The 56,428-nt window shown below is 69.0% G+C and carries 57 protein-coding genes (2 of these 57 only partly in view); 38 read left to right on the forward strand and 19 right to left on the reverse strand.

Annotated features, from left to right (window positions below):
* The 3 genes from DMC64_RS01610 to DMC64_RS01620 all read right to left on the reverse strand — a co-directional run.
* Positions 1-1,007 carry the 5' portion of an MFS transporter gene (locus tag DMC64_RS01610; protein ID WP_125731575.1) on the reverse strand. The gene continues 253 nt to the left of window position 1, outside the view, so the window shows 1,007 of its 1,260 coding nt (coding positions 1-1,007); the start codon lies at positions 1,005-1,007; the stop codon falls past the left edge of the window.
* 215 nt (positions 1,008-1,222) lie between these two features.
* Positions 1,223-1,573 (reverse strand): metallopeptidase family protein, encoded by a 351-nt coding sequence (locus DMC64_RS01615; protein ID WP_125731577.1) that lies wholly within the window; start codon positions 1,571-1,573, stop codon positions 1,223-1,225.
* Positions 1,574-1,577: 4 nt separating this feature from the next.
* Complete coding sequence (locus DMC64_RS01620; protein WP_037333555.1) at positions 1,578-2,558, reverse strand: septum formation family protein; 981 nt, start codon at positions 2,556-2,558, stop codon at positions 1,578-1,580.
* A 94-nt stretch (positions 2,559-2,652) separates the two neighbouring features.
* Between DMC64_RS01620 and DMC64_RS01625 the strand changes: the two genes are divergently transcribed.
* The 4 genes from DMC64_RS01625 to DMC64_RS01640 are packed head-to-tail and all read left to right on the forward strand — an operon-like array spanning position 2,653 to position 5,891.
* Complete coding sequence (locus DMC64_RS01625; RefSeq protein ID WP_233629531.1) at positions 2,653-3,261, forward strand: hypothetical protein; 609 nt, start codon at positions 2,653-2,655, stop codon at positions 3,259-3,261.
* Entirely contained in the window at positions 3,262-4,428 is a 1,167-nt protein-coding gene (locus DMC64_RS01630) for a glutathionylspermidine synthase family protein (protein ID WP_037333548.1), read from the forward strand. It abuts the gene before it with no gap.
* 49 nt (positions 4,429-4,477) lie between these two features.
* Positions 4,478-4,930 (forward strand): DUF350 domain-containing protein, encoded by a 453-nt coding sequence (locus DMC64_RS01635; RefSeq protein WP_016330638.1) that lies wholly within the window; start codon positions 4,478-4,480, stop codon positions 4,928-4,930.
* 55 nt (positions 4,931-4,985) lie between these two features.
* Positions 4,986-5,891: a haloalkane dehalogenase gene (locus DMC64_RS01640; protein WP_125731579.1), complete on the forward strand. Its 906-nt coding sequence runs from the start codon at positions 4,986-4,988 to the stop codon at positions 5,889-5,891.
* Positions 5,892-5,961: 70 nt separating this feature from the next.
* On the opposite strand, the gene DMC64_RS01645 is transcribed toward DMC64_RS01640, so the two are convergent.
* Positions 5,962-7,245: an aspartate aminotransferase family protein gene (locus DMC64_RS01645; RefSeq protein ID WP_125731581.1), complete on the reverse strand. Its 1,284-nt coding sequence runs from the start codon at positions 7,243-7,245 to the stop codon at positions 5,962-5,964.
* Between the two features lie 133 nt (positions 7,246-7,378).
* On the opposite strand from DMC64_RS01645, the gene serS reads away from it, so the two are divergent.
* From serS to DMC64_RS01660, 3 genes are read left to right on the forward strand one after another with little or no spacing between them, the layout of a single operon-like run.
* Positions 7,379-8,647, forward strand: coding sequence for a serine--tRNA ligase (serS, locus tag DMC64_RS01650; protein WP_073846028.1), 1,269 nt, complete (start codon positions 7,379-7,381; stop codon positions 8,645-8,647).
* A gap of 24 nt (positions 8,648-8,671) precedes the next feature.
* A complete protein-coding gene (locus DMC64_RS01655) occupies positions 8,672-9,682 on the forward strand; it encodes a DUF3558 family protein (RefSeq protein ID WP_125731583.1) in 1,011 nt (336 codons plus the stop codon).
* A 47-nt stretch (positions 9,683-9,729) separates the two neighbouring features.
* On the forward strand, positions 9,730-10,734 hold the full coding sequence (locus DMC64_RS01660; protein WP_125731585.1) for a DUF3558 family protein: 1,005 nt from the start codon (positions 9,730-9,732) through the stop codon (positions 10,732-10,734).
* On the opposite strand, the gene lhgO is transcribed toward DMC64_RS01660, so the two are convergent.
* Positions 10,731-11,927, reverse strand: a complete 1,197-nt coding sequence (lhgO, locus tag DMC64_RS01665; RefSeq protein WP_125731587.1) for an L-2-hydroxyglutarate oxidase — start codon at positions 11,925-11,927, stop codon at positions 10,731-10,733. The genes DMC64_RS01660 and lhgO overlap by 4 nt on opposite strands.
* Before the next feature lie 80 nt (positions 11,928-12,007).
* On the opposite strand from lhgO, the gene DMC64_RS01670 reads away from it, so the two are divergent.
* Positions 12,008-12,604 carry a TetR/AcrR family transcriptional regulator gene (locus DMC64_RS01670; RefSeq protein WP_125731588.1) on the forward strand — a complete coding sequence of 199 codons (597 nt, stop codon included), beginning with the start codon at positions 12,008-12,010 and terminating at the stop codon, positions 12,602-12,604.
* Complete coding sequence (locus DMC64_RS01675) at positions 12,601-13,089, forward strand: nuclear transport factor 2 family protein (protein WP_125731591.1); 489 nt, start codon at positions 12,601-12,603, stop codon at positions 13,087-13,089. The genes DMC64_RS01670 and DMC64_RS01675 overlap by 4 nt, the downstream gene beginning before the upstream one ends.
* A 240-nt stretch (positions 13,090-13,329) precedes the next feature.
* Here the strand turns inward: DMC64_RS01675 and DMC64_RS01680 are convergent, their stop codons facing one another.
* Both DMC64_RS01680 and DMC64_RS01685 read right to left on the reverse strand, forming a co-directional pair.
* Complete coding sequence (locus DMC64_RS01680) at positions 13,330-14,862, reverse strand: MFS transporter (protein ID WP_125731593.1); 1,533 nt, start codon at positions 14,860-14,862, stop codon at positions 13,330-13,332.
* A complete protein-coding gene (locus DMC64_RS01685; RefSeq protein WP_125731595.1) occupies positions 14,859-15,950 on the reverse strand; it encodes a C45 family autoproteolytic acyltransferase/hydolase in 1,092 nt (363 codons plus the stop codon). The genes DMC64_RS01680 and DMC64_RS01685 overlap by 4 nt, the downstream gene beginning before the upstream one ends.
* Before the next feature lie 121 nt (positions 15,951-16,071).
* On the opposite strand from DMC64_RS01685, the gene DMC64_RS01690 reads away from it, so the two are divergent.
* Together DMC64_RS01690 and DMC64_RS01695 are read left to right on the forward strand one after the other, a co-directional pair.
* Positions 16,072-16,290 carry a hypothetical protein gene (locus DMC64_RS01690; protein WP_125731597.1) on the forward strand — a complete coding sequence of 73 codons (219 nt, stop codon included), beginning with the start codon at positions 16,072-16,074 and terminating at the stop codon, positions 16,288-16,290.
* On the forward strand, positions 16,287-16,973 hold the full coding sequence (locus DMC64_RS01695) for a hypothetical protein (protein WP_125731599.1): 687 nt from the start codon (positions 16,287-16,289) through the stop codon (positions 16,971-16,973). Before DMC64_RS01690 ends, DMC64_RS01695 begins: the two co-directional genes overlap by 4 nt.
* Here the strand turns inward: DMC64_RS01695 and DMC64_RS01700 are convergent.
* Positions 16,952-20,074: a BTAD domain-containing putative transcriptional regulator gene (locus DMC64_RS01700; protein WP_125731602.1), complete on the reverse strand. Its 3,123-nt coding sequence runs from the start codon at positions 20,072-20,074 to the stop codon at positions 16,952-16,954. The genes DMC64_RS01695 and DMC64_RS01700 overlap by 22 nt on opposite strands.
* A 103-nt stretch (positions 20,075-20,177) precedes the next feature.
* Between DMC64_RS01700 and DMC64_RS01705 the strand changes: the two genes are divergently transcribed.
* The 4 genes from DMC64_RS01705 to DMC64_RS01720 are packed head-to-tail and all read left to right on the forward strand — an operon-like array spanning position 20,178 to position 24,084.
* Positions 20,178-21,308 carry a DegT/DnrJ/EryC1/StrS aminotransferase family protein gene (locus tag DMC64_RS01705; protein ID WP_016330652.1) on the forward strand — a complete coding sequence of 377 codons (1,131 nt, stop codon included), beginning with the start codon at positions 20,178-20,180 and terminating at the stop codon, positions 21,306-21,308.
* Between the two features lie 7 nt (positions 21,309-21,315).
* Positions 21,316-22,248 (forward strand): NAD-dependent epimerase/dehydratase family protein, encoded by a 933-nt coding sequence (locus DMC64_RS01710; RefSeq protein ID WP_125731604.1) that lies wholly within the window; start codon positions 21,316-21,318, stop codon positions 22,246-22,248.
* A gap of 26 nt (positions 22,249-22,274) precedes the next feature.
* A complete protein-coding gene (locus tag DMC64_RS01715) occupies positions 22,275-23,471 on the forward strand; it encodes a glycosyltransferase family 4 protein (protein WP_125731606.1) in 1,197 nt (398 codons plus the stop codon).
* Positions 23,458-24,084, forward strand: coding sequence for a DapH/DapD/GlmU-related protein (locus tag DMC64_RS01720; protein ID WP_037333498.1), 627 nt, complete (start codon positions 23,458-23,460; stop codon positions 24,082-24,084). The genes DMC64_RS01715 and DMC64_RS01720 overlap by 14 nt, the downstream gene beginning before the upstream one ends.
* On the opposite strand, the gene DMC64_RS01725 is transcribed toward DMC64_RS01720, so the two are convergent.
* Entirely contained in the window at positions 24,085-24,534 is a 450-nt protein-coding gene (locus tag DMC64_RS01725) for a hypothetical protein (RefSeq protein ID WP_125731608.1), read from the reverse strand.
* Here DMC64_RS01725 and DMC64_RS01730 point away from each other — a divergent pair.
* Complete coding sequence (locus DMC64_RS01730; protein WP_125731609.1) at positions 24,515-24,703, forward strand: hypothetical protein; 189 nt, start codon at positions 24,515-24,517, stop codon at positions 24,701-24,703. The two genes, DMC64_RS01725 and DMC64_RS01730, sit on opposite strands and share 20 nt — an antisense overlap.
* A gap of 42 nt (positions 24,704-24,745) precedes the next feature.
* On the opposite strand, the gene DMC64_RS01735 is transcribed toward DMC64_RS01730, so the two are convergent.
* Positions 24,746-25,360: a hypothetical protein gene (locus tag DMC64_RS01735; protein ID WP_125731611.1), complete on the reverse strand. Its 615-nt coding sequence runs from the start codon at positions 25,358-25,360 to the stop codon at positions 24,746-24,748.
* 172 nt (positions 25,361-25,532) lie between these two features.
* Between DMC64_RS01735 and DMC64_RS01740 the strand changes: the two genes are divergently transcribed.
* From DMC64_RS01740 to DMC64_RS01755, 4 genes are all read left to right on the forward strand, one after another.
* Positions 25,533-26,111, forward strand: coding sequence for a Uma2 family endonuclease (locus DMC64_RS01740; RefSeq protein ID WP_125731613.1), 579 nt, complete (start codon positions 25,533-25,535; stop codon positions 26,109-26,111).
* Between the two features lie 156 nt (positions 26,112-26,267).
* The gene (locus DMC64_RS01745) at positions 26,268-26,828 is read left to right on the forward strand and encodes a copper resistance CopC family protein (protein WP_125731615.1); all 561 of its coding nucleotides are present in this window, start codon (positions 26,268-26,270) and stop codon (positions 26,826-26,828) included.
* A gap of 46 nt (positions 26,829-26,874) precedes the next feature.
* On the forward strand, positions 26,875-27,384 hold the full coding sequence (locus tag DMC64_RS01750; RefSeq protein ID WP_037333490.1) for a SigE family RNA polymerase sigma factor: 510 nt from the start codon (positions 26,875-26,877) through the stop codon (positions 27,382-27,384).
* Complete coding sequence (locus tag DMC64_RS01755) at positions 27,381-28,124, forward strand: hypothetical protein (protein WP_125731617.1); 744 nt, start codon at positions 27,381-27,383, stop codon at positions 28,122-28,124. Before DMC64_RS01750 ends, DMC64_RS01755 begins: the two co-directional genes overlap by 4 nt.
* A 72-nt stretch (positions 28,125-28,196) precedes the next feature.
* On the opposite strand, the gene DMC64_RS01760 is transcribed toward DMC64_RS01755, so the two are convergent.
* Both DMC64_RS01760 and DMC64_RS01765 read right to left on the reverse strand, forming a co-directional pair.
* Entirely contained in the window at positions 28,197-29,156 is a 960-nt protein-coding gene (locus tag DMC64_RS01760) for a Gfo/Idh/MocA family protein (RefSeq protein WP_037333486.1), read from the reverse strand.
* A complete protein-coding gene (locus DMC64_RS01765) occupies positions 29,153-30,259 on the reverse strand; it encodes a DegT/DnrJ/EryC1/StrS aminotransferase family protein (protein WP_125731619.1) in 1,107 nt (368 codons plus the stop codon). Before DMC64_RS01765 ends, DMC64_RS01760 begins: the two co-directional genes overlap by 4 nt.
* A gap of 158 nt (positions 30,260-30,417) precedes the next feature.
* Between DMC64_RS01765 and DMC64_RS01770 the strand changes: the two genes are divergently transcribed.
* The 7 genes from DMC64_RS01770 to DMC64_RS01800 are packed head-to-tail and all read left to right on the forward strand — an operon-like array spanning position 30,418 to position 36,829.
* A complete protein-coding gene (locus tag DMC64_RS01770) occupies positions 30,418-31,149 on the forward strand; it encodes a UDP-N-acetylglucosamine acyltransferase (protein WP_125731621.1) in 732 nt (243 codons plus the stop codon).
* Between the two features lie 10 nt (positions 31,150-31,159).
* Complete coding sequence (locus DMC64_RS01775; protein WP_016330665.1) at positions 31,160-31,399, forward strand: acyl carrier protein; 240 nt, start codon at positions 31,160-31,162, stop codon at positions 31,397-31,399.
* Positions 31,399-32,124, forward strand: a complete 726-nt coding sequence (locus DMC64_RS01780; RefSeq protein ID WP_199754847.1) for an SDR family NAD(P)-dependent oxidoreductase — start codon at positions 31,399-31,401, stop codon at positions 32,122-32,124. The genes DMC64_RS01775 and DMC64_RS01780 overlap by 1 nt, the downstream gene beginning before the upstream one ends.
* Positions 32,124-33,533, forward strand: coding sequence for an AMP-binding protein (locus tag DMC64_RS01785; protein WP_125731625.1), 1,410 nt, complete (start codon positions 32,124-32,126; stop codon positions 33,531-33,533). Before DMC64_RS01780 ends, DMC64_RS01785 begins: the two co-directional genes overlap by 1 nt.
* On the forward strand, positions 33,530-34,582 hold the full coding sequence (locus tag DMC64_RS01790) for an acyl-protein synthetase (protein WP_125731627.1): 1,053 nt from the start codon (positions 33,530-33,532) through the stop codon (positions 34,580-34,582). Before DMC64_RS01785 ends, DMC64_RS01790 begins: the two co-directional genes overlap by 4 nt.
* Entirely contained in the window at positions 34,579-35,820 is a 1,242-nt protein-coding gene (locus tag DMC64_RS01795) for an acyl-CoA reductase (protein WP_125731630.1), read from the forward strand. Before DMC64_RS01790 ends, DMC64_RS01795 begins: the two co-directional genes overlap by 4 nt.
* Positions 35,821-35,854: 34 nt before the next feature.
* Positions 35,855-36,829 carry a lysylphosphatidylglycerol synthase transmembrane domain-containing protein gene (locus DMC64_RS01800; RefSeq protein WP_125731632.1) on the forward strand — a complete coding sequence of 325 codons (975 nt, stop codon included), beginning with the start codon at positions 35,855-35,857 and terminating at the stop codon, positions 36,827-36,829.
* 55 nt (positions 36,830-36,884) lie between these two features.
* Here DMC64_RS01800 and DMC64_RS01805 read toward each other — a convergent pair whose 3' ends face one another.
* Positions 36,885-38,822, reverse strand: coding sequence for a DUF6541 family protein (locus DMC64_RS01805; RefSeq protein ID WP_125731633.1), 1,938 nt, complete (start codon positions 38,820-38,822; stop codon positions 36,885-36,887).
* 260 nt (positions 38,823-39,082) lie between these two features.
* Between DMC64_RS01805 and DMC64_RS01810 the strand changes: the two genes are divergently transcribed.
* Genes DMC64_RS01810 through DMC64_RS01820 form a run of 3 tightly spaced genes read left to right on the forward strand, consistent with a single transcriptional unit; the run spans position 39,083 to position 42,914 of the window.
* A complete protein-coding gene (locus tag DMC64_RS01810) occupies positions 39,083-40,693 on the forward strand; it encodes a hypothetical protein (RefSeq protein WP_125731635.1) in 1,611 nt (536 codons plus the stop codon).
* Positions 40,690-42,126 (forward strand): hypothetical protein, encoded by a 1,437-nt coding sequence (locus DMC64_RS01815; RefSeq protein WP_125731637.1) that lies wholly within the window; start codon positions 40,690-40,692, stop codon positions 42,124-42,126. The genes DMC64_RS01810 and DMC64_RS01815 overlap by 4 nt, the downstream gene beginning before the upstream one ends.
* A 53-nt stretch (positions 42,127-42,179) precedes the next feature.
* Complete coding sequence (locus DMC64_RS01820) at positions 42,180-42,914, forward strand: 1-acyl-sn-glycerol-3-phosphate acyltransferase (protein WP_037333460.1); 735 nt, start codon at positions 42,180-42,182, stop codon at positions 42,912-42,914.
* Positions 42,915-42,924: 10 nt separating this feature from the next.
* Here the strand turns inward: DMC64_RS01820 and DMC64_RS01825 are convergent, their stop codons facing one another.
* Positions 42,925-43,740 (reverse strand): HAD family hydrolase, encoded by an 816-nt coding sequence (locus DMC64_RS01825; RefSeq protein ID WP_233629533.1) that lies wholly within the window; start codon positions 43,738-43,740, stop codon positions 42,925-42,927.
* A gap of 66 nt (positions 43,741-43,806) precedes the next feature.
* Between DMC64_RS01825 and DMC64_RS01830 the strand changes: the two genes are divergently transcribed.
* Complete coding sequence (locus DMC64_RS01830; protein WP_037333453.1) at positions 43,807-44,700, forward strand: LLM class flavin-dependent oxidoreductase; 894 nt, start codon at positions 43,807-43,809, stop codon at positions 44,698-44,700.
* 283 nt (positions 44,701-44,983) lie between these two features.
* On the opposite strand, the gene DMC64_RS01835 is transcribed toward DMC64_RS01830, so the two are convergent.
* Positions 44,984-46,993 (reverse strand): DUF6541 family protein, encoded by a 2,010-nt coding sequence (locus DMC64_RS01835; protein ID WP_125731639.1) that lies wholly within the window; start codon positions 46,991-46,993, stop codon positions 44,984-44,986.
* 81 nt (positions 46,994-47,074) lie between these two features.
* On the opposite strand from DMC64_RS01835, the gene glf reads away from it, so the two are divergent.
* From glf to DMC64_RS01860, 5 genes are all read left to right on the forward strand, one after another.
* Positions 47,075-48,301 carry a UDP-galactopyranose mutase gene (gene glf, locus DMC64_RS01840; RefSeq protein WP_037333447.1) on the forward strand — a complete coding sequence of 409 codons (1,227 nt, stop codon included), beginning with the start codon at positions 47,075-47,077 and terminating at the stop codon, positions 48,299-48,301.
* Positions 48,294-48,809: a phosphatase PAP2 family protein gene (locus DMC64_RS01845; protein WP_037333445.1), complete on the forward strand. Its 516-nt coding sequence runs from the start codon at positions 48,294-48,296 to the stop codon at positions 48,807-48,809. The genes glf and DMC64_RS01845 overlap by 8 nt, the downstream gene beginning before the upstream one ends.
* Positions 48,806-49,765, forward strand: a complete 960-nt coding sequence (locus tag DMC64_RS01850; RefSeq protein ID WP_125731641.1) for a decaprenyl-phosphate phosphoribosyltransferase — start codon at positions 48,806-48,808, stop codon at positions 49,763-49,765. Before DMC64_RS01845 ends, DMC64_RS01850 begins: the two co-directional genes overlap by 4 nt.
* 98 nt (positions 49,766-49,863) lie before the next feature.
* Complete coding sequence (locus tag DMC64_RS01855) at positions 49,864-50,232, forward strand: hypothetical protein (RefSeq protein ID WP_073846051.1); 369 nt, start codon at positions 49,864-49,866, stop codon at positions 50,230-50,232.
* Positions 50,233-50,270: 38 nt separating this feature from the next.
* Positions 50,271-51,776 (forward strand): hypothetical protein, encoded by a 1,506-nt coding sequence (locus DMC64_RS01860; protein ID WP_199754849.1) that lies wholly within the window; start codon positions 50,271-50,273, stop codon positions 51,774-51,776.
* Between the two features lie 79 nt (positions 51,777-51,855).
* Here the strand turns inward: DMC64_RS01860 and DMC64_RS01865 are convergent, their stop codons facing one another.
* From DMC64_RS01865 to DMC64_RS01880, 4 genes are all read right to left on the reverse strand, one after another.
* Positions 51,856-52,449, reverse strand: a complete 594-nt coding sequence (locus tag DMC64_RS01865) for a hypothetical protein (protein ID WP_037333438.1) — start codon at positions 52,447-52,449, stop codon at positions 51,856-51,858.
* Entirely contained in the window at positions 52,449-53,135 is a 687-nt protein-coding gene (locus DMC64_RS01870; protein WP_037333435.1) for a hypothetical protein, read from the reverse strand. The genes DMC64_RS01865 and DMC64_RS01870 overlap by 1 nt, the downstream gene beginning before the upstream one ends.
* 170 nt (positions 53,136-53,305) lie before the next feature.
* Positions 53,306-54,061: a decaprenylphospho-beta-D-erythro-pentofuranosid-2-ulose 2-reductase gene (locus DMC64_RS01875; protein ID WP_125731645.1), complete on the reverse strand. Its 756-nt coding sequence runs from the start codon at positions 54,059-54,061 to the stop codon at positions 53,306-53,308.
* Positions 54,058-55,428, reverse strand: a complete 1,371-nt coding sequence (locus DMC64_RS01880; protein ID WP_125731647.1) for an FAD-binding oxidoreductase — start codon at positions 55,426-55,428, stop codon at positions 54,058-54,060. The genes DMC64_RS01875 and DMC64_RS01880 overlap by 4 nt, the downstream gene beginning before the upstream one ends.
* 101 nt (positions 55,429-55,529) lie before the next feature.
* Here DMC64_RS01880 and DMC64_RS01885 point away from each other — a divergent pair, with 101 nt between their 5' ends.
* Positions 55,530-56,012: a GtrA family protein gene (locus DMC64_RS01885; RefSeq protein ID WP_125731649.1), complete on the forward strand. Its 483-nt coding sequence runs from the start codon at positions 55,530-55,532 to the stop codon at positions 56,010-56,012.
* Positions 56,013-56,018: 6 nt separating this feature from the next.
* Positions 56,019-56,428, forward strand: the 5' portion of a protein-coding gene (locus DMC64_RS01890) for a glycosyltransferase (protein ID WP_016330687.1). It continues 1,516 nt past the right edge of the window; 410 of the gene's 1,926 nt are visible here — the first part of the coding sequence; it begins with the start codon at positions 56,019-56,021; its stop codon lies off the right edge, out of view.

A 56,428-nucleotide genomic window follows, 5' to 3' on the forward strand; every position in this document is an offset into this window, starting at 1 on the left:
CGTGCCGTCCCGAGCACGATGTTCACCGCGACGACGGCCGCCGCGAACAGGCCGAACAGCGCCGCCCCGGCCACCGGCGAACTCGTCAGGCCCATGCCGGTGAACGCCGCGCCGCAGCAGGCCGTGCCCCAGAGGAGCACCGCGCGACGGCTGGACACCTTCACCAGCCGCGGGGCGACGGCCGCGCCGAGCAGACCACCGATGCCGCCGACGAACGCGAAGAGCCCGAAGGCCGCTTCGCTGAGATGCAGGTACTCGATCGCGTACAGCACCAGCTGCGCCTGCGCGAGTTCGCTGACCAGGCTGATCGCGCCCGCGAGGACGACCAGGCGCAGCACCAGCCTGCTCCGCTTCAGCCAGCGGAAACCCTCCGCCAGTTCGGTGCGGAGGTCGGTGGTGGCGCGCTCGGCGGAGCGGGGCCGGTAGCTCCCGGCGAGGCCGAGCAACACGACCGCCGCGATCGCGAAGCCCACCGAGTTGAGCAAGAACGGGAAGGTCGCGAAGAGCGCGAAAGTGGCGCTGCCGACCGGTCCGCCGAGGAAGGTCTGGCCGACGATCTCGCAGGCTTGGAGCTTGCTGTTCGCGCCGTCGAGCGAACCCTCGCCGACGACCGCCGGGATGAGCACGTTCGCGGCGCTGTCGGCGACCACCTCGGCGAAGCCGATGAGCAGGGCGGCGGCGTAGACCATCCAGATCGTCACCCCGCCCGCGGCGACCAGCGCGGCCGTCCCGCCGACGACCACCGCACGGGCGCCGTTCGCGAGGATCATCGCCCGCCGCCGGTCGACGCGGTCCAGCAGCGCGCCCGCCGGGAGCGCGAACAGCAGCCACGGCAGGAACTGGGTCGCCGAAAGGCCGGCGATGAGCAGCGGGTCCCGGGTCAGTGTGACCGCGAGCAGCGGGAACGCGACCTTGCCGATCCCGTCGCCGAGGTTCGACGCCGCGCTGGACGCGAGCAGCCAGCGCAACCGCCGGTCGCTCCTCCTTCGCACCGTCGACTCGGCCATGCACCGCCTCCCCAGGCATTCGCCGGCGAAGACCGGCGACAACGTGTCGAAAAGTTTAGCGGGGCTGTCGCCCAAAGTGGCGGGGTTGTTACACGCAGTTAAGAATCCGGAGAACCCTTGGTGCTCCACGCACAAAAATCACCCACCATGCCACCGGTGGCGCGGAATCCGTCGCGAGGAGAGCAAGGGACCTTTGCTATCACGCGCGCGGCGGCTCAGCCCCAGCCGAGTTCGTGCAACCGCTCGTCGTCGATGCCGAAATGGTGCCCGACCTCGTGCACCACCGTGATCAGCACCTCCTCGACGACGTCTTCCTCGGTGTCGCACATCTGCAACAGCGGACGCCGGTAGATCGAGATCCGGTCGGGCAGCACCCCTCCGTACTCGTGGGTCCGCTCGGTCAGCGCGACCCCGTGATAGAGCCCGAGGATCGTGGGCGACTCCTCGTTGAACTCCTCCACGAGCACCACGACGTTGTCCATGGCGTCCGCGAATTCGGGCGGGAGCTCGTCCAGCGCCTCCGAAACCAGCTCCTCGAAACGCTGCCGGGTCATCTCGACGGGCACGCGATCACCCTCCGGTCTTCGGGGGCGAGGAGGACGACGGCGGCGGGGCCTCACCGTTGCCGACCTTGACGCTCCCGGTGACCGGCGCCAGCCCCTTGTTGTCCGGCAGGACCGCGGCGACCTTGCAGTTCACCAGCGTGGACCCGGCGTCCCAGCTCTCCTGCTCGCGGACGTCCCAGCTGAGGATGAGCTTCTTCGCCGCCAGATCCGCGTTGCCGGTGTACTCCTGCGAGGCCGTCGAGCATTCGGTGTCGAGCCAGGTGTTCTGCTGCTCCTGCGAGGGGTAGCCGTCCTTGAACTTCGTCTTGAGGTCGAGCGTCGCGATGATCTCGTACGAATGCGTCTGCGCGCAGTCGATCGGGTCGCCGAAGCTGTTGTTGAGCAGCGCGAGACAGGTGCCCGGCTCCCACACCGCCGACTGGTCCTGCTCCTTGGCGGGCCCCTTGGTCGGCTGCAGCTTGCCGCCCTGTCCCGCCCATTGCAGACCGCACCGCAGCTGCCGGTCGCCGTCGGCCCACTGCGCGGGCGTCGGCCGGAGCAGGTTCATGCTCAGCTTGCCGTAGGGATCGAGGTTGCGGCCGAGGTACGGCTTGACGTCGATCGTGCAACGCGAGCGGGAGATCTCCTGCCACTGCTCCAGGTTCGGGCTCGGCACCCCCGGCGGGTACTGCGCGCCGATGTCGACGATGCTGGTGACCTCGAACAGATGGGACTCCGCGCACGGCACGCGCCGCGCGTCGGTGGCGTCCGGGTTGTTCCAGGTCAGGCAGGTGCCAGGGGGAGATTGGAACGCCTCGGCCGCGGCGGGCGACAGTTTGGGGGCGCCGCCGCCCGCACCGCCCTCCGGGCCCACGTTCCACGAAAACGCCACACTCAGCGAAAGCGCGATGATCGCGCCCGCGAACACACCGGCCATGACGAGCCGGGTGCGCAGGGTGCTCAGCGCGTTTCGCGGATCACGGAACCGCTCGGCCTGTTGAGACATCCACTCCATGATGCCCGCGCCGCACGTAAGGTGCGCGTACCGGGTGGTTAGTGTTGGACACGAGTTCGGGCCGGCGGGCGATTACGGAGCTTCGATGACGCAGGATGACAACCAGGGGGCACAAGCGCCTCAGGAGCCGCCCAGGCGCGGCACCATGCGCTTTCAGGACAGCAGCACGCAGGCGCGGCAGCCGTCGCTGGCCGAGCAGCGGGCACGCCAGCAGGCGCTGGCGGAACAGCAGCGCCAGGAGGCACTCGCGGCGGAGGCCGCTCACGCCGCCGAGAAGAAGTCTTCGACCAAGAAGAAGCTCCTGATCGGCACGGGCGTGACCGTCGGCCTGGTCGGGCTGGTCGCGACGTTCTACTCGGTCGCGAAGCCGCGGGAGGTCACGGCCGTCTGCGCGGCCAAGGACACCGAGATCATCAGCGACGACAACAACTGCGACGAGCGGTACGTGACGTCGCACGGCGGCTACCACTCCGGTGGCTTCTTCTTCATCCCGATCGGCGGCGGGCGGTACGACAGCTACCGCTACAACTACGGCGGCACCGGGACCATCGGCCAGCGTGTGTCGGGTGGTTCGTACACCGCCCCGTCGAACGCGAACGTCCGGACGAAGTCGGGCTCGACCGTCCAGCGCGGCGGGTTCGGCATCAGCGGCAAGAGCGGCTCCGGCGGCAGCGGCAAGAGCGGGGGCTCGTAGGTGTACCGGGATTCCAAGCCGCCCCGGCGGGACTGGCAGAACATCGTCGAAGAGCAGGGACTGGTCTTCGGCACGCCCGCGCGCGACGGCTCCGGCAAGTCCCGGCCGTACTGGGACGAGTCGGTCCACTACGTCTTCGACATGGACGAGATCCTGTCGGTCGAGGCGGACGTCGAACTGCTGCACTCGATGTGCCTCGAAGCGGTCGACAACGTGATCACCACCGAGCAGTACCACCGCTTCGGCATCCCGGAGTGGGTCTGGCCGCATATCGCGGAGTCGTGGAAGCGGCAGGATCCGCACGTCTACGGCCGGTTCGACCTGCGCTACGACGGCAAGAGCCCGGCGAAGCTGCTCGAGTACAACGCCGACACCCCGACCTCGCTGCTCGAAGCCGCGGTGCTGCAGTGGCATTGGAAGACCGCGGTCTTCCCCGAGGACGACCAGTGGAACTCCATCCACGAGAAGCTCGTCGAGCGCTGGGGCGAACTCGCCGACAAGCTGCCCTCGAACGAACTGCACTTCACCTGGTCTTCGGCCGATCCGTCCGGTGAGGACCACGTCACGACGGCGTACCTGCAGGAGACCGCGGCCGAGGCCGGGCTCGACACCGTCGGCCTGTCGATCGAGGAGATCGGCTGGGACCCGGTGCTCAAGCGGTTCGTCGACCTCGAAGAGGCGCAGATGGCGACCGTGGTGAAGCTCTACCCGTGGGAATGGGTGGTCGACGAGGAGTTCGGCCGCTTCGCCGTGGAGACCATGCCGCGCACGCTGTGGGTCGAGCCGCTGTGGAAGATGATCCTCTCCAACAAGACGCTGCTCGCGATCCTGTGGGAGAACTACCCGGGGCATCCGAACCTGCTGCCCGCCTTCGCCGACGACCCCGGTCTGCTGACCGAGTACGTCCGCAAGCCGAAACTCGGCCGCGAGGGCGCGAACGTGCAGATCGTCGCCACCGGCTACGAGACGCAGACCGACGGGGTCTACGGCGCGGAAGGGTACGTCTACCAGGCGTTCGACCCGCTCCCGGAGTTCCAGGGTTACCGGCCCGCGCTCGGCGCGTGGATCGTCGGGGACCAGGCCGCCGGTCTCGGTATCCGCGAGACCGCGGGACTCGTCACGGACGACGGTGCGGCGTTCGTCCCGCACCGCATCGTCGAGTCGTGATAGAAGCAACCGCACAAACCTGACATTTCCTGACTTCTGGAGAACCCCTGTGACCACCACCCTTGCGCTGTCCGACACGTTCGGCTCCGACCTCGTGCGAGGGATCGGCGCGATCCTGCTGTACGGCGTCGTCGGCCTGCTGATGATGTTCGCCGGGTTCTGGGCGATCGACTGGACCACGCCCGGCAAGCTGTCCCAGCTGGTCACCCGCGGCCTGCCGAACGCGGTCATCGTCACCGCGTCGGGCCTGCTGTCGATGGCGTTCATCATCGTCGTGGCGATCGCGAACTCCGCCAGCGACCTGACCGAGGGCCTCATCACCTCGCTGGTCTACGGCCTGCTCGGGATCATCGTGCAGGTGGCCGCCGTCCGGCTGCTGGAGTGGGCGACCCGGATCGACATCCGCTCGACCATCGAAAGCGAGAAGTTCGCCCCGGCCAGCGTCGTCGTGGCCTCCGCGCACCTGGCCCTCGGCCTCATCGTGGCCGTTGCCATTTCGTGATTTCCTGACGTACTGAAAGCGGCATAGGCGCACGATTCCCACTAACGTGGGAGTCGTGCGCCTTTTAAGGACACCGGACGACCGGTTCTCGGACCTGCCCGATTTCGACTTCGAACCGCGCTACGCGGAGCTCGTCGACCTTCACGGCGGCGTGATCAGAGTGGGCTACGTGGAGGCCGGACCCGAGGACGGACCGCCCGTTCTCCTGCTTCACGGCGAGCCGACCTGGTCCTACCTCTATCGCAAGGTCATCCCGGTGCTCGCCGACGCCGGGCTGCGCGCCATCGCGCCCGACCTGGTCGGCTTCGGCCGCTCCGACAAACCCGGCGACATGGTCGACCACACCTACCAGCGGCACGTCGAGTGGATGCGCGCGTTCGCCTTCGACGTCCTCGACCTGACCGACGTCACCCTGGTCGGCCAGGACTGGGGCGGCCTGATCGGCCTGCGGCTGGTCGCCGAAAACCCCGACCGGTTCGCCAGGATCGTCGCGGCCAACACCGGCCTCCCCACCGGCGACACCGACATGCCCGAGCTCTGGCACAAGTTCCGCGACGCCATGGAGAACGCCCAGGTCATCGACATCGGGCGATTCGTCCAGTCGGGTTGCCAGACCAAGCTGTCCGACGAGGTCCGCGCCGCCTACGACGCGCCCTTCCCGAACGAGATGTACAAGGCCGCGCCGCGCGCGATGCCGTCCCTGGTGCCGATCACCCCGGACGATCCGGCGTCGGCCGCCAACCGGGCCGCGCTGAAGGTGCTGTCCGAACTGGACAAGCCGTTCCTGGTCTCGTTCTCCGACGGGGACCCGATCACCGCGCCGTGGGGCCTCGAACTGCGGGGTTCGATGCGCGGCGCCCGCGAACTGGAGCATCCGACGATCACCGGCGCCGGTCACTTCCTGCAGGAGGACGCCGGCGGGCGGCTGGGCGAGGTCATCGCCCGTTTCGCCCGCTCCTGATCCCACCCGGATGTCATGAACGACCCTTTCCTGACGAAAAACGTCAGGAAAGGGTCGTTCATGACACTCGTCAGGAGATGGCGGCCAGCGCGTCCACGATGATCCCGAGGCCCTCCGCGGCCTCTTCGGCGGTCAGCGTCATCGGCGGCGCGATCCGCAGCACGTTGCCGTGCAGCCCGCCCTTGCCGATCAGCAGCCCGCGCGCCTTGGTCTCCTCCATCATCCGCGCCGCGGCGCCCGGGTTCGGCGTCATGCCGCCCGGCTCGACCAGCTCGACACCGATCATCAGGCCCTTGCCGCGCACGTCCCCGATCAGCGGGTTCCCCGCCGCGCGCAGACCGTCGAGCAGTTCGTTGCCGCGGGCCAGCGCGTTGGCCTGCAGGTCGTGGTCGGCGATGTGGTCGAGTACCGCGGCCGCGCCCGCCATCGCGACCGGGTTGCCGCCGAAGGTCGAGATCGAGTTCGCGGTCAGGCAGTCGACGAGGTCGCCGCGCGCCACGAGACCACCGATGGCGAGGCCGTTGCCGAGCCCCTTCGCGAAGGTCATCGCGTCGGGGACGACGTCGTGCGCCTGGATCCCCCAGTAGTGTTCCCCGGTCCGTCCCCAGCCGGTCTGGACCTCGTCGGAGATGAACAGGATCCCGTACTGGTCGAGGACCTCCTTCATCGCCTTGAACAGGCCGTCCGGCGGTGAGCTGAAGCCGCCGACGCCCTGGATCGGCTCGGCGATCATGCAGGCGACGTCACCCGAAGTGCCCGTCTCCAGGACATCCACCAGGTCCGCGACGCACGCGTCGATGTACTCGGCGTCCGAAAGCTCGCGGAACGGGCTGCGGTACCGGTAGCCGCCGTGCACGTAGCTCACCTTCACCGGGCTGAGCGACGACGCCGACCAGCCGCGGTTGCCCGTGATGCCGACCGTCGCGAACGACCGCCCGTGGTACGAGTTCCGCATCGCCAGCACCTGGTTGCTGCGCCGGTACTGGGTGGCGAGCATGAGCGCGGTGTCGTTGGCTTCGGTCCCGGAGTTGGTGAAGAACACCTTCGCGTCGGGGATGCCGGAGAGCTTCGCGATGCGCTCGGCGAGCTCGACCTGCGAGCGGATCAGGTACAGCGTCGACGTGTGCAGGATGCCGGTGTCGAGCTGCTTGCGCACGGCGTCGCTGATCGCCGAGACGTCGTAGCCCATGGAGTTCGTCAGGATGCCCGCGAAGAAGTCCAGGTAGGTGCGCCCGGTCGAGTCGATGACCCGGCGGTCCTGCGCGTGCACGATCTCGATCGGCTCGTCGTAGTAGAGCGCCAGCCACGACGGCAGCACCGCCTTGTGCCGCGCCAGCAGGTCCGCATCGGTCATCGGGTTTCTCCGTCCGCAGCAGGGAGATCCCAGTATGGGGAGCGGCCGAAACGGGCGGCAACGATCAGACTGTCGGGTCATCCGCGCGGACCCGCACATTTTGTGCGGCCGCCACGGACTACCCTCTGCATTCGTGATTGACCCCAGGACTCTGCGCGATGAACCGGACGTCGTGCGCGCTTCGCAGCGCGCTCGTGGCGAGGACGAAGGAGTGGTCGACAAGCTGCTCTCCCTCGACTCCCGCCGCCGGTCCTCCATCGCCGCCGCCGACAAGCTGCGCGCCGAGCAGAAGTCGCTGGGCAAGCTCATCCCGAAGGCGCAGGGCGACGAGCGGGCCGAGCTCCTCGCCAAGGCGAAGGAGCTCGCCGCCCAGGTCAAGACGGCCGAGGTCGAGCAGACCGAGGCGTCGGAGGAGTTCGAGCAGCTGCACCGCCTGGTGCCGAACCTCGTCCACCCCGACGCGCCCGAAGGCGGCGAGGACGACTACGTCGTGCTCAAGCACGTCGGCGAGCCGAAGAAGTTCGACTTCGAGCCGAAGGACCACCTCGAACTCTGCGAGGGCCTCGGCGCGCTCGACATGGAGCGCGGCGCGAAGGTGTCGGGCTCGCGGTTCTACTTCCTCACCGGCGTCGGCGCCCAGCTCCAGCTCGGCCTGCTGAACATGGCGATCGCGCAGGCGACCGCGAACGGCTTCACCCCGATGATCACGCCGACCCTCGTGCGGCCGGAGATCATGGCGGGCACCGGGTTCCTCGGCGCGCACTCGTCGGAGGTCTACCGGCTGCGCGACGACGACCTGTACCTCGTCGGCACCTCCGAGGTCCCGCTCGCCGGCTACCACGCCGACGAGATCCTCGACCTCGGCAAGGGCGCGAAGCGGTACGCGGGCTGGTCTTCGTGCTACCGCCGCGAGGCCGGTTCGTACGGCAAGGACACCCGCGGCATCATCCGCGTGCACCAGTTCGACAAGGTCGAGATGTTCGTCTACACGCGTCCCGAGGACGCCGAGGCCGAGCACGCGCGCCTGCTGGACTGGGAAGAGCAGATGCTCGCCAAGATCGAGGTCCCGTACCGGGTGATCGACACCGCCACCGGCGACCTCGGCACGTCGGCGTACCGGAAGTTCGACTGCGAGGCGTGGGTGCCGTCGCAGGAGACCTACCGCGAGCTGACCTCGACGTCGAACTGCACGACGTTCCAGGCCCGCCGCCTCGGCATCCGCTACCGCGACGACGACGGCCGCCCGCAGACCGTCGCCACGCTGAACGGCACGCTCGCCACCACCAGGTGGATCGTCGCGATCCTGGAGAACCACCAGCTCGAAGACGGTTCGGTCCGGGTGCCGGAGGCGCTTCGTCCCTTCCTCGGCGGAACCGAGGTGCTCACGCCGACATCGAAGTAGGGTCCGCACCGAGGAGGGACCCCGATGAACCGCCGTCGCAAGCCGATCACCGCGTTGTTCGCGGCGGTCCTCCTGCTCGGCGGATGTTCCGAGACGATCTCGGGTACGGCGTCGCCGGTGCCCGGCCAGGGGCCGGTGCTCACCAAGGCGGCGCCGTGCTCGTTGCTCACTCCCCAACACGCCGACGCCCTGGCGCTCAAGCAGCCGGGCGTCGAGACGAAGGGCAACCAGGCACAGAAGCTCCCGCCGATGTGCCTGCTGTCCGAACGCGACGATTCGCCGCGCGGGGTGTCCCTTTCGATCACGCAGAGCGTCGACATCCCGCTGAACGACTTCTACGCCGGTGCCCAGCCGGGGGAGAAGTACGGCATCGGCGGCTTCACCTGGACGCGGTACGCGTCGCCGCTCGGCCCGACGGCCTGCTCCCTGAGCACCGAACTCGGGCCGTCCTCGTTCGTCGAGCTCGGCAGCGAGACCCAGACGGGCGCGCCCGAGTCGACGGCCTGCGATCTCGCGCTCGCCGCGGCCCCCGCGATCGCCTCGAGGCTGCCCGGCGGCGTGCCGAACCCGAAGATCGTCGCGCCGCCGGGACAGAAGAAACCCGAGCCTTCCGGCCCGTTGTTGCAGGCCGACCCGTGCACGCTGCTGAAGCCCGACGAAGCCGCGAAGCTGGCGATCGCCCCGGGTACTCCGGTCGATCCGGCCAATCTGGCGAATCCCGAGGACAAGGGCTGCGAGTGGAAGGACTCCGACGGCGACAAGGGGCAGCGTCCGCTGAACGTGACGTTCTTCCCGTCGACGGCCGTCGCCGACGTCGCCGGACTCCAAGGCACCCCTGAAGAGACCGACCTCGCGGGTCGCAAGTGGACGGTCCGGTCCGACGCCGCCACGAAGTACTGCACGGCCGCGCTGCCGATCACCGCGACGTCCACCGTGAAGGTGTCCAGCGGCCACTGGGACGACGAGACGAAAGCCTGTGACCTGCTGCGGGCCGCGCTGCCGACGGTGAGCGCCGCGCTGCCCGCCGGTTCGTGAACGGCGGCCGCGCACAAGTAGTGTGCGAGCCGATGAGGAGGGGACGCATGCGGTTTCGGAACTCGCTCGCGATCGGGCTGGCGGTGCTGACGCTCGGCGGCTGCACGTCGACGATCGCCGGTACGGCCTCGCCGGTGCCCGGACAGGGACCGGTGATCACGAAGGCCGAGCCGTGCAAACTGCTCTCGGAGGAACACGCGAACGCGCTGGGAGTCACCTATCCCGGAGCGGAGCGCCCCGCCAAACCCGAACAGAAGGTGCCCGCGGTCTGCCGGTTCAGCGAGCTGGAGGGCGTGCGCAAGGCGTCGAGCCTCGAGGTCGCGTTGAGCAAGGACCTGTCCGTGAACGAGTACATGAACGGCGCCCAGCCCGGCGAGAAGTTCGGCATCGGCGGCTTCACCTGGACGCGGTACGCCACCATCCTCGGGCCGACCTACTGCTCGCTGAGCACGGAGCTCACGCCGGACTCGTTCGTGGAGATCTCGAGCGAGAGCCCCGACCACACCGAGGGCAACGCGTGCGACCTCGCCAAGGCGGCGGCCCCGGCCGTGGCGTCGAAGCTGCCGGGCGGGGAGCAGAACCCGCAGATCACCGCCCCGCCGGGGCAGAAGCCCGCCGAGCCGGGCGGTCCGCTCGTGAGCACCGACCCGTGCGCCATGCTCAAGCCCGAGCAGACCGCCCAGCTGCGGCTCGCCCCCACCGGCGAACCGATGAAGTCCACCTCGGATCCGAACCAGGTCGGCTGCGAATGGGCCGATACCGACGGCGAAAAGGGCGAAAAGGCGCTCGACCTCTGGTTCTACCCGGCGACGGCGATGGACGAGACTCCGACGCTGATCTCGCAGGGCGAACCGCAGGACTTCGAGTCGGGCGGTCGCAAGTGGAAGATCTACACCGAGTCGGGCAGCAAACTGTGCGCGGCGGGTATCGCGATCACCGCGACGTCGACGGTGGCGATCATCGCGGGCAACCTCGACGACCCCGCGAAGGCGTGCGAAGTGATCAAGGCCGCGGTTCCGCTGCTGAACACGAACCTGCCGCCGTCGTCCTAGGACACGTCCTGGCCGGTCACCTCGTCGGCGATGTGCTTCGCGATCTCCAGCGCGCTGGTCGCCGCCGGTGAGGGCGCGTTGAGGACGTGCACCTGGTTCCGCGCGGTCTCGATCAGGAAGTCGTCGACGAGGGCGCCGTCCGGGCGCAGCGCCTGTGCCCGGACCCCGGAGCCGTGCCGCACGATGTCGTCCTCGGTGACGGCGGGCACGAGCCGCGCGAGGCTTTCGGCGAAGCGGCGGCGGGAGAACGACCGGCGGACCTCGTCGAGCCCGGTCGGGTACGCGTACTTGCGCGCGAGCCGCCAGACACCGGGGAAACGGGCGACCTCGGCGAGGTCCTTCGCGGAGACGTCGCGCCACGTGTAGCCCTCGCGCCGCAGCGCGAGCACGGCGTTCGGGCCGGCGTGCACGCTGCCGTCGAGCATGCGGGTCAGATGCACGCCGAGGAACGGCAACGACGCGTCGGGGACGGGGTAGATCAGGCCCCGCACCAGATGGCGGCGTTCGGGTTTCAGTTCGTAGTACTCGCCGCGGAACGGCACGATCCGCGCGCTCGGGGTGAGCCCGGCGAGCCGGGCGACCCGGTCCGCGTGCAGGCCCGCGCAGTTGACGAGGGCGTCCGCGTGGATCACGTCGTCGCCGGTCGCCACCTCGACGCCGCCGGTGCGGCCGGGCCGGATCCCCAGCGCGGGTGTGCCGAGCCGCAGGTCGGCGTCGGACTCGTCGAGCAGCCGCACCAGCGCGGCGCAGACGGCGGGGAAATCGATGATGCCGGTGGACTCCACGCGCAACGCGGCGACGCACGAGACCTCGGGCTCGTACTCGCGGGCCTCGCTCGGGGTGATCAGCTTGGCCGGGACCCCGTTGGCCTCCGCGCGTTCGGCGAGCACCTTGAGCGCCGGAAGCTCCGCTTCGGACGTGGCGACGACGAGTTTGCCGCACACCTCGACCGGCACCCCGTACTGCCGCGCGAAGTCCACAATGGACCGATTGCCCGCGGTGGACATCCTGGCCTTGAAGGAACCCGGCTTGTAGTAGAGCCCCGCGTGCACGACGTTCGAGTTGTGCCCGGTCTGGTGGGCCGCCCAGTGCTCCTCCTTCTCGAGCACCGTGACGTCCAGACCCCGTTTGGTCAGTTCCCAGGCTGTGGCGAGACCGACGATCCCGCCCCCGATGACTACGACTGTGCGCACGATCGACCAGGTTACCCGGAGCGCTACCTGACAGCTGTCAGGTTAGGTGGTAGCGTACCTGACCGATGTCAGGTAAGCGGTTGAGCAGGGAAGAACGCCGGGAGCGCATCCTGGCCGCGGCGGCGCGGGTGTTCGCCGCGTCCGGGTACGACGCGGCGGGGATGCGCGAGGTCGCGACGGTGGCGGGGATCAGCACGCCCGTGCTCTACGACCATTTCCCGTCCAAGGCGGCGCTGTACGCCGGCCTGCTGGAGTCCGAAGTGGACAGTCTGCTGGCCGGCTGGGCGGAGCTGCCGCCGTCGGACACCGCCGAGGGCCTGCTGCGCGCCAGGGTGGCGGCGATCTTCGCCTGGATGGAGACGAACGAACGCGGCTGGCGGATGATCTTCGCCGAGACGCCGTCCGACGAGAGTGTCGCCGAGGTGCACCGGCGCGGCCAGGCCAGGTCGACCGCACAGCTGACCGAGGTGTTCGCCCAGGTCCCCGGCCTGGCGCTGACCGCGGACCTGCCGCGCGACCGCGCGAACGAAGCGCTCGCTGAAGCGGCGAAGAGCGCGCTGAACGCCATCGCCACCTGGTGGTGGGACAACCGCGACATCCCGCGGGAGCAAGTCGTCGCGCTCACGACGGATCTGTTGTGGCGCGGACTGGGGAACCTGATCCAGGAGGACCGATGAGCATCGAAACCACCGAGCGATACCGCCGCGCCCTCGAGACCCGGGACGTGGACCTGGCGCTGAGCGCCTTCGCGCCGGACGTCGTGGTGCACTCACCGCTGACGAGCCGGGTCCGGTTCACCGGGCACGCGGAACTCAGGCCGCTGCTGGAAGTCGCGTACACGCATCTGCGCGACGTCCGATTCCACACGGACACCGGGGACGGGCCGACGCGGGTCGTCGTCTACACCGCGCGCATCGGCGACGAGGAGATCGAAGAGGCGGCGGTGTTGAAAATCGGCGAAGACGGGCTGATCACGGAGGTGACGCTGTTCGTGCGGCCGCTGCCCGGGCTCGTCGCGCTGATGGACGCCTTCGGCCCGGACATCGCCCGCCGCAACGGCCGCACCTTCGCGGCCCGGCTGCTCGCGGTGGCCGCGAAACCCCTGCTGGCGATGGTGCGGTCGGGCGACCGGCGCGCCGTCCCGCTCGCCGGCCCCCGCTGACGGACGCTTTTCGCGTGATCACACGGACGACACGTGTGATCAGATGGACGACACGCGTGATCAGGCGGACGACACACTCGTCGTCCGCCCAATCACGCGTGTCGTCCGTCCGGTCACGCGTGCCGTCCATCTGGTCCCGGGAAGAGTCCCTATGGACGATCAGTGCGTGAGGTCGCTGACGGATGTCATGAACGGCCCTTTCCTGACGAAAAACGTCAGGAAAGGGCCGTTCATGACATTTCACGCGGCCACAGCGACCGGAGCAGACTCCTCTTCGGGGTCTTCGAGGACCTTCGGCACCCCGCGCAACGTGAACAGGACGCTCACCGCCAGCACCGCCATCAACCCCGCCGAGCACAGCATCGTCACCTGCAACCCGTCGACGAACGCCAGTTTCGCGTTGGCCAGGACCAAAGCTCCCTGTTCCGGCGGTAGCTGAGCCGCGACCTGGACGGCACCGCCGAGGGTGTCCGAGATCGCCTCCGGCGGCACACCCGGCGGGATGACGAGTTCACTCCGGTACAGCGCGCCGAGCGCACTGCCGAGCACGGCGATCCCCAGCGCCCCACCGAGTTCGGTCGCCGTTTCGGAGATCGCCGACGCCGCGCCCGCCCTGGCCTTCGGCACGACGCCGAGCACCGTGTCCGTCGCGACGGTGAGGATCAGCGCCAGCCCCACGCCGAAGACGATCATCGCGGCCAGCAGATCCGTGTACACGATCGTCACGCCGATGCCCGAGTACAACGTGAACCCGACCGCCGACAGCGCGCAGCCCAGCCCGATGGTGATCGCGCGCCCGAAGAGTTTGATCCCCATGGGCGCGAGCACCCCGCCGACGATCGCGCCGCCCATCCCGGGCAGCCCGGCGAGCCCGGACTTCAGCGGTGACCAGCCCGCCACCAGCTGCAGGTACTGCGCGAACATCAGCGAGACCGCGAGCTGCGCGAACATCGCCAGGATCGTGGTGCCGACGGTCGCCGAGAACGCCCGCCGCGCGAACAGCTTCAGATCCATCAGCGGTTCGGCCAGCCGCGGCTGCCGCACGACGAACGCCAGCAGGCAGCCGAGTCCGAGCACCGCGGCGACAGCGACGTCCCAGTGCCCCCAGCCCTTGTACGCGACTTCCTTGATCGTGTAGACGATCCCGACCATGCCGGCGATCGACAGCAGCACGCTGACGACGTCGATCCGGCCCGGGGCGGGGTTCTTCGACTCGGGCAGGATCAGCGCGCCCGCGATCACCATGACCACCACCACGGGCACGTTGACCAGGAAGACCGAACCCCACCAGAAATGGTCGAGCAGGAACCCGCCGACGAGCGGCCCCATCCCGAAACCGAGGATCGTCAGCCCGCTCGAAACCCCGATCACGGCCGCGCGTTCCTTGCCGGTGAACACGTTCCGCACGATCGAGAGGGTCGATGGCATCAGCGTCGCGGCGGCGACCCCGAGCAGCGCGCGGGCGGCGATCAGGAGTTCCGCCGTCGGCGCGTACGCCGTGATCACCGAAGCGACCCCGAACAGCGACGCCCCGATCAGCAGCAGCTTCTTCCGGCCGACGCGGTCGCCGATGTTCCCCATCGTGATCAGCAGCCCGGCGAGCGCGAAGCCGTACGCGTCGGCGATCCACAGCAGTTCCGTCGTCGACGGGTGCATCTGCTCCGAAAGCGACGGCAGCACCAGATGCAGCACGGTCAGATCGATCGCGATCAGCAGCTGCGCCAGCACGCAGACCGCGACGGTGCCGATCTTGCGGCCCTTTCCGATGGTCACCGCGACACCCCGAAGGTGAGTTCCGGCGAGTGCCGCGCGGTGCCGTTCTCGCCGTCACCCAGGTAGAACCGCGTGCTGAGGGTGCGGGCCGCCGGGTCGAGGACGCTGCGCCACAACGTCCGCCACGGCGCGCCGGGCTCGACCGCGAACGACACCGCGTCGAGCGCGGCGCGCGGCCCGGAGCCGGCTTCCTTGGTGACGGTGCGGAGCCGCTCGTAGGTGCGCATGGTCTCCGGCGTGTCCTCCGGCAGCGAGTCGACGTCCGGGTGCAGGTGCAGCAGGTGGTTCGTGACGCACAGCGGACCGTCGGCCACCTCGACGAAGTACTCGACATCGTGCGCTCCGCGTTCGTACACGAAGCCGCGGCCCGAGGCGTCGGCGACGATGTAGTGACAGGGCGCGCCGTGCGCGTACTGCTTGGCGAGCATCAGCGCTTCTTTGGCCTCGTCGACGGTTTCGCAGGTGTCCAGCAGATACCGGCACACCTGCAGCACCGAGAGACCCGCCTGCGGACCGTGTTCCAGCGGCATGGCCGTTTCGACCTCGGCCATCAGCAGTGCGACGACCAAGCCGGCCTCGTTGACCCCTTCGGTCGCACCGTCCATTGTGGACATCGTGAGCGCGGTCGAGGCGATGCCGTCGTCGGGGATCGTCGTCAGGACATAGGGCCGGGACGCCATCGGCACGGTCCCGTCGTCCACCGGTTCCTCCCCGGCCAGCACCGCACCCAGCTGGGTCCAGCTCATGGTGAAGAAGTCGTAGTTCCGGCCGAGCGCGCTCCCCGTCCACAGCGCCGAGCACCCCGACCCGGCGGGCAACGCGCTCGCGTCGTCGAAGGAGACCGCCGCGTCGGCCGGGAGTCCGTAGGCCTCGGCGAACCCGGCAAGGCGTCCGGCGTACTCGGGCCAGTTCCGCGCGAACCAGGTGCGCCGCGCCCTGGCCGCGATCGGGTCGATCGCCGACGGCGACCAGTCCGAGCGCGCCTTCACCTCGGCGCCGAGCGCCCGGCCGATCTCGGACTGGGAGCCGCGCACCGTCAGATGCCGCACGGCGAGGAAGTCTTCGGGAGATCCAGCTGCGTAAGTCATGTCCGGAGGGTCTCCGCGACCGCTGACCGTCCACGCACCGAACGCTGTCAGTGTGTCATCGGAATGTCATGTGCCCCGCGCGAAAGTGACCTCACCAAGGCAACGACAAGCGAGGGAAACCATGCTCAGCAACAAGGTGTACATCATCGGCGGGGCCGTCATCAGCGTCCTCTTCGTCGCGCTCGCGATGGCCGAGTTCTCCACCGGCTACCCGGAGGACAGCCTTCAGGACCTGCTCTACGCCGTCCTGAGCGCCGGCGCCGGAGCCCTGCTGTACGTCCTCGACCGCCGTCAGCGTGAGCGTCGCGCGGCTGCCGAAACGCAGCGTGACGCCCGATGAGGAACATCGACGGCGGCTTCCTCGCCGCATCCGACCAGGCCGCGCTCCAACGCCGCGAACAGGACGTGCGCAAGGGAAAGCTCGCGCTGATGCTGACCGTCGTGGGCGGCTTCGTCGCATTGATCGCCGGTTACAACGTCTTCGCGGACTTCTCGCCGGTTTCGCTGGTGGTGACGATGCTCGGGCTGGCCGCCGCGGTCGGGGGCGGCGTGCTCACCAAACACCTGACGCGCAACGTGCGGTTCCGGGTGCACAAGCCGAACGCAGGCCTGGTCGGCGCAGCGAAACTGACCGGGCTCCTGGTGGCCTTCCTCGGGATCGCCGCCCTGCTCGGTTCGATCGAGGCACCCGGTGCGCTGCGCGTCGTCCTGATCGCCGGCGGCGTCGGCACCATCGCCTACGTGAAGTCGCTGCACGACCAGCAGTGGGTGCTCTTCGAACTGGACGCGGTGGGCGTCCGGATCGAGCGGACCGTCGTGCCATGGCGTGACGTCACCCGGCTCACCATCGATCCGGTCGGCCCCGGGATGACCCGGCTCGGCGCCGTCCCGAACAACGCGGCACCGCTGTACGTCGCGGTCCAGGACAGCGAACTCGACCACCGTCACCTCGCCGATGCAGTCGGCCGCTTCGCGCCGCAGGGGATCCAGCTGGCCGGCGGTCAGAGTTTCCCGGTCAATTGAGCGGCGCCGCGCACGCCGAGTCCCCGGCGGTAGGCCCGGTCGAAATCGTCGCCGAGCCGCTCCCGCACGGTCGTCCTGAGCAGGGCGGCGTCCAGATCGACGGCGAACGAGGTGCCCCGGATGGTCACCGCCGCCCCGATCAGGACCGCCGCCCGCTCCGCGTCGCCGCGCAGCAGCGCGACCCCGGCGAGGCCTTCGACGGCGCAGGCCATGGTGGTGCTGTCGTGCCAGCGGTCCGCCGACACCAGCGCCAGCCGGTGCAGCTCCTCGGCCCCGTCGACGTCACCCTCGGCGGCCAGCACCCAGCCGAGAGAGATCTTCGCGCCGGCACGCACCCCTTCGGCCGCGAACGAACCACCGGAACACTCCGCGAGCGCGCGCTCGCTCAACGCGCGAGCCGCCGTCAGATCGCCCTCGTGCCGGGCGAGGAACGACAGCCCGACATATCCCGCCGCCCGGCTTTCGGGCATCCCGGCCCGGCGCGCGATCTCGATGGCGAGTTCGAAATCCGCCCGCGCGCCCGCCGCGTCGCCGTGAAGCAGTTTGCTGCCGCCGCGACGGCACAGCAGGTCCGCGTTGTCGTCGGAGGCGCCGAGTTCCCGCATCAGCCGCAGGGCCTCGTTCATCGTTTCGAGGGCTTCGGCCTGCCGGTTCGTCCAGATCAGGACCTGTGACAGGTGATCGAGGGCCATGGAAAGGCCCCAGCGTTCCCCGATCGAGCGGAACGCCTGCGCCCCCTCGCGCAGGAACTCCTCCGCCGTCTCGAGATCGCCCTGCATCAGCGCGCGGAGGCCGTAGCCGGTCGGCGAGAGGGCGAGACTCCAGTCGTCGCTGTTCGCCAGCAGCACCCGGCTGCGTTCGAGCAGCGCGTCGTCGTCACCGGGCGGGCCGGTCACGACACCCATCAACAGCAGCAGCGCCGGGTTCCGGGGTGCCTTGACGAGGCTCAGCATGAGGCCTTCCACCAGCGGCAGGTGCCGGTCGAGCGCCTCATGGCCCCGCAGTCCCGCGGCGGCGGTGAGCACGCAGAGCTGGTGCTCCTCTTCGAGACCGTCCGGCGCCCGCTCGCCGAGGCGTTTGACCACCTCCAAGCAGAGCGTCGAGCCCTCGAACCGGCGGCCGCGCATCCACCAGTACGTCACCATCGAAGCCGAAAGCCGGAGCGCGACGCGCACGTCGGATTCGGCGGCCCAGCGCAACGCGGCGAGGAGATCGTCGTAGGCGGCGTCGAGGCGGTCGAGCCAGCGCAGCTGGTCACCGGTGCGCAGCATCGGATCCGCTTCCTCGGCGAGGGCGAGGAAATGCTCGGCGTGCGCGCGCCGCATCCGGTCGGCTTCGCCCGCTTCGGTGAGTTTGCCCGCGAAGAAGGCCCGGATCGTTTCGAGCATCCGGTACCGGTCGCCGCCGCGTTCGACGAGTGATCTGTCCACAAGGGACGGAAGCAGCTCCGCGGTGTCCGGCACGCCGCAGACCGCTTCGGCGTCGGCCAGCGTCGTCCCACCCGCGAAAACCGTCAGCCGTCTGCCCAGCAGACGCTCGTCCTCGTCGAGCAGATCCCAGCTCCACTCGACGACGCCGCGCAGGGTGCGATGCCTGGTCTCGGCGGTCCGGCTGCCTCGCGACAACAAGCCGAACCGGTCGTCCAGCCGGGCCGCGATCTCGCCGATCGGCAGCGTCCGCACACGCGCGGCGGCGAGTTCGATGGCCAGCGGCAACCCGTCGAGCGCGGCGCAGACCCGCTGGACGTCGCCCGCGGTGGTGTCGTCGACGGCGAATCCCGGATCACCGGCCCGCGCGCGGTCGGCGAACAGCCGGACGGCGGCGAACTCCAGCGACCGGGCGGGCGGCGTGCCCGGCGGCGGTACGGCGAGCCGCGGGACGGGGGAGACGATCTCGCCGGTGATGCCCAGCGGTTCGCGGCTGGTGGCGAGCACCCGCAGGGCCGCGGCGGCGCCGAGCAGCCGGGCGACCAGTTTCGCGGCGGCCTCGACCAGATGCTCGCAGTTGTCGAGCACCAGCAGGACCGCCCGATCGGCCAGCGCGTCGATCAGCCGGTCCAGCGGCGCGTTCTCCACCGGCGCGGTGACCGCCCCGAGCGGGACCGTCCGCAGGCCCAGGGCGGTCAGCACGGCCTGGGCGACGTCCGCGTCCTCGGTGTACGGCGCGAGCTCGACGAAGACCGCCGGAAGGTCCATCGCGGCCGCGGTCTCGATGGCCAGCCGGGTCTTGCCCGTCCCGCCGGGGCCGGTCAGCGTCACCAGGCGCGAGCGGTCCAGCTGGTCGAGCACGTGCCGGAGGTCGCCTTCGCGGCCGATGAAACTGGTGAGCTGCGCGGGAAGCGGTGCGGTCGTGGTTTTGACCGGCGGCGTCTCACCCCGCAGCACGGCCAGATGTGCGGCGGCGAGATCCGGTCCGGGGTCGGCGCCGAGCTCGTCGGCCAAGACCCGGCGGGCGTCCTCGAACGCGGTGAGCGCGTCGGCCTGACGGCCCGTGGCGTGCAGGGCGCGGATCAGCAGCGTACGCGGCCGTTCCCGAAGTGGCTGCTCGTCGATGACCTCGCGAAGCTCGGCGAGGACGTCTTCGTGTCTCCCGAGCTTCAGTTCGGCCTCGACGCGGTCTTCGATCGCCGACGTCTTCAGCTCGTTCAGCCTCGTGACCTGCGGATCGCGGAACGGCGCGTCGGTGATGTCCGCGAACGCCGGACCGCGCCAGAGACCGAGAGCGTCACGAAGCAGCTCAGCCGCCTTCGCGGCGTCTCCCGCCGCTAGAGCGCGCCGTCCTTCGGCGGCGAGCCGCTCGAACCGGTGGACGTCGACGTCGTCGCGGTCCACGACGAGGCGGTAACCCGCCGGGCTGAACTCGACGGGCGCGAGTTCCTTCAGCGCGCCACGCAGCCGCGAGACCTGCGATTGCAGCGCGTTCGCCACCCCATCGGGTGGCTGTTCGCCGTAGAGGCCGTCGATGAGCCGTTCCGCGGGGACGACGCGGCCCGCCTCCAGCGCGAGCAACGCGAACAGCGTCCGGACCCTCGGGCCGCCGACCGGGACGGTGGTGCCGTCCTCGCGGCGCACCTCCGTCGCCCCCAGAACGCCGAATCGCATGCCGTAACCCTAGGGCGTCGTTGACCTGGGCGGATCCAGCCCGCCCGAGATCGGCCGAATGGCGTCTATACACTTCGCCGGGTCCCCACGCAATGGGAGAGGTATGTCTGAGCACGAACCCGTCGTACTGGGTCAGCCGACCGTCGGCGACGAAGAGCTCGCCGCGGTGGCGGAGGTGTTCCGGTCCGGCTGGCTGGCCGGTGCCGGTCCCGCCTGCCGTCGTTTCGAGGAACGCTTCGCGAAGACCGTCGGCACCGCGCACGCCCTGACCACCAGCAACTGTGGCTCGGCACTCTTCCTCGGGCTGCGTGTGCTCGGCGTGAAGCCGGGCGACGAGGTCATCGTCGGCGACTACACGTTCCCCGCCACCGGCCACGCCGTGCTCCAGGCGGGCGCGACCCCGGTGTTCGCGGACATCCGCCCGGACGTGTGGAGCGCCGACCCGGCGTCGATCGAAGCGCTGATCACCCCGCGCACGGTCGGCATCCTCGCCGTCGACGTGGCCGGGCAGCCCGGTGACTTCGACGAGTACCGCGCGATCGCCGACAAGCACGGCCTGTGGCTCTTCGAGGACGCCGCCTGCGCCGCGGGCGCGACGTACAAGACCCGCCCGGCCGGCAGCCTCGCCGACCTCGCCGCGTTCTCCTTCCACGGCCGCAAGGGCATCACCGCGGGCGAAGGCGGCGCGCTGGTCTCGGACCGCGAAGACCTCATCGCGCACGCGCGCAAGCTGCACACCTACGGCATCGAGCCCGCCATCACCCGCGAGGGTTCCGGCGCGCTGCCGATCCCGGAGTTCCACGAGCTGGGCTACAACTTCCGGCTCTCGGACGTGCAGGCCGCGATCATGAACGTCCAGCTCGACCGCCTCCCGGACCTGCTCTCGGCCCGCCGTTCGGTGGCCAAGCGCTACCACGAGGCGTTCGAGAACCTGCCCGGTATCGACGTCCCGGTGGAACTGCCGGACCGCGAACACCCGTGGCAGGCCTACATCCTCACCGTGGCCCCGGAGATCGACCGCGACGCGCTCGCGCTGCGGATCCGCGAGCAGGGCGTGCAGTGCAACTTCGGCACCTACGCCTCGCACCTCCAGCCCATCTACGGCAAGAAGCAGACCTTGCCGGTATCGGCGGACCTCTTCGCCCGTCATCTCGCCATCCCGATGCACGCCAACCTCACCGATGCCCAGGTCGACCGGGTCATCGGGACCGTCAGCGCCGCACTGCCGAGCTAGGAGAGAAATGCCCGACAAGAAGGTCCTCTTCACCGGGGGCGGCGGTTTCATCGCCGCGCACGTCATCCCGATGCTGATCGAAGGCGGCTACACCGTTCGCGTCTTCGACAACATGACGCGCGGCGACCGCGCCCGGATCAACGAGTTCGTCGCCACCGGCAAGGTCGAACTGGTCGAGAAGGACGTGCGCTACGGCGGCGCCGTGCGTGAGGCCATGCGCGGCTGCACCCACGTCATCCACTTCGCCACCGTGTCGATCAACAAGTCGGTCGCGGACCCGCACGAGTCCATCGACATCAACATGGTCGGCAACCACAACGTCTTCGCCGCCGCGGCGGACGAGGGTGTCGAGCGGGTCGTGTTCGCCTCGACCGCGTCCGTCTACGGCGACCCGAAGCGGCTGCCGATGCACGAGGACGACGAGCTCAAGCCGCTCACGCCGTACTGCATCTCGAAGCGCGCGGGCGAGGACATGCTCGGCTTCTACGAGCGCACCAAGGGCCTGTCCTGGAACGCGCTGCGGTTCTTCAACGTGTACGGCCCCGGCCAGAAGATCGAGGCCTACTACACGTCGGTGATCAACCACTTCATCCAGCGCCTGCGCGCCGGCCAGCCGCCGATCATCGACGGCCGCGGCGACCAGTCGATGGACTTCGTGCACGTCACCGACCTGGCCCGGGCCGTCGTCGCCGCCCTCGAATCGGAGAAGGCCAACCTGCCGATCAACATCGGCACCGGTATCGACACCTCCATCGCGACGCTGGCGAAGATCCTCATCGACGCCGTCGGCGTGAACGTCGAGCCGCTGTTCAACGAGCGCGACGTGCTGGTCTCGCGGCGTGCCGCCGACATCACCCGTGCCCGCGAGATCCTCGGCTGGGAGCCGAAGATCTCGGTGGAAGAGGGCATGTACGAACTGGTGAAGGCTTCGGAGGGATGACCGCCGGGCCAGGGGAGAGCCGCCCCATGCGTATCGCCGTGGTGAACAACTTCTTCCCGCCGAGGGTGGGCGGAAGCGCGCACATGGCGGCTTCCCTGGCCGAGCAGTACGCGGCGCGCGGGCACGAGGTGCTCGCGATCACCGCCGCGTACGCCGACGCCCCGGCCGACGAGACGAAGGACGGCTACCGCGTCGTCCGCCTGCCCGCGGTGAAGATGCCGCAGCTGGGCCTGTCGATCGACTTCGACATGAGCTTCGCCTCGCTGCGGCCGGGGAACTGGCGACGGCTGCGGAAGCTGCTGGACGAGTTCAAACCGGACGCGATCCACCTGCACGGGCAGTTCTTCGACCTGTCGTGGCTGGCAGGGCGGTACGCGCGGCGGCACAAGCTGCCGATGCTGCTGACCATCCACACGCTGCTGATCAGCGACAACAAGCTGTACGGCGGCGTCTTCCGGTTCCTGGACACCGTGCTGGTGAACCCGATCCTGCGCTACCTCAAGCCGCGGTACGTCATCCTCGACAAGCTCGGCGTCGACTACTGCGTCGAGCGCTACGGCACGAGCGACGCGAACTCGGACTACTTCCCGATCGCCGTCGACACCGGGAACTTCGAGAAGCCTTTGACGAAGGATGTCCGGGCGGAGCACGGGCTCGGCGACGGTCCGGTGATCGTCTCGCTCGGGCACGTGATCCCGCTGCGCAACCGGCTCCCGCTGGTCGAGGCGCTTCCGTCCATTTTGGACAAACACCCCGGCGTGAAGGTGGTCGTCGTCGGCCGCGTGTACCACGACGTCTTCCTCAAGCGGGCGGAAGAACTCGGGGTCGCGGACGCCATCATCGTCACCGGCGCCGTGCCGAAGGCCGACGTGCCCTCGTATTTCGCGGCGGCCGACATCGTCACGCACGACCTCAACGGCGGCTGCGGCACCGCGTCGCTGGAGGCGATGCTCTCGGGCACCGCGACCATCGCTTCGGTCACCGAGGACAACTACCCGGGCATCGAACTGCGCAACGGCGAGAACATCCTGCTGGTGCGCCCGGACGACAGCGAGGCGGTGGCGAACACCGTCATCGAACTGCTCGACGACCCGGAGAAGCGGGCTTTGGTGGCACAGCGGGAAAGCGCGATGGTGCGGGCCAACTTCGGCCTCGACGTCGTCGCCGAAGAACACCTGCGTACCTTCGAGAAACTGGTGACCGAGGCCGATGTTCTTCGATGACGAGCGCAGCAACCGGCTGCGCCCGCAGATCCTGACCGAACTCGTTTCGCAGTACATGAACGACGCCGAGCGCGCTCGTTTCTACGGGCTGCCGGAATCGACGCGGGTCCGCGAACGCGTGAAGATCATCAGCCCGGAGAACCTGAAGATCGGCGAACACTGCTGGATCGGCGAAGGCGCGGCGCTCGACGCGAGCGGCGGGCTGGAGATCGGCGAGCACACCAGCATCGGCCTCAACACGCTGATCTTCACGCATTCCAGCTGGCTCGCGAACATGACGCTGCAGAACCACTCCGGCAGCGACCTCATCGAACGCAAACCCGTGAAAATCGGCAAAGGCTGCTTCATCGGCGGCCTCGTGGTGATCATGGCCGGGGTCACGATCGGCGATTTCGCCACCGTGCAGCCGAACTCCGTGGTCGCCAAGGACGTCCCGCCGCGCAGCCTGGTGGCGGGCAACCCGGCGCGCGTCTTCCAGAAGTACGACGACGAGTACATCCAGTCCGAAGTGGAGCGTGTGCGCGCCGAAAACGCTCGGCGGCGGGCGCTGGCCGAGGAACGCGGGGACACCCCTGGGTCTTGGGGTGCCCCCGCGGGAGATTTCACGGAGTAGTCAGAGCCGGTCGGCCATCAGCTTCGCCAGCGACGAGTAGACGTCGGTCCTGGTCTCGTTCATGTACAGCGTCGCGACCCGTGTTTCGCCATGGCTACGCTTTCCCACGGTCACCAGGATGTTGAGGTCCGGCCCGTCGGTGGGGATCCCGCACCACAAGGCCTGCTCGCCGATCCCGGGAAGCTGGGTGACCGGTTGCTTGCATTCCTTCGCGAGCTTGTCGATCGTGGTGCGAGGCGGCTGATTTCCGGGGATCGCCGCGACGAAGAGTTCGGCCGATCTCCCGTACTTTCCCTTGGGGTCGTCGAAGGAGCACCGGTAGGCCTTGCCGGCGCCGATCCGTTCGGCTTCGCCTTCGTTGCCGACAAGATCGTCTGATTTCCCGATCACTTGAAGGAACTCGATCGGGCTCAGCACGGGGCAGGCCGCGGTGATCTTGGCGAGGGGCACCGGTGGTGGCGTGGTGCTGGGCGTCGTGCTGACGGCCGGTTTGCTCGAGGACGACGGTGGTGCCGTCGAGGTCGGCGTCGGCTCGGTCGCGGCGCCGCTGGAGCAGGCCGCGACGGCGAACAACAGGCAGGTGGTGGTGAGGATTCCCCTCGATCTGTGCACGCGGTGAACGTATCCGAGGTGATGGGCGTTCAGCCATGCGTTTTCCGGGTCAGAGCCGTTCCGCGAGCAGCTTCGCGATCGCTTCGTAAACGTCCGCGCGGTTCTTCGGGAGATCGACGAGGGCGAGCCGGACCTGTCCGTTGCTGCGCTTGCCGACGACCACGATCGCCCTCGTGAAATCCTTGTCCTGCTCGCAATGGGCCGTCTTGTCCCCCACACCGCCGACGGTCGTGATCGGCTCGCGGCAGAACGCCTTCATCGTGTTGTCCACCGCCGTGACACTTTCCGCGCCGATCTCCGGCGCCACGGTGATGTGCAGCCGCGGCGCGCCGTCGGGCGACTGATGGATGTCCTCGTAGAGGCAGCTGTACCGCTTCTCGGTGCCTTCCACGTCCGCCGGCTGTTCCTGCGCTCGGATCTCGGCCGACGTGCCGATGATCTGCGCGAGTTCACCGACGGCGATGAACGGGCAAGCGTCGGTGACCGTGGCGGGTGACACGGGGATCGGCGTCGTGGGTGTGGCGGCCTTGAATGTCGTGGGTGTGGCGGCCTTGAACGAGGAAGACGGAGTCGTTTTCGAGCGGATCGGGATTTCGATCTCGATGGAACAGGCCGTGGCGAGGAAGAGCAGGCCGACGGTCAGGAACCCCCAGGTTCTTCTCATGCTTGAAATCTAGCTGAGCAGCGGAAACGGTGTGATCACGATCGGATGTCCCGGCACAGCGGTTGCCGCCGGGCAACTCCTCACCGTAATGGTGTGTCACTTTCCGTGGTACTACGTTCTCGGGGAAACCGTGGGAAGATGGTCTGGTGATCACCGGCGAAGGAGGAGTTCGATGAGTGTCGTGCACTGGCCTCACCGCCTCCTGACGCTCGACGACTGGACCGCGCTGCCGGAAGACCCGGAACACCGCGCAGAAGTCGTCGAAGGGGTCCTCGTCGTGTCGCCGCGTCCGTTGTTCTTCCATCAGCGTGCGGTCAATCGCCTGACGTATTGGCTCGACGAACAGACGTCACCGGAGTACAGCGCGATGGGTGAGGCCGAAATGGTCGTCGCCACTGCGCCGTTGACCGTCAGAGTGCCCGATGTACTGGTCACCTCCGCCCTCGTGGCCGACGAAAACCCGGCGAGAATCTCCGCCGCGGAAGACGTGCGGCTCGTCATCGAGGTGCTGTCCGAGGGAACCGTCCGCACCGACCGGGTCACCAAGTTCTCCGAATACGCCGAAGTCGGCATCGAGCACTACTGGATCGTCGACCTCGAAGACCCGGCGAGCATGACCACGTACCGCCTGATCGACGGCGAGTACGAGAACTTCGGCGAGCACACCGGCAAGGTGAGCCTCGATTTCGACGGCACTCCGCTCACGCTCGACCTCGACGCGCTGACCACCCGCCACGCGCAGCGCCCCTGAATGTCATGAACGGCCCTTTCCTGACGGAAAACGTCAGGAAAGGGCCGTTCATGACATTCGGCCAAGCCGCAGGGCCGCTCACGAGCCGGAACCAACGCCCTTCCCGGCCCGACTACTAGGCTCGGCGGGGGAGTTCCCCGGTGAGAAGGGTGTCTGATGAGGTTCAAGCGGTTCGGTGCGTCGTTGCTGGTCACCGGGTTGGCCCTGCTGGGCACCGCGTCCCCGGCGCTGGCCCATTCGGAGCTGAAAAGCAGTGACCCGGCGAGGGGCGCTTCGCTGGCGACGCCCCCGACGCAGATCAAGCTGACCTTCTCGGGCCCGGTCACCCTCGCCGACGAGAACCCGATCCAGATCACCGGCCCCGAGAACGCGTCGTGGACGGTCGGCCGCGCGGAGGTCGCCGGAACGGTCGTCACGGCGCCGGTCCAGGCCGTCGGCCCCGCGGGCGAGTACACGCTCCGCTACAAGGTCACCTTCGAGGACACGCACGCCACGAGCGGCTCCGTGAAGTTCAACCTCAGCGCGCCGGCACCTAGCCCGACGAGCCAGGCCCCGACGAGCAGCCCGGCTCCGGCCAGTAGCGCAGCCCCGGCACCGCAAGCCGGCGAGACCACTCCCGAAGACCTCGTGCCGTCCTGGGTGTGGATCGTCCTCGCGGTGGCCGTGGTCGTGGCGGGGATCGTCGTCGCGCTCCGGTTCGCCCGCCGGAAGGACTGAAGCAACCTTTCAGGTGGTCAACCGTCGAACGGAGATGAGGACCAGGGTGGCTCGCGGCGATGACGAGTTCGTCGAGTTCGTGCGGAACTCGGCGACGCGTCTTCAGCATGCGGCCTTCCTGCTCACCAGCGACCGCCATCAGGCCGAGGACGCCACCCAGACGGCGCTCGCCAAGACGTACGCGGCCTGGTCGCGGGTACGCCGCAAGGACGCTTACGCGTACGCGAGGCAGGTGCTCGTCAACCACGTCATCGACGGCTGGCGGCGCCCGATCCGCGAGAACGCCACGGAGGACATCCCCGAGCAGCCGAGCGGCATGGACGTCGCCGGTGCCGTCGTCCAGCGGAAATGGCTGCTTGACGCGTTGCGTACGCTCACAGACCGGGAGAGAGCCGTCGTGGTGCTCAGGCACTTCTTCGACTTGAAGGAATCCGACGTGGCGGGCGAATTGGGTGTCTCGGTCGGCACCGTGAAGAGCACCAATTCCCGCGCCCTGACCAAGCTGCGGATCACCGCGGAGGACGGAACGGAACTGATCGGGGGGCTGGGACGATGACCGACCTCGAGACGCTGCGTTCGGCTTTGCGGGAACCGCCCGCCGAAGGGTTCGCCGAGCCCGATCTCGGCGCGATCATGACCAAGGGCAGGCGTATCCGCCGTCGCCGCCGTCTCGCGACCGGCGCGGGCGGGGTCGCCGCCGCCGTGGTGACGGTGCTGGTCATCGTCGGCGCGGTCGCGCTGCGGGAGCCCGCCCAGCAGCCGCTTCCGCCCGCCGCGAGCGCGCCCGTCGCGTCCGTCCCGGCACCGGTACCGGCGCCGGCGAGCACTTCGATCACGGCGGCCCCGTCGGACGCTCCGTTCGGGGACGTGATCCCGCTCGGGTACAGGGGCGAAGATGGCCGTGAGCTGGTGATCTACGCGTCCGAGATCGACGAGCCGTCGATGCCGGACGTCCGGTTCGGTCTGCAGGTCGCGTACCGGACTGGCGCGGGGGAGTACGAGGCGCTCCTGGCCGCCAACGAATTCAAGGGTTCAGACCGGTCGTTCGGCTTCCACGCCGTGGACGGCGGCGACGTGATCCGGGGTACGTTCGTGCCGGTGTTCGGCTACTTCTCCGGTCCGGCGGTGCGGGTCACCAGCACCGTCCGCGGGAAACCGGTCGAGGCCAAGGTGATCCCGTGGAGTGAGGATCCGTCGGTCGTCATCTTCTGGTTCAACCCCGGCCAGGTGGAGTCGCCGTACGTGCTGACCCCGCTCGTCGCGTACGACGCGAAGGGCCAGCGGCTCACCAAATAACGCAATCAGTCCTCTGGATGCGGTACTTGCACACGCAACTACCGCATCCAGAGGACTGAACGCGTGAGAGGGTCAGGCCGCGGCCTGCGTCAGCACCTGGTCGACGACGGCGTGCGACGGCAGGATCAGGTCCCGCTCGACGTCCACGTCGACCTTGCCTTCGAGCAGGTCGACGAACCGGTCCAGCTGCGTCGCGAGCGGCTCGCGCGCGGTGACCAGTTCCGGGATCTCGATGACGGTCTGCTGCCGGTAGCCGAGGCCGTCCTCGGTGACCGAGTCGTGCGAGACGTGCCGGTAGATGGTGACGTCGCGGCGCAGCAGGTCGATCTCGATCATGCGGTCCAGTTCGGACACCCACAGCGAGCGGACCTTGCGCTGGCCGAGCCGGGACGCCGAAACCGTGGCGAGCCCGGACTCGAACGACAGCACCGTCTCGATGGTGTCCTCGGCGCCTTCGACGGAGCTCGGGTGGAAGTAGCCGGCACCGGAGGCGACCCGCTGCGGGGTCGCGCCGCCGAAGAACTGGATCGCCAGGTCGACGTCGTGCACCAGGAGGTCCCACGCGACACCGGTCTTGATCCGCGGGGCGTACGGGCCGTGGCGGCGGGCCATCAGGTGGATCGGCTCGTTGACCAGCGCCCGCGCGGTCATCACGGCCGGGTTGTAGCGCTCCAGGAGCCCGCACATCAGCGGGATGTCCTTCTTCGCCGAGAGCCCGACGATCTCCTGGGAGAATTCGAGGCTGTTGCACACCGGCTTCTCGACCAGCATCGGCTTGCCCTGGCCCAGGATCTCCTGCGCCAGCTCGTAATGCGCCTCGGTGGCCGAAGCGAGCACGACGGCGTCCACATCGGACAGCGAGCCGATTTCGGGCGTCCACTGGGTTTCGTAGCGATCGGCGACCTTGCGGCCCGCCTCTTCGCGCGGGTCGATCACGCGGACGAGGTCCACGCGCTCGTTCGCGGCGAGGACACGGGCGTGCAGCGAGCCCATGTTCCCGGTGCCGATGAGGGCGATCTTGTGGGTCGTCATGCGCCGAGTACCTCGCGAACCGTTTCGATGATGGTGTCCAGGTCGGACTCGGAAAGGTGCGGGTGCACCGGCAGGGAAAGCGCCTGCGCGGCGACGGAAGCGGCCACCGGGAAGTCCTCGACCTTCGCGTCGGGGATCAGCGGGTTGTTCCGGTAGCAGTCGTAGTCGAAGACGATCTTCGGGTAGTAGATCCCGTTGCCGATGCCCCGCTCGGTGAGCGCGGCGGCGAGCTCGTCACGCGAGAGGAAGGCGTGCGGGCCGACCAGCACGGTGTACTGGTGCCACACGTGTTCGCGGCCCGGCAGGACCTGCGGGATGTCGAGACCCGGGGTGCCGGCGAGGCCTTCGGAAAGACGCTTCGCGTTGGCCTGGCGGGCGGCGGTGAGCTGGTCCAGCTTCTCCAGCTGCGGGATGCCGACGGCGGCGTGCAGGTCGGTCATCCGGTAGTTGTGCCCGGCGACCTCGTACTGGTACCGGGCGCGCATGCCCTGGTTGCGCAGCACCCGCAGGCTGTCGGCCAGCCCGTCGTCGTCCGTGGTGATCACGCCGCCCTCGGCGGTGGTCACGTTCTTGGTGGCGTACAAGGAGAAGCAGCCGATCCCGAAGGAACCCGACGGCTTGCCCTGGAACGACGCGCCGACGGCCTGCGCGGAGTCCTCGATGATCTTGAGACCGTGCTCGGCGGCCAGCGGCGCGAGCTTGCCCATGTCGGCCGTCTGCCCGTAGAGGTGCACGGGCATGAGGACCTTGGTGCGGTCGGTGATCGCGGCCGCGACGGCGTCCGGGTCGATCGCGAAGTCGTCGCGCCGGATGTCGGCGAAGCGGACGGTCGCGCCGGCTTCCAGGATCGCGTTCAGCGTCGCCACGAAGGTGAACGGCGAGGTGACGACCTCGTCGCCCGGCTTCAGGTCGAGCGCCTGGATGGCGGCGACCAGCGCGGTGGTGCCGTTGTTGACGGCGATCGCGTGCTTCGTGCCGGAAACGCTCGCGAACGCGTCCTCGAAGCGCTTGACCATCGGTCCCTGTGCGATGGCGCCGGATCGCAGCACCTCGACGACGAGGTCCTCCGCGTCACGGACGTCGACCACGGTAATGGGGATCATCTGCAAGTCTCTCTCGACTGGGCGTTCTGGTGCGTCCGGTACAGTGAGCCGCCGGTTCTGCGCCCGGCCGCCCCCTCTGGCGCGGGCCACACGTTACCGGGACCGCCGAAGCGCCCATTACCCCAGGCTGCCTCCAGCCACAACGAACGGATCTTCACGTGGTGAACCGCATCCACCCGACAGCAGTCATCGGCGAGGGTGTCGAGCTCGGCGACGACAACGTCATCGGACCGTTCACGGTCGTCGTGGGCCCCACCCGGATCGGGGACGGCAACTGGATCGGCCCGCACGTGACCATCGGGACTCCCGGTGAGGACCGGGGCCGTGAGCACCCCGCGGCCTGGGAGGGCGCGCCGACCGGTGATCCCGATCACGACGGCCACGGCGTCGTCATCGGCAGCCGGAACCGGATCCGCGAGTACGTCAGCGTCCACCAGGGCACCTGGCGCACCACCACTATCGGCGACGGCGGCTACTTCCTCCGCGGCTCGCACATCGCCCATGACTGCCTGGTCGAGGACGCCGTCACGGTCGCGTCGAACGTCATCACCGGCGGCCACTGCCACATCTGGTCCGGGGCGAACCTGGGCATGGGCGCGATCCTGCACCAGCGGGTCGTCATCGGCCCCGGCGCGATGGTCGGGATGAGCTCCGCGGTCCGCAAGGAGGTGGGCGCGTTCACCATCGCCGTGGGCAACCCCGCACGGGTGACCGGCGTCAACACGGTGGGCCTGTCCCGCCGCGGCCTGGACGAGGCCGCCATCGAGGCGCTGGGACCGTGGCTGAAGGGTAAGGCCGGTCTCCCTGAGGACGGGCTGGCCGACCGGCTGCCCGGCGACCTCTCTACCTTGGTGAAGGCGTGGGACGCCCGTCCACGCGACGATCATTAGGAGTACGGACATGGCGGATGTCGCCGGCAAGCTGCGTGAGGTCTTCGTCGAGGCGCTGGACCTCGACGCCGAGGTCGACGTCGAAAACCTGAAGTACCGCGACATCGAGGCCTGGGACTCGGTCGGTCACATGGCGCTGGTCGCGGCCATCGAGGACGAGTTCGATGTGGAATTCGACACCGACCAGGTGATCGACATGTCCAGCTTCAAGGTCGCCGTCGACATGGTGACCGACCTCCAGTCCAAGTGATGCTGGACGGAAAGGTCGCCCTGGTCACCGGGGGGACCCGGGGGATCGGACTGGCCACCGTGCGGGCGCTCGCCGAGGCGGGCGCCACCGTGGTGCTGACCGGCCGCGACGAGGCGAAGGCCAAGGAAGCGGCGGCCGCGGCGGGGGCCGCGAGCGGGCTCGCCCTGGACGTCACCGACGCCAAGGCCGTGTCGACGCTGGTCCGCGGGGTGGCCAAGGAACACGGCAAGCTCGACATCGTGGTCGCCAACGCCGGGATCATGGAGGACGCGCTCCTCGGCATGATCCGCGAGGAACTGGTCGACACCACGCTGAGCACGAACGTCGCCGGCACGCTGCACACCGTCCAGGCCGCGGCCAGGGCGATGATGCGCAAGAAGACCGGGGCGATCGTGGTGCTGGCTTCGATCGTCGGCGAGCACGGAAGCGCCGGTCAGACGGTGTACGCGGCCTCGAAGGCGGCGGTGGCGAACATCGCGCGTTCGGCCGCGAAGGAACTCGGCCGGTCCGGGATCCGGGTCAACGCGGTGGCGCCCGGCGTCATCGACACCGACCTGACCTCCGGCCTGACCGAGGACGCCAAGGCCGAGAACATCGGCAAGACCCCGCTGGGGCGCCTCGGGACGCCCGAGGACGTGGCGAACGCGATCCGGTTCCTCGTCAGTGATGACGCTTCGTTCATCACCGGGCAGGTGCTGGGCATCGATGGAGGATTAGTTCTCTGATGACCCTTCTGGGTGTGGGTGCGCGACTGATCGACGTCACGAGCGGCAGGACGCTCGAGGGCGAGGAACTCGACACCGAGGTCACCCGCGTGGGTGCCGCGTTGTCGCTGCTGCCGCCTGGCGCGCTGTTCGCGCGCATGTCGGTGGACCTCTCCAGCGTCCTGAACTACCTCGGCGCGTTCGAGGCGGGCCGCGCGATCGCGCTGATCGACCCGGCGCTGGACGCCGACGTCCTGGCGGGGCTCATCGAGCGTTTCCGCCCGGCCGCCGTGCTGTCCGCGCCGGACGCGCCCGCCCCCGAGGGGTACGGCGTCTCCGACGGCCACTGGGTCCGGGAGTCCGCCGAAGGGGTCGAGCCGCATCCGCATCTCGCGGTCCTGCTGCCGACCAGCGGTTCCACCGGGAATCCTAAGCTGGTGCGGCTCTCGCGCGGCGCGGTGTACGCCAACGCCGACGCGATCGCCGAGGTGCTCGGCATCGACCGCCACGAGATCGCGCCGACCAGCCTTCCGCTGCACTACAGCTACGGCCTGTCCGTGCTGAACTCGCATCTCGTCCGCGGCGCGACCGTGGTCATCGAGCCGTCCGGCGTGCTGGGCCGCGGGTTCTGGGACGCGGTCAACGAACACAAGGTCACCTCGCTCGCCGGGGTGCCGTACCACTACGAGATGTTGCGGCGCCTCAAGTTCGACCCGGCGAAGTACCCGACGTTGCGCACGCTGACCCAGGCGGGCGGCAAGCTGCGCGACGATCTCGTCGCCCAGTTCAACGACAAGATCCGCGCGGTCGGCGGGCGGATGTTCGTGATGTACGGGCAGACCGAGGCCGCCCCGCGGATGACCACCGTCCCGGCAGAACGGCTCGCGGAGAAGCTCGGTTCGGCCGGGCCCGCGCTGCCCGGCGGCTCGTTCGCGATCCGGCGCGAGGACGGTTCCGAGACCACGCATCCGAAGATCGTCGGCGAGGTCGTCTACCGCGGGCCCAACGTGATGATGGGCTACGCCGAGGACGAGGCCGGGCTGGCCGCGGGTGACGAATACGGTGGCGTGCTGGCCACCGGCGACCTCGGTTACCTCGACGAGGACGGGTTCCTCTACATCACCGGACGCCTCAAGCGGATCGGCAAGGTCTTCGGCAACCGGGTCAGCCTGGATGATCTCGAGCACGCCGTGCGTTCGGCTTCGGTGGGGATCGACGTCGTGGCCGCCGTCCCGGCCGGGGACAAGGTCGTCCTGTTCGCTGAGTTGCCCGAGGGCGACGGAGCCAAGGCCATCTGCAAGGACGCCGCGAAGGCGTTGTCCGAGCGGCTGCACCTGCACACGAGCGGGTTCGACGTCCGCCCCATCGACACCGTGCCGTTGCTCGCCAGCGGCAAGATCGACTACCGGTCGCTGGAGGCCCAGGTATGAGCGTCTTTACGTTGTCCCAGACCGAGCGCGAGAAGCATCTGCTTCCGCAGCTCGCCGAACTGACCGCGCACCACCGCGAGAACTCCGAGGGCTACGAGCGCATCCTGTCGTCGCTCGGCATCGCGCGGGACGCTTCGTTCAGCTCCATCGCGGATCTGCCGTGGCTGCCGGTGCGGATGTTCAAGACGCACGACCTGCGCAGCATCCCCGAGTCCGAGATCTTCAAGACGCTGACCTCCTCGGGCACCACCGGCGCGGGCGCGTCCCGGATCTACCTGGACAAGGAGGCCGCCGGCGCGCAGACCAAGCAGCTCGGCGCCACCCTTCAGGAAGTCCTCGGCGGCGAGCGCCTGCCGATGCTGATGGTCGACACGATCGGCATCATCAAGAACCGCCGCTCGTTCTCCGCGCGCGGTGCGGGCGTGCTGGGCATGGCGAACTTCGGCCGCAAGCACACCTACGTGCTCGACGAGAACGACCAGCCGGACGTCGAGGCGGTCAAGACGTTCCTGGCGACCTACGGCGACAAGCCGTTCCTGATCTTCGGCTTCACCTTCATGGTGTGGCAGTACCTCTACGAGGTCGCCCGCGAGCACGAGCTGGATCTCTCCAACGGGATCCTGATCCACTCCGGCGGCTGGAAGAAGCTGATCGACCGCGCGGTCGACAACACCGAGTTCCGCCGCCGCTTCAAAGAGGACACCGGGCTCACCCGGATCCACAACTACTACGGGATGATCGAGCAGATCGGCACCGTGTTCCTCGAAGGACCGTCCGGGAACTCGCTGTACTGCCCCGATTTCGCCGACGTGGTGATCCGGAACCCGGAGACCTGGGAAGAGCAGCCGGTCGGCGAGCCCGGGGTGATCGAGGTCGTCAGCACGCTGCCGCGTTCGTACCCGGGCCACGTCCTGCTCACCGAAGACCTCGGTGTCTACAACGGGATCGACGACGGCGACTGGCCGGGCAAGCACTTCTCGGTCATGGGCAGGCTGCCCAAGGCCGAGGCCCGCGGTTGCTCGGACACCTTCCAGGGAGCGGCGGCATGAGTCTCAACCAGCGTTTTCCGATCGGCGACGCGATCGAGGTCGACAAGCTGGTCGAGGAGCTGCGGGCCGAACCCGTCGGCGGACGGCTCCGCGTCGGCGACCCGCGTGTCGTCGAATTCCTGACGAAGTTCGCGCGCAAGCTGCTCGCACCCGCGACGGCCCGTCGTTTCCCGGAGCTGGCTTCGCTGGGTTTCTTCCTGCGCAAGGGAGAGATCGCCAAAGCACTGTCCACTTTGGAGACTTCCGGCGACGCGCTGCGGTTTCCGCGCGGGCTGGTCTTCCACGTGCCGCCCGCCAACGTCGACACGATCTTCGTGTACTCATGGGCGCTTTCGGCACTGGCGGGCAACCACAACGTCGTCCGTGTCTCCTCGCGTTCGGCCGGTGCCGCCGAAACGGTGCTGGAAGCACTGAACGCCGCACTGTCCGAAGTGGACGCCGACACCGCCGCCGCGATCACCGCGACGCAGCGCATGGTCACCTACGACCGCAGCGACGCGATCAGCGGCGCGCTGTCGGTCGCCGCGGATCTGCGGGTGATCTGGGGCGGCGACGCCTCGGTCGCCGCGCTGCGCAAGTACCCGCTCGCGCCGCACGCCCGCGACCTGACCTTCCCGGACCGGTCGTCGTTCGCGGTCGCGTCGGTGCGTGGCTGGCAGAACGCCTCCGAGGCCGAGCGTCGCGGTGCCGCCGAGGGCTTCTACAACGACTCGTACTGGTTCGACCAGGCCGCCTGCTCGTCGCCGCGTGCGGTGTTCTGGGTCGGCGAAGAAGACGGCGCCCGCGAAGCAGGGCAGGAGTTCCGGAAGCTGCTCGCCGAGGTGCTGGCGACGAAACAGCACGTCACCGAGCCCGCCATGGCCGTGCAGAAGCGGGTTTCGGCGTACGGCGCGGCCGTCGACGGGCTCGTCAGCGGCATCGAGTTCCAGGGCAACGGCATCGCGACGCTGGAGCTGGCCGACCCCGCCGTCCTGCCACGCGAATGGCTCGGCGCGGGCACTTTCGCCAACGCGCGGGTCGACACGCTTTCCGACCTCGTCCCGATCGTGCTCCGCAAAGATCAAACCGTCGGTCAATTCGGCTTCACCAAAGAAGAATTGACGGAATTCGTGACGGAATTGGCCGGCCGCGGCGTCGACCGGATCGTTCCCTTCGGCTCGGCCCTGACGTTCTCCGCGATTTGGGACGGCTACGATCTGCTGACCGAGTTCAGCCGCTTGGTGACCGTACAGGCCTGACCTGCGGTGACGAGGTAGCAGCAGAGGAGGTTCAGTGACGACGGTCGAAACGCCCGAAGAGGACACTTCGGTTTCCGTAAAGCAACCGAAATCCACCAAGGCGAAGATCCTCGACGTCGTCCGCTGGGTCGCCATCCTGCTGGTCGTCGGTTTCGCGGCGAAAACCTTGGTCACCAATTGGGGTGAATTCTGGCGGACCTTGTCCGAGGTCGCGTGGGAATCTTCCACGTTGAGCCTGCTCGCGCTCATCGCCGCGATCATGGTGTCGACCTACGGCTGGCAGGTCATGGTCGACGACCTCGGCAAGCCGATCGGCTACGCCCGCGGCGCGCAGATCTGCCTGGTCGGCTCGCTCGGCAAGTACGTGCCGGGTTCGGTGTGGGCGTACCTGCTGCAGATGGAACTGGGCCGCAAGGCCGGGCTCGCCAGGGCCCGGATCTTCACCGGCTCGCTGATCCAGCTCGGCGTCGGCGTGGTGTCCGCGCTGGTCGTCTCGCTGCTCGCGGCCCCCGCGGTGTTCAGCAACAGCCCGCGGGCGATGTGGCTGTTCGTGCTCATCCCCGTCGGGCTGGCGATGCTGCACCCGCGTGTGCTCACCTGGGGCACGTCGCTGGTGCTGCGGATCCTGCGCCGCCCGCCGCTGGACCACCGGCTGAGCTGGTCGGTCGTCGGGAAGGTCTTCGGCTCGTCGACGGCCGCGTGGGCGCTGCAGGGTGTGCACCTGTGGCTGCTGGCGAACTCCGTCGGCACGCCGGGCTTCAGCGGTTTCGTGCTGTGCGTCGGCGCGATGGCGGTCGCGATGACCGTCGGGACTTTCGCGTTCATCCTGCCCAGCGGGGTCGGCGTCCGCGAGGTCGCGCAGGTCGCCGTGCTGACCGCGTCGGGTCTCACCGTCGTCCAGGCGACGGCCTTCGCCATCGCCTCGCGGGTGATGTTCACCGTCGCGGACCTGATCACCGCCGGCGGTGCCGCCCTCTCGGCCCGCCTCGTCACCCGCCCCCGCAATTAGTCGACTAATTGCGGTCCTTGCGCGTGCAAGGACCGCATTCAGAGGACGAAATGCGTCAGGGGTTCAGCCGGTAGATGACGGCGTCGGGGTTCCGGTACACCTCGGTCACGAAGTTCAGCCCGTCCAGATCGCGCAGGCCCGCCTGGCGCGGGGCGCCGGTCGGGTAGCCGTACTGCCCGAGGATCACCCACCGCACGTTCAGCCGCGCCACCGCCGCCCGCACCTGGGCGTTCGACGGGTACTCGCGGAAGTGCCACTCCAGCAGCCGCGCGTCCGACGGCGACAGCGTCTCGTCGAAATGCCCGGAAGTCGTGCGGACGCCGGAGAGCGCGTAGGTCCACACCGTCCCGTCCAAGCGGTCGTTCAGCGCGCGCTCGCCGGGCTTCGCGAACTCGGCGAGCTTCTCCATCGCGACGACCTCGTCCGGGCTCACCGGCAGTTTGTGCTGGTCGACGCCGGGGGTGTTCGCGTAGCCGGGCGCGACCTTCGCCGCGTTGGACGGCGCGTAGAAACCGTTGCTGAGGAAGGCGAACGCGCCGAACACCACCACCGCGACGGCGAACGCGGGCACCTTCCGGTGCGCGACGTTGTCCCGCAGCCACGCCTGCGTCTCGGCGAGGCCGTGCGCCGCGATGATCGACAGCGGGATCGCCGCCATCGACATGAACCGGTACGGGTCGTTCCACCACGGCCGGGACAGCGCCAGCACGAGCGGCTGCTCGGACGACGTCACCGCGATGTAGGCGAGCCCGGTGATCAGCGCCGTGACCCCGATCCAGCGCAGCGCGCCCGCGCGCGAGAAGAAGATGAAGCCCAGCAACAACGCCACGGAAAGCCAGATCTGCGGATACGGCTCGTGGTGCTGGAAGCCGAGCAGCGCGCCGAGCGCGGTCGTCGCCCGCCATTCGACCGGCCAGCTGCGGTAAGGCACCTCGCCGCTCGCGAGCCCGATCGCGCCGAACAGCTGCAGCCACGCCACCAGGATCGCGACGACCCCGACGATCGCCAGCGCGCGCAGGTCACGTCCGATCCGCCGCCACCGTTCCCCGGGCGCGATCCACCGCTGCAGCAGGAGCGGGCCGGCGAACAGGATCGCGCCGAACAACGCCGACGAGTGCACGCACAGCAGTCCGACGGCGCTCACCAGCAGCACGAATCCGGTGTCGGGTGCGGGACGGTCGAGGTACCGCTTCACCGCGACGGCGGCCAGCGGCGTCAACGCGAGGCCGAGCAGGAACGGGAGCAAAGGTCCCCTGCTCATCGATTCGTACAGGCCCATCACCGGCGCGATCGAGACGAGGGCGACGGCACCCGCGAACACCGCGCGTCCCCGGAACACGCGCACCATCGTGACCAGCGACAACGCCAGGAGCGCGGGCAGCAGCGCGGTGTTCACGTCCAGGGTCAGCGGGATGGTCGCCGGGCTCAGCAGGTACACCACGGACGCGAGCAGGTGGTACGCGTTGGGGTAGAACACCGGCGCCGCGTCGCCGTACCAGTTCACCTCGCCGGTGCCGAACAGGCTGCCGTCCCCGGTTTCGGCGATCTGCCGGACGCCGTTCGCGTGATACACCGCGTCGAACCCCTGCGGGATGGCGTCCAGCCTGCCCATGCCACGGATCACCGCGTACATCCCGACGGCGGCCGCGAGCAGCAGGCAGGCCCCGACGGCGAGGTGCCCGGAGCGTCCCCACAGCGGTTCTTCCGGCGCGGGCGGCCACCGGCGCAGCGTGAGCCGCCGCAGGCCGAACGCGACCCCGGCGAACAGGACCGTCGCGACCGCGTACGTCACGGGAGTGAACGGCAGCCCGAGCGCGGCCGCCCACGGTCCCGCGAGCCCGCCGATGGCGTAACTCAGCAACGGCGTCATCCCCGCGAGCACCCAGCCGCGCAGGCCGGCGGCGAGACCGGTGAGCAGACCGGGGAGGCCGATGACGAGCAGCGCGACGACCATCGTGAGGACGTCGGCCGACAGGGAGGTGTGGGTGGGCACGGGCTACCTCGGCTGGGGAATCCGCACAGAACCCCCGAGGTGCGGAACGGAATGGGAAGCCAGATTAACCACCGGGGACCGATACCCGAAGGAGTCACATCCCGACGGGGAAAACCGCGCGACTCCGTTTACTCGGCGCACACATCGCTCGCCCATTCGTGTCAATTGACTGCGCCGAAAGAAACACCTCGGCGCGGTGATCGATACTTGACCGTAGTCTTTTCGCACACGGAGCGCTCGGCCCGGGAGGGTGGGATCAGGTGGTGGTCGCGCTTGTCGTCGCCTGGTCCGCGGTCGCGATCTTCGTGCTGGTCGCCTGGCCCAAGATCGGCGTGGACAAGGGCCGGCGTGCCGCCGCGCTGATGCTGACCCTCGGTTTCTCGCTGGTGCACCAGCTGGTGTTTTCGACCATCGCGGAAGACGCGTACATCACCTTCCGATACGCCCAGAACATCGCCGACGGCAATGGGCCGGTGTTCAACACCGGCGAGCGGATCGAGGGGTACACGAATTTCCTCTGGATGATCGTGATCGCGTTGCCGAAAGCCGCTTTCGGGGCCGATATCGAGACCTCCGCGGTCGTACTCGGCATTCTCGCCACGCTCGGCGCCGTCCTGCTCGCGTACGTGACGGTGAACCGGGTGGTCGCGCGGGCCGCGGGTGAGCCGCGGCCCGCCTACGGGGTGGCCGCCGCGGTGCTCGTCGCCGGTGCCGGAGGCCTCGCCGCGTACGGCGGCTCTGGTACCGAGACGCCCTTGTTCGTGCTGCTCGTGTTCGGCGTCTTCGCCGCGCTCGCGGCCCGGCGGCCGGTGGTCGCGGGGGTGCTCGTGGCCTTCGCGATGATGACGCGTCCGGCGGGCATCCTGCTCGCGGTGCTGGTGGGCTGCTGGCTGGTCGTCGCCGCCCTGCGCGGCCGGTACACCTGGTGGTCGCCGGTGGGCTGGCTGCTCGGCGGGCTCGTCTTCGCCGCGCCCTGGACGGCCTGGCGGGTGACCTACTACGACCATGTCCTGCCGACCTCGGTCGTCATCCCCTTCGATCTCGACCTCCAGTCCCGGATCGACCGCGGGTGGCAGTACCTGTCGGGTTTCTCCGTGGTCCACCAAGGATTCCTGCTGCTCGGCCTGATCTCGGTGGTGGCGCTGTCGCTGCGCCGCACCGGCCGGACCCCGCACGAGGCCGAAGCCCGCTCGCTGACCTGGCTGATGCTCGCCACCGCCGTCGCGCTCACCGGGTTCGTGGTGTTCTTCGGCGGCGACGCCGCGCCGGCCTGGCGTTTGCTGGCGCCGATCCCGCCGCTGCTGTCGGTGGCGGCGGTGTCGGTCTACGGCGTGCTGATGGTGGCAGCGAAGCCGAGCCCCCGGCCTCGGCCGCCGATCCAACGACTGATGCCCGCCGCCGCGGTGGCACTGTCCGGGCTCGCGGTGCTGGTGTCGGTGTTCAGTCCGGAGATGCTGGGCCGGGTGCGCGCCTGGCACGACCACGGCGCGCAGCTGGAGGAGATCGGCCGTTGGCTCGACGCCTACCTGCCGCCCGGTTCGGTCGTGAGCACGTCGGCGCCCGGCGTGCTGTCGTATCACGCCGGGACGCAGCTGCAGATCGTCGGCGTCCGCGGTCAGACGGAGGAAGCGGGTGAGGCCGTCGTCTCCCGGCGCCATCCGACGATCGCCGTCATCACCGACAGCGGCTATTCGGCGAAGCAATCCTGCGTGATCGACCCGGCGTACGCGGCGAGGTACCGCGTCGCGACCTTCGCGCGTGAAGGAAGCTCGTCGTGGATCACCGTGTTCCTGCGGGCGGACGTCGAGCGGGTGGTCAGGGCGGCCCTCGACCGCTCACCCGATTTCCGCCACGTACCGTGCCCTGCGTGAGTGTCGTTTCCCCCAGTAGACCGGCCGCGCTCGAAGCATCGTCGCGCCTGTTCGGCGTCGGCGTTTTCGCCGCCGCGCTCACCGTGCTGCTGGCGCGTTTCCTCGTGCCGAGGCCGGTCGGGATGGCCGACAACGGTGACGGTTTCCGCGTGCTGTGCGGCGCGGGCATCCCGTGGAAGGGCAAGCCGGAGGGCTTCGTCCACCTCGCCTACACCGTCCCGGCAGGCGAATGCGACGCCACCTACCTCCTGACCCAGAGCTGGTTCGCGCGGATCGCACGGTCGATCGGCGGCGTGCTCGGCCTCGAATCGACGCTCAGCCTGGTGGTGCTCGGCGTGCTCGCCAGCGTCCTCGCCGCCGCGGCGGTCGCGCTGATCGTCGTCGGGCTGCCGTACTCGCGCCGCGTCCGTGGCTTCGCGGCTGTCGGGCTTCTGCTCGTCGTCGCGGACTCCGCATTCTTCGGCTACTTCGCGTCCGTGCTCGGCGAAGGCGCCGCGTTCCTCGGTCTCCTGCTCGCCGTCGGGGGTCTCCTGGTGTCCGCGAGGCCGGACTGGTGGCGCTACGCGGGCTTGGCCGTGCTGCTCTTCGGTGGCGTGATCGCGGTCAACGCCAAGGTCCAGACGCTGATGATCCTGCCGTTGCTCGCGCTCGCCGCGGTGCTCGTCCGCCCGGCGGGCGTCCGCGGCCTGAAGCGCTGGCTCCCCGTCGTGTTCGTCATCGGCGCGCTCGCCGGCGGAACGGCCTACGCGCAGCAGACCGTCGAGCCCGCGAAGCTGCCTGACGGCTCTCTCGCCGTGCGGCCGGGCGACGATTCGCGCGAGATCAACATGTTCAACACGATCTTCTTGACCATTGTGGACGGTCGGCACGACACCGAAGCCGACCTCGCCGCGTTGGGATTGCCCGCCTCGTTCGGCCAGTACGCGGGCAACGGCTGGTGGCATCCGAAGCCCGCGACGCTGGACCCCGAGTACCCGAAGTACCGCGAGCAGATCAGCAGGCGCAACGTCGTCGAATACTTCGCGACGCATCCTTTCCGCACCGTCGAGATCCTGGACCGCGCGGCGGGCGATCTGCTCACCGCGCGGCCGCCCTACCTCGGCAGCTTCGACCAGTCGGCCGGCTTCGCCCCGGAAACGCAGGAGTATCGCGTCCCGATCGTCTCGACCGCGACGAAACTGCTGGCGCCACTGGGTTTCTTCGCCCTGCTGCCGATATGGGCCCTGATCGCCTGGCGTGGCTGGAAGACCCGGCGCACGGCGATGGGTGTCGTGCTGGGCTTCCTGCTCGCCGTGGCCGCCGGGCAGTTCGTGCTGGCGGCGCTGGGCGACGGGCTGGAGAACGTCAAACACCAGGTGATCGCCCTGTACTGCACGTTGCTCGGCGTCGTCCTGGCGGTGGTGACCTTCGCGCGTCAGGAGCGCTCGGAGTGATGTGACCTACGCGACCGTAGGTTGGTTACCCTACGGTAGCGTAACCTGAACGAATGGCTGAGCTCGTTTACCCGCCCGTCATCATGGCGGCGAAGTTGATGTTCCGGGTGCTGGACAACCGCATCCGGGTGGAGGGGACCGAGCACATCCCGTCGAAGGGCGGGGCGGTCATCGCCTGCAACCACGTGAGCTATCTCGACTTCATCTTCTGCGGGCTTGGCGCGCAGCCGGCGAAACGCCTGGTCAGGTTCATGGCGAAGAAGGAGATCTTCAGCAACCGCGTCGCCGGACCGCTCATGCGCGGCATGCACCACATCTCCGTCGACCGCGGCGCGGGTCTCGCCTCGTACCGGGAAGCCGTCGAGCGCCTCAAGGCCGGTGAGGTCGTCGGCGTGTTCCCCGAAGCCACGATCAGCCGGTCGTTCACCGTGAAGGACATCAAATCCGGCGCCGTCCGGATGGCCGCCGAGGCGGGTGTCCCGGTGGTGCCGATGGCGCTGTGGGGCACGCAGCGGCTGTGGACCAAGGGCCGCCCGAAGGACCTCACCAAACGCCACGTGCCGATCTCGATCCTCGTCGGCGAGCCGATGCACCCGAAGGCCGACGAAGACGCCGAAGTTCTTTCGAAGGACCTTCGCGTGCGGATGTCGGCGCTCGTGGACCGCGTCCAGGCCGACTACCCGGAGAAGCCCTCCTCCGACGACGAGCGCTGGTGGCTGCCCGCGCACCTCGGCGGCACCGCGCCGACGCCGGAAGAGGCCGCGAAGCTCGACCGCGAAGGCCGCTAGCCAGGTCGTCTCAGAACCAGCGCTCCAGCACCTGCGCGACGCCGTCCTCGGAGTTCGGTCCCGTCACCTCGTCGGCGACGTCGAACACGTAGCGGTGCCCGTTGGCCATCGCGACGCCGTGGCCTGCCCAGCCGAGCATCTCGACGTCGTTGGGCATGTCCCCGAACGCGATCACCCGCTCGGCGGGCACGTCCAGCCGCTCGCAGACCTCGGCCAGCCCGGTCGCCTTCGTGATGCCGTGCGCGGCGACCTCGATCAGGCCGGTGTCGGTCGAGTAGGTGATGTCGACGGAGCCGTCGAGCACCTCACGCGCCGCCCGCGCCATCTCGTCGGAGCTCATCCCGCGCCTGCTGATCAGCAGCTTGATCGCCGGATGCCCGATCACCTCGGCCCGCGGCGCCTCCGCGCCCTCGTGGTTGCCCCACGGATTGTGGTAGTCGGGCTCGATCACGAAGCTGCGGACACGCGGGTCCTGCGCGGACTCGCCGACCCGTTCCGCGGCGAACCGGCAGCCGGGAAGGGCGTGATCAAGAGCACTCACGGTGTCGTGCAGCAGTGCCGGTTCGAGCAGGCCGTGGACCGCCACGATCCGGTCCGTCCCGATCTCGTAGAGCACCGCGCCGTTCGCGCAGACCGCGTAGCCGGTGAGGCCCAGCGGGTTCGCGATCGGGGCGATCCAGCGCGGCGGACGGCCGCTGGCCAGCACGAAGGGGACTCCGTCCTCGGTCACCCGCCGGACGATGTCGATCGTGCGTTCGGACAGGACCTCCAGCGGGGCGAGCAGGGTGCCGTCGACGTCGGAGGCGATCAAGAGGGGCTTTTCCACCGGCACATTGTCCCCGAAGATCCGCCCATCGGGCGAAGTGTCGGTCTGGACCAGTACCTTCCCGGTGTGCGCGTAGGCATCGTGATCCTTCCGGAAGATCGTTGGTGGGCGGCCGAGCCGAAATGGCGGGCCGCCGAGGAGTACGGCTTCGACCACGCTTGGACGTACGACCACCTCGGCTGGCGGACCCTCGTCGACGGCCCGTGGTTCAGTGCGATGCCGACGTTGACGGCGGCCGCGATGGTGACGTCGCGGATCAGACTGGGCACCTTCGTGGCGTCGCCGGTCGCCCGGCATCCCGTGCCGTTCACCCGCGAGCTGACCACCCTCGACGACATCTCCGACGGCCGCTTCATCCTCGGCGTCGGCGCGGGCGTCCCGAACACCAACTACGACGCCACCGTGCTCGACGGCCCCGAACTGTCGGTCAAGCAGCGCACGGACCGTTTCGCCGAGTTCGTCGAAGCGCTCGACGGGCTCTTGATGACCGACGGTTTCGACTTCGAGGGCGAGTACTACCGGGCCAAGGGCGCGCGGAACCTGCCGGGCTGCGTGCAGCGGCCGCGGCTGCCGTTCCTCGTGGCCGCGAACGGCCCCCGCACGATGACGCTCGCCGCGCGGTTCGGCGCGGGCTGGGCCACCACTGGCGTCAAGGCGGAGACCCAGGACGAGTGGTGGAAGGGGGTCGCGGAGCTCGTGAAGACCTTCGACGAGCGGCTCGACGCCGTGGGCCGGGACAAGGCGAGCGTGCAGCGGTTCCTGAGCCTCGACGCGGCGCCGGTCTTCTCCCTCGAGAGCGTGGGCGCGTTCACCGACGCCGCCGGACGGGCCGGTGAACTCGGGTTCACCGACATCGTCACGCATTGGCCGAGGTCCGGCGATTACTACGTCGGCCGCGAGTCGACGCTCGAAGAGGTCGTGAGCGACGTACTCCCGGTACTCCAGGGAAGAAGCTCTTAGGCCGATCGGGTGACGTTGGCGAGCCGGGTAAACCGGTTCCGCCCAGTAGTCGTCTGAAGAACAAGTACAGCGAGTGGGTGTGGCCGACGACGGCTGCCCCTCATGGGTCACCCCGGGGGTGAATGGGGGACGAAAGGCTCGCGTGGTCGCGGCAGGGGCAGTCCGCGACCACGCGAGCCTTTTATCTTTTCCGACCCGGCACCGGTCCGAACGTCATGAAAGGGCCGTTCAGGACAAAAGATGTCCTGAACGGCCCTTTCATGACATCCGTGAAGGGCTGCCGTCAGCGCGTCAGCGTGTAGATCGAAGCGCCCGCGTTCGAGAAGTCCTTCCGCAGGAAGTCCAGCCCGTCCAGATCCCGCAGCCCCGGCGCCGGCGGCTCACCGATCTTGATCGGGGTGCTCCCGATCAGCACGTGCTTGATGTTCAGCCGCCGCACCGCGGCCCGCACCTCGGGGTCGGTGTCGTAGTCGCGGAAGTGCAGCGCCAGATACTTCGCGTCCGGCGGCGGCACACCCGGGTCGTAGTGCCCGGCGATGGGGTGGATCCCGGTGATCGCGTACAGCCACGCCGTCCCGTCGAAGCGCTCGTTGAGCACCTTCTCGTCCGGTCCGATGTTCATCTTGGTCAGCTCGTTCATCGCGGCCAGTTCGTCGGCGCTGACCGGCGGCGTGACCTCGCCCTCGGGCCCGTTGTAGTACAGGAACGACACCGCGTGCGCGTTCGACTCGGTGTAGAAACCCTTGGTCAGCACGGCCGACGCGGCCACGACGAACACGGCGGTCGCCAGCCCCAGCCTGGCGGGCAGCGCGGGACGGCTCTTCACCCAGGACCGGCCGCTCGCCCACTTCGCGAACCAGCGCTGTAGCTCCGCCATCCCGTGCCCGGCGAGCAGGCACAGCGGGATCGCGGCGAGCGCCATCAGCCGGTACCGGTCGTTCCACCAGGGCCGCGACAGCGAGATCACCCACGGTTCGGCGCCGAACGAGGCGACCAGCACGAACAGCGCCGAGAAGCCGATCGCCGAAAGCCCCACCCAGCGCATCCGCCCGAGCCGGAAGAGGCTCAGCACGCCGATCACCAGCAGCACCGTCAGCCACACCTGCGGCGCGCTCAGCACCTGCCGGAAGGTCACCAGCAGCCCCAGCGACTTCAGCACCGGCAGGTCGGAGCCCCACGCGTAATAAGGGTATGAACCCGAAGTGAACTTCAGGGCGCCGAGGATGTGCGGGGCCGCGAGCAGCGCGCTCCCCACCATCACCGGCACCATCTTGACGACGTCGCCGCCGATGACCCACCAGCCGCCGCGGCCTTCGGGCACGCCGTCGAGCGGCTTGTGCCGCAGCGCGCGGTACCAGCGCTGCACCACCAGCGGGAAGGCGAACAGCAGCGCACCGAACAGGGCCGAGGAATGCGCCGCCAGCAGGCCAACCGCGGTCAGCGCGAGCACGTAGCCGGTGTCGAGGCCGGGCCGCGCGAGGAAGCGGGCCAGCGCGACCACGGCCAGCGGCGTCAGCACGATCCCCAGCGCGAACGGCAGCAGCCCGCTGGACACCGACTCGTACGCTCCGGTGGTGGCCGCCGCGGCCACCAGCGCCGTGCAGCCGGCGAACACCGCGCGCCCGCCGAGCTGGCGGATCAGGGCGACCATCGACAGCGCGAAGATCCCGGCGACCGGCATGGTGATGGCGTTCAGCGTGACCGGGATGGTCGTGCCCGAGATCGAGTACACGAGCGAGCCGACCAGGTGATACGCGTTCGGGTAGAACGAGCCGTCCGGGTACCAGTTGATGGTGCCCATCCCGGTCAGCGAGCCGTCGCCGGTCTCGGCGATGTAGCGGATGCCGTTCGCGTGGAACACGGTGTCCCAGCGCTGGAACACCGCCGTCGTGCCGCCGCGGGCCGATAGCACCACGAGGATCGAGATGCCGACGGCCAGCGCGACGCAGGCCGCGACGGCGTAGTGCGCGCGCGGGTGCCACTTCGTCGGCGGTTCCTCGGCGCCCGGCTTGATCCAGCCGCGGCTCTGCCCCAGCTTGCGGAGGCCGAAGCCCAGTCCGGCGAGCACTGCCGTGACGGCCGCCACGGTCAGGGGGTTGTACGACACGCCCGCGAGTGCCAGCCACGGACCGGCCAGTCCGGTTACCGTGTAGGACAGCAGCGGGGCCAGCCCCGCCAGGGCCCAGCCACGCAGGCCCGCGGCGCGGCCGACGAGCCCGCCGGGGACCGCGAGGACGGCCAGGTAGGTGAGGGTCGCACCGAAGTACGACCAGAAGGTGTCCGGAGTAGGCACTGCTTCCTAAATGTGTCTGTCGAAGGTGAAAACCGGTGCTCGCTGCAGGGCACGGAGTCGACGTGCGTACCCTCGACGCCCGTGAGCGCGCACACGAACCCCGACAAGATTACTGAAGCCGATTTCACCGGCTACGACCTCATCGTGGTCGGGTCCGGATTCTTCGGGCTGACCGTCGCCGAACGGGCCGCGGCCGAGCTCGGCAAGAAGGTCCTCGTGCTGGAGCGGCGTCACCACATCGGTGGCAACGCCTACTCCGAGGCCGAGCCCGAGACCGGGATCGAGGTGCACCGCTACGGTGCGCACCTGTTCCACACCTCCAACAAGCGTGTGTGGGAGTACGTCAACCGCTTCACCGACTTCACGAACTACCAGCACCGGGTGTTCGGCAAGTACCAGGGTCAGGTGTACCCGCTGCCGATGAACCTGGCGCTGATCAACCAGTTCTTCGGCAAGTCCCACACGCCGGACGAGGCCCGCGAGCTGATCGCCAAGCAGGCGTCGGAGTTCGAGACCGCGAACGCGCAAAACCTCGAGGAAAAGGCCATCTCGCTGATCGGCCGCCCGCTCTACGAGGCGTTCATCCGCGGCTACACGGCCAAGCAGTGGGAGAACGACCCGAAGAACCTCGGCGCCGACATCATCACCCGGCTCCCGGTCCGCTACACCTTCGACAACCGCTACTTCAACGACACCTACGAGGGGCTGCCGGTCAACGGCTACACCGCGTGGCTCGAGAAGATGGCGGAGCACGAGAACATCGAGGTGCGGCTGAACGTCGACTACTTCGACGTCCGCGAGCACATCCCCGCCGGCACCCCGACCGTCTACACCGGGCCGCTGGACCGCTACTTCGACTACTCCGCGGGCCGCTTCACCTGGCGCACCGTGGACTTCGAGTCCGAGGTCGTCGAGACCGGTGACTTCCAGGGCGCCTCGGTCGTCAACTACAACGACGAAGAAGTGCCCTACACCCGGATCATCGAGTTCCGGCACTTCCACCCGGAGCGCAAGCACTACCCGAACGACAAGACGGTCGTGTTCCGCGAGTACTCCCGCTTCGCCGGCGAGGCCGACGAGCCGTACTACCCGATCAACACCCCGGAGAACCGCGAGAAGCTCGAGGCCTACCGCGAGCTGGCGAAGGCCGAGGCCAAGAACAAGAACGTGCTGTTCGGCGGCCGTCTCGGTACCTACAAGTACCTCGACATGCACATGGCCATCGGTTCGGCGCTGTCCGCGTTCGACAACAAGATCGCGCCGCACCTGACCGATGGCGCGCCTCTCGATGGGTCCCTCGATGCTTGAGAAGGGCGCACCCACGGGTGAGGTAGCCGTCCTCGCGAAGGCTCAGGGCGTCCTCAAGAGCGACGTCACGGTGAAGGCGGCACGCGGTCTTTCGCACTTCGGCGAGCACAGCGCGGGCTGGTTCGCGCTGGGGCTCGTCGGGGCCGCGGTCGACAAGAAGCGCCGCAAGGACTGGCTGGTCGCGGCGGCCGGGGTCGTCGGCGCGCACGCCGCGTCCATCGCGGTGAAACGCGTGGTCAGGCGGCCGCGACCGGACCACCCGAGCGTCGAGGTCCTGGTCTCCACGCCGAGCAAGCTGAGCTTCCCGTCCTCGCACGCGACCTCGACTACGGCGGCGGCGGTGCTCTACTCCGGATTGACCGGGCGTAACCTGGTCCCGGCCCTGGTACCGCCGATGCTGGCCTCCCGGCTCGTGCTCGGCGTCCACTACCCGACCGACGTTCTGGCCGGAGCGGCCCTTGGGGGCGTAGTCGGCGGCTTGATACGTAGGAAGCTGAAGCGACGATGAGTGAAACGACCGAGAAGGCCGATTCCAAGCCTGACGACGTAGAACCCGTGGCCGAGGCCGCCGAGCCGAAGAAGGTCGCCGGCGGTCTCGTCGGCGGCATCATCAAAACGGCACGCCCGCGCCAGTGGGTGAAGAACGTGCTGGTGTTCGCCGCACCGTTCTTCGCCTTTTCGAAGTCGACGGACCGGTCCGGCCTGCTGATCGCCGCGCTGATCGCCTTCGCGGCGTTCTCGCTGGTGGCCTCCTCGGTCTATCTCATCAACGACGCGATCGACGTCGAGGCGGACCGGGCGCACCCGACCAAGCGGAACCGGCCGATCGCGGCCGGGATCGTGCCGGTGCCGGTGGCGTTCGTCGCGGCGGGCGTGTTCTTCGCCGCCGGTCTCGGCATCTCGTTCTTCGCCAGCTGGCAGCTCGCGGTCGTGCTGGCGGTCTACGAGGCCGTCCAGCTCGGCTACTGCTTCGGGCTCAAGCACCAGCCGGTGGTCGATCTGGCCATCGTCGGCTCGGGCTTCCTGATGCGGTCGATCGCCGGTGGTGTGGCCGCGGGTATCGCGCTTTCGCAGTGGTTCCTGCTGGTCACCGCGTTCGGCTCGCTGTTCATGGTGGCGGGCAAGCGTTACGCCGAGATCATGCTCTTCGAGCGCACCGGGGCGAAGATCCGGTCTTCGCTCAAGAAGTACTCGGCGAGCTACCTGCGGTTCGTCTGGGCGACGTCCGCGGCGATCCTGATCATGTCCTACTGCCTGTGGGCCTTCGAGATCCGCCAGGTCGAGCACGACTCGGTCTGGGCGGTCGTCTCGATGGTGCCGTTCGTGGTGGCCGTCCTGCGCTACGCCGTCGACGTCGACGGCGGCAACGCGGGCGAGCCGGAGGAGATCGCGCTCAAGGACCGCGTGCTCCAGGTGCTCGGCGCGAGCTGGGTCATCACGCTGTTCCTGTCGTTCTATCTCTGATTCGACAGCTCACACACAGCGCATCCATAGGAAGCGCACGCATCCTCGGTGATGGGGGCGGGCACACAGCCCGCCCCCATCAGCCTGAGGAGCGAAAGATGACCGACCAGCAGCGGCCGTCCGAAGACGAGGACAAGACGGTCGAGCAGCCCGCCGCCGAGAAGCCCGCCGAGACCCCGGCCGCCGCCCCCGCGGGCCCACCGCCGGGCTGGGTTCCGGCGCAGCAGGCTCCGCCCGCGAAGGGCGGTTTCCGCCGCTTCGCCGGGCACCGCGCGACGCAACTGGTCGCGGTCGGCGTACTCGGCTTCGTCCTCGGTGGCGGCATCATCGGCACCGCCGTCGGACTGGCTTCCCGTGACGGCGACCGGCCCGGTTTCTCCCGTGAACACCGTGGCCCCGGCGGCCATGGCATGGATCGCGACTTCCGTGACGGCCCCGGCTGGCGTGACCAGCGCCACGGCGGGTAGATAACGGAATCATCACGGCACCGTGTACGGTGTTCGTGATGCGAAGCGCCTCCGCTGATCTGCCCCAGGCTCCCGGTGCGCTGCCGGGAGCCGCCGTCCTTACCCGACCCTGGGTGCTCCCGGCCGGGGCGGCGGTGGCGTCGGCCCTGGTGTTCGTGCTGGTCAGCGGGCATTTGATCGACGACACGTACATCACGCTCTCGTACGCGAAGAACCTAGCCTTCCACGGCCACTGGGGTCTGATCGAAGAAGGCACCGCCAACACCGCGACGTCGCCGCTGAACGTCCTCGTGCTGGCGCTCGTCACCTTCATCGTGCGAGACGCCGTCTTCGCCGCCGGGATCGTCTTCGTCGCGAGCCAGGTGGCGCTCGTCCTCGGCCTCCGCCGGATCGGCGCCGCGACCGGTCTCTCGCGTGGGTTCGCCCCGCTCGCGCTGGGCCTGCTGCTGGTGAACCCGCTGCTGCTGTCGTCGGTCGGCCTCGAAGTCGCCCTCGGCGCGGCGGCCGTCGTCTGGACGATGGTGTTCCTGCACGAACGGCGGCCCGCCGCCGCGGGCGCGATGATCGGCCTGATCGCGCTGATCCGGATCGATCTGCTGCTGATCGCGTTCGTGCTGTTCCTCGGGCGCCGCGAATTCTGGGTGGGCATCTGGCGGATGACGTTCGCCGCGCTCGCGGTGATGCTGCCGTGGTTCGGGTTCAGCTGGCTGGTGCTGGGTTCGGCGGTGCCGGACACCCTGGTCATCAAGATCATGCAGCGTTCGTGGGGACCGTTCAGCTTCACCAACGGCCCGCTGCTGTACTGGCGCAACTTCCCGGTGGCGGCGACGCTTTCCTTCCTGCCGCTCGTGATCGGCGCGCTCGCCGGTCTACTGTGGACGTTCCATTTCCGGCGTGGCTCGGAGCGGGCGAAGCGCCTGTTGCCGTTCGCGACCCTCGCCATCGCCGGCGCGGCGCACTATCTGGCCTATTGCTGGCTGAACGTCCCGCCGTACCACTGGTACTACGCGCCCAGCATCATCGGCGCGACGGTCTTCCTCGCCGCCGCGGCCTGCGCGGTACCCGGCCGGGCCCGGCTCGGGGCGGGGATCCTCGCGGGCGCGTTCCTGCTGACGAGCGCCGTCGCCTACGCCGCTCCCGAACTGCCGCGGCGGTTCGCGCCCATCACCAGCAATCACGCCGCGTCGGACGAATACCGCGCGATCGGCTCGCAACTGGCCGAACTGACCAAGGGACGCAAGGTGGAGAGCGCGGGCGAGGTCGGCGCGCTCGCGTACTCCTGCGATTGCGACATCGTCGACCAGTTCTCCGACCGCGGCTCCGTCGACCCGGCGATCATCGAGACGAAGAACCGCAGCAGCGAACTGGGGAAGGCGCTGCTGGCGGCGAACTTCCGGTTCTTCGACCACAGCGTCCCGCCCGCGACGCCGGATCTGGTGCTGGCCACCACCAGCAAGGCCCCGCCCGCGAACGCGCTGGCGACCTGGACCATCCACTCGCCGTGGATGGGCACGCAAAGCCTTTATCTCCTCCCGGCCCGCTGACCACCCGCCCGCATTTCGTCCTCTGAATGCGGTAGTTGGCATCGCGCACTATCGCATTCAGAGGACGAAATGCGAGGGGTCAGCGGCGGGAACGGGCCCGGTCGGCCTTCGTGACGGCCAGCATGTCCCGCTGGTAGACCACGGACCCGTCGGCGAAGACGAACTGGAGCACCGGCCGCGGCGGGAAACTCCGGCCCAGGTAGAGCGCGGAGACCGAACGCACCACCCCCGACGGCATCTCCTCGAAGGTCCGGAACGGCTGCGCGGGATCCTCGCCCTCCAACAGCCGCGCCGGGTACACGACGGCCAGCCGCCGATCCGAAAGCGTCAGCCGCGCCTCGCCCTTGCCTCCCGCGAGATGGTCCGCGAGCCGCACGGCGGTCTGGTCCGCGGTCCGCGCGACGACCCAGTACGCGATCGTCGGGTCGTCGGTCCAGTCGCCTTGGAGGACGTCCGACGCGGGCAGCGGCCACCGCGTCTTCCCGGTCACCGCGGGGGTTTCCCGCGACGCCGAATAGGGCAGCGTGAGCTCGCCGTCCAGCACGAGACCGACGTAGCCATGCGCGGGCGGGCAGCCGATGATCAGGCGTTCACCGGGCGCGAGCCAGAACCGGTGCAGTTCCCGTTCGACGATCTCGTCGACGGACTTCGCCATCGGAAGCGTGTTCTCCATCAGCTCACCGTCACCGAGTGGAGCCAGGCGAACTGCCGGGGATCGTCGCAGTCGAACAGGAAATCCATCCCCGACCCGTCCACAAAGGACGCGCGGAGACACGGGCGCCGCTTCTTGCCGTGCTCGGCGACGGCGAACCCGGCGATCGACTGGCGCGGGATCTCGGCGCACGGCACCATCTCGTGCCGCGCGATCGGGACGCCCGCCGCGTTCTCGCCGTAGGTCTTCGTGGTCATGATCGCGGCGATGTCCTTGCCGAACCCGATCGCCTTCGACAGGAACGACTTCTCCGAGGGCTTCTCCGGCGTGACGGCCTTCTCCAGCACCAGCAGCCGCGCGCTGGTGAGCGCCCACAGCCGCGCGAGCGATCCGCTGGTGGACAGCCCCCGCACCGCCGCGTGCGCGAGGCCGCCCTGCTCGCCGAGCACGATGACCTGCGGCGACGGCGGATTCGACCGGCCGCTGTCGTCACCCCCGCCCAGCGCCGCGCCGACCATGTCCCCGGCGAAATTCGCCGCGCCCGACCCGAGCTTGCTCAGCACGCTCTTCTTCGGCACACCCCAGGGATCGAGGCCGCGCACGTCGTAGTTCAGCGTCCGGCCGTACGCGGCCCACAGCAGCCGTTCGCCCGGGCGCAGTGAAGGCAGGGCCTGTGACGCGGCCCCGAGCGGATAGCCGAGGTTCATTCCTCAGTGGTTGCCATCAGAAGTCCTTCGGGGGTATTCGGCGGATTCAGGTTTCCGCTGGGCGTGCGGTCGTGAGGTCCTCGTACCGGGTCGTACTCGGGCCTCGCGGCCGTGCGCCCAGCGGGAAGCTGGACCGTCGAGACCCCCGGAGGACTTCCGATGGTGACCACTTAGATCGGCAGCTTCCGGAAGATCGGCCGGGGGATGTGCCGCAGGGCGGACATGACCAGCCGGAACGGCGCGGGCGACCACACCAGTTCCTTGCCGGCGCGCGAGGCGGCGACGGCGGTCTCGGCGACCTGCTCGACGTCCACCGTCAGCGGGGCGTCCTTGAGGCCTTCGGTCATCTTGGTCCGGACCTGGCCGGACCGGACGACGGTGATCTGCACGCCGAACTCCGCCAGCGCCTCGCCGAGGCCCAGGTAGAAGCCGTCGAAACCGGCCTTGGAGGAGCCGTAGACGAAATTCGACCGGCGGACCCGCTCACCGGCGACCGAGGACAGCGCGATGACCTTGCCGTGTCCCTGCGTCTTGAGCTTGTTCGACAGCGCGACCCCGACCGACACCGCGGCCGTGTAGTTCACGGTCGCCGCCTCGACGGCCTTCGCGTGGTCCTGCCACAGCTCTTCCTGGTCGCCGAGCAGGCCGAACGCCACGACGGTGACGTCGATGTCGCCACCCTCGAAGGCCTTGTCCAGCACACCGGGGTGGGTGTCCAGCGCCTTCGCGTCGAAGTCGACGGTGGACACTTCGGCGCCCTTGTCCTTCAGGCGCTGAGCGGCCGCGTCGAGCCGCGGCGACTGCCGTCCGGCCAGCACGACCCGAAGCGGCTTCTCGGACAGGTACTTCTCCGCGATCGCGAGCGCGATGTCGGAGGTGCCGCCGAGCAGCAGCAGGGACTGGGGGTTGCCCACAGCGTCGATCACAGTTCCAACCTTCGGGACATGTCAGAGGCGAAAACGCCTTCGGGGTCTACGGAAGCGCGGACCTTGCGCCATTCCTCGAGCCGCGGGTACATCTTCGCGAAGTTCTCCGCGGAGGTGCGCGAGTCCTTCGCCGTGTACAGACGGCCGCCGAGGGCGAGCACGTCCTCGTCGAGTTCCTGGCAGAACCGGCTCAGCCCGTCCTTGATCGGGAAGTCGAGGCAGACCATCCAGCCGGGGTGCGGGAACGACAGCGGCGCCGCGTTGCCCTCGCCCATCTGCTTGAACACGTTGAGGAACGACACGTGCCCGGAGTCCGCGACCTTCTGGATGATCCGGCGCAGCGGCTCGTGCGCGTTCAGTGGCGTGCTGAACTGGTACTGCAGGAATCCCTTGGAGCCGTACGCCCGGTTCCACTCGCCGAACAGGTCGAGCGGGTGGTAGAAGGCGGTCAGGCTCTGGATCTGGTCGCGCGCGTTCTTCGCGGTCTTGCGGTAGTACAGCTCGCCGATCGCGGAGAACGACAGCTTGTTCGCCAGCCCGTTCGGGAACACGTCCGGCAGGGTCGCCAGGGTGCCCGGGTTGAACTTGAGCGGGTCGGCCCGCAGCTTGGGCGGCAGTTCGTCCAGTTTGGCGAGCGAGCCGCGCTGGAAGGCGGCGCGGCCGAGCTTCGCGCCCCTGGAGATCGAGTCGAACCAGCCGGAGGAGTACGTGTAGTTGTCCTCGGAACCGTCGGTGACCAGCGCCAGCGTCTCGTCGAGGTTCGCGGTGCGCTGGATGTCGGCCTTGAAGTAGGCCGTCTCCGTCTTCGTCATCCGGATCTTGGCGCGGACGATGATGCCGGTCAGGCCGATGCCGGCCACGGTCGCCCAGAACAGCTCCGCGTCGGGGCCGTCCGGCGTGATCGTGCGCACCTGCCCGTCGGCGGTGACCAGGTCCATCGACACCACGTGGTTGCCGAAGCTGCCGGCCGAGTGGTGGTTCTTGCCGTGGATGTCGTTGGCGATCGCGCCGCCGATGGTCACCTGGCGCGTGCCCGGCAGCACCGGGACCCACAGGCCGTAGGGGAGGCCCTCGCGCATCAGCTTGTCGAGGCTGACCCCGGCGTCGAGGTCGACGATGCCGGAATCCGGGTCGATCGAGTGGATGCGGTCCAGCGCGGTCATGTCCACGACCAGGCCGCCCGCGTTCTGCGCCGGGTCGCCGTACGAGCGGCCGAGACCACGCGCGATGACCCCGCGTTCCCCGGCCCGCGTCACCGCGCGGGCGATGGCTTCCACGTCGGGGGTGCTCAGGACGTTCGCGATACTCGGCGACGTCCTCGCCCAGCCCATGAGCGACTGCCGCTGTGTCTCGGGTGCTTGGGTCACGCCGACCAGGGTAACCACGCCGAACACTGCCCGGAACGTGACCCTGAAGTGCTCGCTTCTACACTTTGCGCATCAGCCCCAGCAGTTTATGAGGTAGAGCAGTGGTGGCGACCGACCCGAAAGCCGGCGTGACGGCAGCAGCGCCGTCCTCCCCTGGGCTGCTCGGGCAGCTCATCCGCTTCGGCCTCATCGGCGGCTTCTGCGCCCTGGTCGATTTCGGCGTCTACCAGGGGCTTCGTGCCCTCGGAATGGACGTGACGCCGTGGGTGGACATCGCCCGCGCGCTCAGCTTCATCGTGGGCACCACGACCGCCTTCTTCCTGAACCGCAAGTTCACCTTCGCCGGTGGACGCCAGGAGGGCGCGCGTCAGATCGGTAGCTTCGTGCTCTTGTACGCCGTGACGTTCCTCGTGGCCGTCGGCGTCAACCGCACGATGCTGCACGTCCTGCCGGAGTCGGCCTGGAAGGCCACCTTCGGCTGGGTCGTCTCGCAGGCAACCGCGACCGTGATCAACTTCGTCATGCTCAAGTGGGTCGTCTTCCGTGAGCCCCGCGCCACCGCCACCAGCACAGAGGAGAACTGAGGATTCATGCCCGGTAAAGCCGCCGTCACCGGAGAGGCCCCGAGCGCCATGGTGAGCACTGTCGACGACACCCGCTTCGCGGAACGCACCCCGCAGGGCCGTCTCACCGCGCAGCGCGGGCTCTACGCCGGCCCGGCCCCCATCGTCAGCAAGGACCTCTACGCCGAACTCGAGTGGGGTACCGCCGTGCGCGAGCGCGGGGGCATCTCCATCGAGCCCGCGTCGAAGGTGTCCGGCAACACGTACTTCGGCCGGTTCCCCGCCAGCTACTGGCAGCGCTGGACCGACGTGACCGAGGTCCAGGTCGAGGCCGTCGTCACCGGTGACGGCCAGCTGTCCGTCGGCGCCTCCGACATCGAGGGCGACCCGCGGGTCGTCGCCGCCGAGGTCGTCGCGGGTGCGAAGCAGCAGAAGGT

The organism is Amycolatopsis sp. WAC 04197, assembly GCF_003947475.1.
Taxonomy (GTDB): domain Bacteria; phylum Actinomycetota; class Actinomycetes; order Mycobacteriales; family Pseudonocardiaceae; genus Amycolatopsis; species Amycolatopsis japonica.

Excerpts from the sequence above, each read along its gene's own strand:
- DMC64_RS01620 (WP_037333555.1), bottom strand. The coding sequence starts at position 2,558 with ATGTCTCAACAGGCCGAGCGGTTCCGTGATCCGCGAAACGCGCTGAGC.
- DMC64_RS01625 (WP_233629531.1), top strand. The coding sequence starts at position 2,653 with ATGACGCAGGATGACAACCAGGGGGCACAAGCGCCTCAGGAGCCGCCC.
- DMC64_RS01645 (WP_125731581.1), bottom strand. The coding sequence starts at position 7,245 with ATGACCGATGCGGACCTGCTGGCGCGGCACAAGGCGGTGCTGCCGTCG.
- DMC64_RS01655 (WP_125731583.1), top strand. The coding sequence starts at position 8,672 with ATGAACCGCCGTCGCAAGCCGATCACCGCGTTGTTCGCGGCGGTCCTC.
- DMC64_RS01660 (WP_125731585.1), top strand. The coding sequence starts at position 9,730 with ATGCGGTTTCGGAACTCGCTCGCGATCGGGCTGGCGGTGCTGACGCTC.
- DMC64_RS01675 (WP_125731591.1), top strand. The coding sequence starts at position 12,601 with ATGAGCATCGAAACCACCGAGCGATACCGCCGCGCCCTCGAGACCCGG.
- DMC64_RS01685 (WP_125731595.1), bottom strand. The coding sequence starts at position 15,950 with ATGACTTACGCAGCTGGATCTCCCGAAGACTTCCTCGCCGTGCGGCAT.
- DMC64_RS01690 (WP_125731597.1), top strand. The coding sequence starts at position 16,072 with ATGCTCAGCAACAAGGTGTACATCATCGGCGGGGCCGTCATCAGCGTC.
- DMC64_RS01695 (WP_125731599.1), top strand. The coding sequence starts at position 16,287 with ATGAGGAACATCGACGGCGGCTTCCTCGCCGCATCCGACCAGGCCGCG.
- DMC64_RS01700 (WP_125731602.1), bottom strand. The coding sequence starts at position 20,074 with ATGCGATTCGGCGTTCTGGGGGCGACGGAGGTGCGCCGCGAGGACGGC.
- DMC64_RS01705 (WP_016330652.1), top strand. The coding sequence starts at position 20,178 with ATGTCTGAGCACGAACCCGTCGTACTGGGTCAGCCGACCGTCGGCGAC.
- DMC64_RS01710 (WP_125731604.1), top strand. The coding sequence starts at position 21,316 with ATGCCCGACAAGAAGGTCCTCTTCACCGGGGGCGGCGGTTTCATCGCC.
- DMC64_RS01715 (WP_125731606.1), top strand. The coding sequence starts at position 22,275 with ATGCGTATCGCCGTGGTGAACAACTTCTTCCCGCCGAGGGTGGGCGGA.
- DMC64_RS01720 (WP_037333498.1), top strand. The coding sequence starts at position 23,458 with ATGTTCTTCGATGACGAGCGCAGCAACCGGCTGCGCCCGCAGATCCTG.
- DMC64_RS01735 (WP_125731611.1), bottom strand. The coding sequence starts at position 25,360 with ATGAGAAGAACCTGGGGGTTCCTGACCGTCGGCCTGCTCTTCCTCGCC.
- DMC64_RS01740 (WP_125731613.1), top strand. The coding sequence starts at position 25,533 with ATGAGTGTCGTGCACTGGCCTCACCGCCTCCTGACGCTCGACGACTGG.
- DMC64_RS01745 (WP_125731615.1), top strand. The coding sequence starts at position 26,268 with ATGAGGTTCAAGCGGTTCGGTGCGTCGTTGCTGGTCACCGGGTTGGCC.
- DMC64_RS01755 (WP_125731617.1), top strand. The coding sequence starts at position 27,381 with ATGACCGACCTCGAGACGCTGCGTTCGGCTTTGCGGGAACCGCCCGCC.
- DMC64_RS01760 (WP_037333486.1), bottom strand. The coding sequence starts at position 29,156 with ATGACGACCCACAAGATCGCCCTCATCGGCACCGGGAACATGGGCTCG.
- DMC64_RS01765 (WP_125731619.1), bottom strand. The coding sequence starts at position 30,259 with ATGATCCCCATTACCGTGGTCGACGTCCGTGACGCGGAGGACCTCGTC.
- DMC64_RS01775 (WP_016330665.1), top strand. The coding sequence starts at position 31,160 with ATGGCGGATGTCGCCGGCAAGCTGCGTGAGGTCTTCGTCGAGGCGCTG.
- DMC64_RS01780 (WP_199754847.1), top strand. The coding sequence starts at position 31,399 with ATGCTGGACGGAAAGGTCGCCCTGGTCACCGGGGGGACCCGGGGGATC.
- DMC64_RS01785 (WP_125731625.1), top strand. The coding sequence starts at position 32,124 with ATGACCCTTCTGGGTGTGGGTGCGCGACTGATCGACGTCACGAGCGGC.
- DMC64_RS01790 (WP_125731627.1), top strand. The coding sequence starts at position 33,530 with ATGAGCGTCTTTACGTTGTCCCAGACCGAGCGCGAGAAGCATCTGCTT.
- DMC64_RS01795 (WP_125731630.1), top strand. The coding sequence starts at position 34,579 with ATGAGTCTCAACCAGCGTTTTCCGATCGGCGACGCGATCGAGGTCGAC.
- DMC64_RS01820 (WP_037333460.1), top strand. The coding sequence starts at position 42,180 with ATGGCTGAGCTCGTTTACCCGCCCGTCATCATGGCGGCGAAGTTGATG.
- DMC64_RS01845 (WP_037333445.1), top strand. The coding sequence starts at position 48,294 with ATGCTTGAGAAGGGCGCACCCACGGGTGAGGTAGCCGTCCTCGCGAAG.
- DMC64_RS01850 (WP_125731641.1), top strand. The coding sequence starts at position 48,806 with ATGAGTGAAACGACCGAGAAGGCCGATTCCAAGCCTGACGACGTAGAA.
- DMC64_RS01855 (WP_073846051.1), top strand. The coding sequence starts at position 49,864 with ATGACCGACCAGCAGCGGCCGTCCGAAGACGAGGACAAGACGGTCGAG.
- DMC64_RS01860 (WP_199754849.1), top strand. The coding sequence starts at position 50,271 with ATGCGAAGCGCCTCCGCTGATCTGCCCCAGGCTCCCGGTGCGCTGCCG.
- DMC64_RS01865 (WP_037333438.1), bottom strand. The coding sequence starts at position 52,449 with ATGGAGAACACGCTTCCGATGGCGAAGTCCGTCGACGAGATCGTCGAA.
- DMC64_RS01870 (WP_037333435.1), bottom strand. The coding sequence starts at position 53,135 with ATGAACCTCGGCTATCCGCTCGGGGCCGCGTCACAGGCCCTGCCTTCA.